The following is a 57,671-nucleotide window of genomic DNA, read 5'->3' on the forward strand; positions in this document are numbered from 1 at the left end:
AGGATGATGGTTTTGCATTATTTCAGTTTTCTATTTATATCAGGCATTGTCCTAGTCGTGAAAATGCGATTTAATAGTCAAAAATAGTTGGTAAAATTCTTTGTAATACCGATTATTAGATGCGATTACAAAAGTTTATTGAACTTTGTTTCAATAAATTTTTTTTATGTCTGAAAATTCAAAAAAAATCGTTGTTGGTGTTGTGGAAGTTTGGATACCATTTCGTGGGGAAAACAGAAAGGCAAGAGGCGGTTCAAGTGTAAGAACTGCGGGATTTACTTTACGCTTGAAAACAAATCCGTAAGTTTAAAAAATAAAGAGATTTGGTTCAGGAAGTGGATCATAGGTCGACAAACTTACGAGCAGATTTCAATTGAATCCGGATATTCGATCAGTACGCTCCAACGATATTTTAACCTTATGCTGGCAAAGGCTCCACAGCTGAGTTACAGTCAGAACAAGGAAGTCTATCTTTTGATTGACGCCACATATTTTTCCAATGAAATCTGTCTTGTCGTTTTTAGGGACGATGTCTTCAAACAAACCCAGCTTTACAGAATAACCGATGGCGAACACTTTGAAGAACTTAGGGAAGATCTTCAAAATATTCTTGATTTGGGTGTAAAAATTGGTGGGATTACGTGCGACGGAGATAAATCCCTGATTAAGGCTATTAGAAAGGTATGCCCGAAAGTTCCGATGCAGAGATGCCTGGTGCATATCCAGAGAATGTGCAAGATATGGCTTTCCGCACATCCTAAAACAAGAGCAGGTTTCGAACTTAGAGAGATCGCGTGTAAACTTCACTTTATCGACTGCGAGTCAAAAAAGCAATATTGGATACGGGAGCTTGTGGATTGGTTCGAGCAGCACAAAGAGTTTATCAATGAAAAATCTTACAATGAGGAAACAGGAAGGTATTGGTATACTCACAAGATGGTGAGGCGAAGTTTTTCAGTGATCAAAAAGGCGCTTCCAAATATGTTCACCTTTCTACAGAATCCTAAGATACCGAAAACCACCAATGGTCTGGAATCCTTCTTCGGACATCTGAAAGGCAATCTGAATATTCATAGAGGACTTACTAAAAGTAGGCGCAAAAAATTCATTCAATGGTATCTTTTCTATAAAAACCAGAAGTGATGAAAGGTTTTTTAGCCATTTGGCTGTTCCGATAATTTATTAAAAAGGATGGTCGAAACCATCCCTCTAAACTATCGTTTACAGCGTCAGTTGTATTGCTGGCGAGTTGCACCTCTGCATGGCTCGCTTCCTCTTCCAACCAACAGCCGAATATTACAAATTATTTTTTAAAAAAACACCAACTATTTTTGACCACATTACCGAAAATGCTCAGGTGCATATGAAAAGGGTAAAAAGTTGGTTGCCCAAATATGGAAAAGTGGCGATTATGAACATCACCGACAAGCAATTTGGAGATATAGAGCTGTTTCATGCCAGGACTAAAGAAGAGCCGCCGCCAACCTATCAACAACTGGAATTATTCTAAATTTTTGAATCCTGAAAAACCTCAAAAAACCTCCTCTGTCAGGAGGTTTTTTAGATTGAGGTTGTGTCGTGTCACGAAGATAATAAATTCTGAAAGCAATTCACAACTGACTATTCTGCTGTTTCCATTGTTGTTTTGTTGTGTCGTGTCACGAAGATAATAAATTCTGAAAGCAATTCACAACTCCTTTTCCACGAGTCTCAATTACGGCTTCGTTGTGTCGTGTCACGAAGATAATAAATTCTGAAAGCAATTCACAACTTAAAGATATAACCAGAGTGAGCAGATGTAGTTGTGTCGTGTCACGAAGATAATAAATTCTGAAAGCAATTCACAACACTTAACCGGAACTGAATCAATTTTTTCTAGTTGTGTCGTGTCACGAAGATAATAAATTCTGAAAGCAATTCACAACAATATTGAGCTGGTGACGGAGACGGTGATAGTTGTGTCGTGTCACGAAGATAATAAATTCTGAAAGCAATTCACAACCCTGTGAAATCGTCGTAATCGGAAAGCGTTGTTGTGTCGTGTCACGAAGATAATGAATTCCCCATCAACACCCTCTATTATAAAAAATTACAATTAACCACACAACAAAAAAGAGAATTCCCCACGCGAATGACAAAATTGGCACAAGGACGGGAAAGACAGCAGATAGCAGTGCCGAAACTAAAAAATGTACAAGAAAATAACGCTTTTTCAACATGGCTTATATCCGTTTTTACTGTGCTGTAATTGAGGTAGTTCAGAACGGAAAATTCACTCCGTCTCTCCATAAGAAACCACATCATACAAGTCGGTTCGGCGGTCGCTGAGTGTGCGTACTGCGCCGTAGTGGTGCAGCTCTTTGAGCAGGTTCAGGTCCACATCTACAATGAGGGTGGTTTCGGTATTGGGTGTCGCCTCACCTTTGATGGCATTGGAGGGAAATGCAAAATCTGACGGGGTGAAAACCGCCGCCTGTGCGTACTGGATGTCCATATTGTTTACGCCGGGAAGGTTGCCGACGCAGCCGGTGATCGCGACATAGCACTCGTTTTCTATTGCGCGTGCGGCTGCACAGTGACGCACCCGGTTATAGGCGTTCTGCGTGTCGGTAAGGAAGGGAACGAACAGAATCTTCATTCCCTGTTGAGCGAGAATTCTAGCAGGTTCCGGGAACTCTACATCATAGCAGATGAGGAGTCCTATTTTTCCGCAGTCGGTATCGATCACTTTGATCAGGTCGCCGCCTTTCATCCCGTAGTATTTCTTTTCGTTGGGTGTGATGTGCACTTTGCGGTGTTCGTCGATCTTTCCGTTGCGGTGCAGCAGGTAGCTTACATTGAAAAGTTCGTCGTTTTCAGCAATCGGCATGCTTCCCGCAATGATATTGATGTTGTAACTGATGGCAAATTCGGATAGCTTGCTGCGGATTTCTGCAGTGAGTTCTGCCAGTTTAAACATGCTTTCCCGTTCCGTAAGATGGTTGAACGGCGCAAGGAGGGGAGTGTTGAAAAATTCGGGGAACATTACGAAATCCGACTTATAGTCCGCCATAGAGTTCACAAAGAATTCCACCTGCTCGAAAAAGGCGTCGAGATTTTTGAAATGCCTCATCTGCCACTGGATCAATCCAAGGCGGATTACCGAATCCTGCATGGTGTTGGGTTTCTTGCTGTAGTAGATATTGTTCCACTGCAGCAATACCGCATTTTCCTCGGAATGGGAATCTTCAGGAAGATAATTTTTAAGGACTTTTACCGGAAGAAAACTGTTTGCCAGCTGGAAACTTAGTACAGGATCGTAAATTTCCTTTTATCTTACCTGTCGGATATAATCTCTTGTTGAAAGCTCGGAGCTGTATTTATGGTAGTTGGGAATTCTCCCACCCACGATGATTGATTTCAGGTTCAGTTTCTCGCAGAGTTCCTTTCTTGCATCATAAAGCCGCCTCGCCAAGCGGAGTTCCCGGTATTCTGGATCTACAAAGATTTCGATTCCATACAGCACATTTCCGGTGTCGGAATGGGTGTCGAACGTGTAGTTCCCCGTAATTTCACGGTAGGTGTGATCATCGCCAAACAACTCGTATTGCACAATGAGGGAAAGACAAACCGCGGCTATTTTTCCGTCAGCAGTGATACAGATTTGCCAGTCAGGAAAAATCTTGAGGAGTTTCTGGATGCTCTTTTTTGACCAGATGTTTTCAGACATCGCAGGATACGCCTTTTTCATGGTTTCCTTCAGTCCTTCGTAGTCTTCAATCGTAAGTGGTCTTGTCTCGATTTGCATAGCTTGTTGTTTGGTGATATTTTTAAATAAGGATTCCGGAGCAATGGTCTTCTGGACTTCCGGTTGCGGAAGCTAAAACATTGTTGTCATTTTGCAGTCTTAAAACGCCTATGAGTGCAAAGATCAACGCTTCCTTATAATTAATGGTGAGCTCATCGGGAATGATAATCTCGGTTTTGGTTTTGGTTCTGATTTTCTCGATGAGGTAGGAATTATAAGTTCCGCCTCCGGTAAAAAGTACTTTGCCGAACCGGTTTTGGTTAAATGTTTCTGCAATCTGAACGGCGGCGTGTTCGGTGAAGGTGGCCAAAATATTTTCGGGCTTTTCGTGACTTAAAAGGGGAGTGATATTTTCGTTTACCCATTCAGCTCCCAGTGATTTTGGAGGTTCCTGGCGATAATAATCCAGCTGGTTCAAATTACTTAAGACTCCCTCATTAATTTTTCCTTTTCTCGCAAAATCGCCGTTGTCGTCGTAATCTTTGCCAAGGATTTTGCTGTAATGGTTGAGCACGATGTTCACAGGACAAATATCGAAAGCAATTCTTCTGTCATTTTTTTTGAAGGAAATATTGGAGAAACCACCGATGTTCAGACAGGCGTCGAAATAAGAAAAAAGAAGTTCGTCGCCAATAGGCACCAGTGGAGCGCCGTTTCCACCCATCAGTACATCCTGACTTCGGAAGTCATAGCAAACAGGAATTTGGTTGATGATTTTGATGGCTCTTCCGTCGCCGATCTGCAAGGTAAATTTGTTTTTTGGCTGGTGAAAAACCGTATGTCCGTGTGAAGCGATCACATCGATTTTGGTTAAGCCGTATTTTCTGATGTATTCATTCGTCTTTTCCCCTAAATAAAATCCGTATTCCGAATGGAGGGCGAGAAGTTCTTCAGCACCGAAATGGATCGAGTCTCGGAGTTTCTGCTCCCAAATCTGAGAGTAGGGTACCGTTTCGGCATTCAGGATTTGAAAACTCCATTTTCCATTGTCACTTTTTTCAAATGAAGTGTAACAAATATCGAGTCCATCGACACTCGTCCCCGACATTAAGCCGATCGCATGAAAAGTCATAGGATTAAATTTCCTATAAATCTACGAAATTTAAAAAAATGAATTTGCGATGCAGTGAATTTCTTGCGAGTGAATTCAAATTCTTAATTAAAAATTCACCATTGACAGCGAAGCGTTATCGCCCTTTCTCAGGAATTTTTTTGGCGTTGATGTTTCCAGAATTGTTGTAGAAAGTGTATTCCGAGAAGTCGTCTTTTGCTTTCATTCCATTGGCGCCGACCAACGTGGAGCCATCCTTGTCGGTCACATAAACGGTGTCGGAAGTATAGATCAGCCGTTTTCCCTGGTCCCAGTTCACCGACTGCATTGCGAACATTTGGTTCTCGTTGGTAATGATTTTCACATTTCCCTTTGCCTCATAAAACTTCTTTTTCTCGTTGAATTTGGCATATTTCGCACTGATCTTTCCGGGAACATTGGGCTTGGTTTTGTCGTAGAAGAGGATGTTGATTCCCCTTCTCGCCACGATATACGGCGAGTCAATATATTCGAATTTCTCGATTAGCGGTGCGGTTGCGCGCAGTTTTACCATTCCCGAATCACGCTGCACAATATTGGCATTGTTAATGATCTGCGACGGGAAGTTAGTGTTCTTGTTTTTATTGATTGCAGTAAGGTCTTCATCACAGGAATTCAAAACAAAAAATATAGCACAACCAAAAATGGCGGCTATACTTTTACTGAATATTTTGGGGATGAAATCCATTTCTTAATCGTAAAGACGTTTCATAAACCACTTGTCGGCAAAATTGATGCCTACTCGGAAGTTGATGAAATTCTGGCGGATCAGATTATTGTCGAGTGTACCTCTTTTACCGATTTCCACACCGAGGTCGATGCCGCTCATTCTGCTTGCGCTACGGTTTTCAAACGGAAGGGTGACACCTCCGGTAATCGCAAACTGGTTGATATTGGTGCCGTTGATTTTCAGGTTTCCTTTTTCGTAGTAAGCGCCGTATCGGTAGGTAACTCTGGATAGATAATTTCTGAAGTTGTTGTAGTTGGGTAAATACCATCCACCGGCTGCGATTCGGTAAGCGTTTTGGTTTTCAAACGGTTTTCCCAAAACCTGGATTGTTTCACCTTTTTTGAAATTAAACTGTGTGCCGTAGAACCATTTTCCGTCTCTTCCGTAACCTGCCCCTACAGATAACTCAGATGGAATGAGGTTTTTGTCTTTGGAGAAATTCTGCTCGATAATGCTTACATTCACTTTCGTGGTTCCCGGATAATAGAAATAGGTGCTGTTGGTGTACGCGGTTTCCATCTGTCCCGAATTTCCGAAAGTATAGGTCGCTCCCAAAGTAATTTTTCGGTCTTTCTCTAGGTTTTTTTGGTACGCTGTTCCCAAAGTGAAGTTGAAAGTTTTCACCTTGTTCTTAGTTTCGTAACCATTGATCAGTTCTGCGTTGCTATAGGTAAGTTCATTAATGTCGTAAAGATTTCCGAAGATGAAGTTAGTCCTTAAACCCACTGCAAATTCCGGGGTGATCTGGTAAGATGCAGCTGCCTGTACGGTGCTCAGCGTTCCTTCTCCCCGGTAAAGATTACCCTTGACATTCCCATCGGCTAAAGTTTCGGTATTGAGGATATTGTATCTCTTTGAGCTGTACGGTTGGTAACCCATTCCGAACTTCACTTTCGGAGAAATCGGGAATGCGATCGTAAGGTTTGAGAGGTAAGTGGAGTGCTTCGTTGCACTCGTGTTGTTATAGTTTGATTTGAAGAAATTGTTTTCGTTGGCTCCTTCAATTTTCACCGATGCGAGCTCCATATTTTTGTTTGCTGCAGGGTTGCTGAAATTGAAATTATTGTTGAAATCCCAAATATATGCTGTTGAAATACCGCCCATCGCATTGATATCCACTGTATTGTCATACTTCACATCACCAATTCCGAAAGCGGCGTAAGGAGAATTACCGATCGACTGTGCCTGTAGAAAAAATCCCGCGGCTACGAGCGGCAAAACAAAAAGTCTTTTCATTCTTTATTTTTTGAAAATAATGCGCAAATATCTTAATTATTACTGAATTGAGAAAATTTCCTTTGGTTAAAGTTTGTTAAGTGGAGTGGCAATTTGCTAATGTACCAATTTAACAATTTACCAATGTAACAATGTAACAATGTAACAATATGACAATGTATCAATGTATCAATGTATCAATATATCAATGTAACAATTTATCTACTGCAACAAGTGCAACCATTGCAACAAGTGCAACAAACTGCCCCAACATTTCCCCAAAAATCTAACTCATTTTTCTTACTTTTACGCAATGAACTGGGAACAGATTGTAGGTCAGCAGAAACTCCAGCAACTGCTCATAGAAAGCATCAAGGATCAACGAGTGAGTCACGCGCAACTTTTCGTGGGGAAGGATGGTTATGGCACTTTGCCATTCGCAATGGCTTTTGCCAAAGAAATTTTTAAGAGAGAAAATGAGCATTCCTCCTCAAAGGTGGAAACGCTGAACCATCTCGACCTTCACTTTAGTTTTCCTGTTTTTAAAGAGAAAAATGGGGGTTTGTCAACTGGATTTTTCGAACAGTTCAGAGAAATGGTGCTGGAAAATCCTTATTCCAACAGCGAAGATTGGAGCAAAATTCTGGAGTCCGAAAACAAGCAGCTCACCATTTATGCTGATGAAATCGACGATCTGAACAAAAAGTTTGGCTTGAAAAGTTTTGAGGGCGGCAGCAAAATCCTCATCATTTGGCAAGCCGACAAAATGAATATTTCCGCGGCAAACAAATTCCTGAAATTTCTGGAAGAACCGCCAAAAGGAACTTACATCATCCTGACTGCTGAAAATACCGACAATATTTTACCGACTATTCTTTCGAGAACCCAACTGGTCGAGATTCCGAGAATTAATGATGAAGATATTAAGCTTTTCCTTGAAAGAAACAGGACGGTTTCTGATTTGAAGATCAACGAAATTGTATTCGAAGCACAGGGAAACTGGAACACCGCACAAAAACTGCTTCGTTCCGAAAATTCAGATTCCGAGTTTGAGGAGCTTTTCGTGACCTGGGTTCGTGAAGCATTTCAAGTGAAGAAAAAACCGGAGTTCCTGAAAAACATTGTGTTTTGGGGCAGAAATATTGCTGGTTGGAATAAGGAGAAACAAAAAAACTTCCTGAATTACTGTGCTGAAATGTTTCGGCTCGCCTTACTCCAAAACTACGGGAACGAAAATTTGGTTTACAAGAAAATTGATTCGAGCGGTTTCAAGTGGGAGAGTTTCTCAAGGTTCATCCACGGAGCAAATATTGGTGCAATCATTGATGAAATCTCTGAAGCCGACTACCATCTCGAGCGAAATGCAAACCCGAAGATTGTTTGGACTGATTTGGGAATAAAACTATCGCGCTACATTCACAAATCGGCATAAAAAAACCACCTTTCGGTGGCTGATTTCTTAAGCTGCTTTTTTTGCGTCTTCTTTTTTCGCTTTTGCATCGCAACTGTTTTTGCAGTCTTTATGACCTTTCATATCGCAAGCTTTAGCGGTTTTCTTGTTGTCCATCTTGCACTCCTTTTTATCTTTTCCTGCGCAACACGCTTTCTTCGGAGCTTCCTGAGCGAAACCGATCGTGAAAACGGTAATCGCTAATACTGAAATAAACTTTTTCATATTGTTTTCGTTGGTATTTATGATGGGGCGAAGATATAAATATTTTTAATTCGGCAATAAAAAAAAGAAAAAAATCTACCACCTTTTTCTTCGGACATAGATGAAGGTAAGCAACGCGATGAGCGCCATTACTCCCAAAGTAACGAAGTAGCCTGACTTTGTGCGAAGTTCGGGCATGTTGTCAAAGTTCATTCCGTAAACACCGGCGATAAATGTCAATGGGAAAAAGTACATCGCATAGATGGAAAGTACCTTCATCACCTGGTTTGCCTTTTGGTCGCTCATCGCAAGATACATTGAAATAAGGTTGGCTACCTGTGTGTTGAGATGCTCAAAATCGGCAATTACATCTTTGTATTTATCTGCCAAATCGGTTACTGCGGAAGTGTCTAAATTAAGCAGCTTGAATTTATCTACCCAAACTGACGAAATGTTCAGGATTCTGGTATTGAGTCCCGCTTTTCGTTTCAGTTTGTAAAGCCGGCGAATCTGTACGGAGTTATTTGGATTTTTCAGGAAGATTTCATTCTCGATATTATCCATGGTTTCCATCAGGTTTGCCGCTTCATCATCGTAGGACTTCATGACTTTTAATGCGAGTTCCAAAGCAATTTGATCAGGGGTGATCTCGCTGTTTTCGGGCAAAAAGACCTCCTTCTTCAGTTCGTAAATACTGCGGTTTTTCATTCGGTGAGTCGTGATTACAATCCCATTGATGATAAAAACCCCGAGCTTTGTGCTGATATCACTGATCGTGTTCAGGTTTTGACGCTCCAGCTCTGTGTTTTCACGCATCAGATAGAATTTCACGTCGGCGTCTTCCTCAAACTTCGGCAAGTGATTGGGATCAACGGTGTCCTCAAGCAGCAAATGGTTTATCGCATATCGATCGTGCAGAAAATCCAGGTCTTCCTCTGTCGGAGCTTCCACGTCGATCCACTCGCAGTGTTGGTTTCGAAAAATTATCTCAATTGCCATTCCACAAAAATAAATATAATTTCTGGCACTAAACCTAAGTTTTTTTATATGTTTTAAATATGATATATCTTTGTGAAAATTTACCGAAACTATGATTAAAAGCATTATCAAGGGAATCGGGCATTATGTGCCTGAAAAGGTGGTGACTAACGACGATCTGTCGAAACTGATGACGACCAATGACGAGTGGATTACCGAACGAACCGGGATCAAGGAAAGACACCACCGGAAAAACAGAAACGATGCTGATGAAACCTCCGCTTATCTTGGTTTCAGAGCTGCTGAAATTGCGATAAAAAATGCGGGACTCACTGCAAAAGATATTGACTATATCATATTTGCGACATTGTCACCGGATTATTATTTTCCGGGATGTGGGGTGTTGGTTCAGGAAATGCTCGGTTGTGACACGATCGGTGCGTTGGATGTGAGAAACCAGTGTTCAGGATTCGTTTATGCAATGAGTGTTGCGAATGCTTTTATTAAATCAAAAACGTATAAAAACATTCTTGTAATCGGTGCTGAGATTCATTCATTCGGATTAGACTTTTCGGATGCGGGAAGAGGAGTTTCCGTAATTTTTGGTGACGGAGCGGGAGCCATAGTTTTATCGGGAACCGAAGACGAAAACGCGGGAGACATTTTAGCCGTAAACATGCATTCCGAAGGAAAATATGCCGACGAACTCTGTACCAAATTCCCAGGTTCCAAATACGGATGGAGCGACAGAATGCGCCTTGAACCCGAAAATGTTACCGACCACGAGGTTTATCCGATTATGAACGGTAATTTTGTTTTCAAACATGCCGTAACCAGATTCCCCGAAACAATGGAGGAAGCACTAAAATCCGCAGGAAAAACCGTTGAGGATTTAGATCTGTTTATTCCACACCAGGCGAATTTGAGGATTACCCAGTTCGTACAGCAATGCTTCGGACTTCCTGATGAGAAAGTTTTCAACAATATCCAAAAATACGGAAACACTACCGCCGCTTCAATTCCGATTGCTTTAAGTGAAGCAATTGAGCAAGGAAAAGCCAAACGTGGCGATTTGGTATTACTTTCTGCTTTCGGCAGCGGGTTTACGTGGGGAAGTGTACTTTTTGAGTATTAGAAACACCAACAGTAATTATTATTTTTTAAGAATATTTTTTGAAGCTCCCGAGAAAGGGAGCTTTTTTATCGCTTCACTTACTTGATTCCGCAATTGGTTGATTGGTGCTTTTTGTTTCTTATCAGAATCCTAATTTTTGTGATGATGATATTGAATAAATCAGCAAAATAATAGACCAACACTTTATGCTAAACAGTTCCACAAAAAATAATAGTTTTGATCTCGGCAGAATTGTACAAATTGGGCTTCACGACTTTTACGTGTTGTTCTTCAAAGTGTTCAACGTAAATACGCTTTTTACCCAGACCAAATAATCCGCAAACCGGAGATTTTATTAATAACATTTATGTGCAAAGCGGAGTAGAGTGGTCATCAGTTCCCGGTAAGATTATAGAAATTATTGGAAAAAAAATTCACTTGTCGACCTTTTCAACAAGCAGGTTTATCAGGTGAGTTACGGTCCTTTGGGAACAACTTTCGGTTATGGAGTTGGTACGCACTCCGGCAAAATGCTCGATTCGCCAATTGTTGAAATCCCGCAAGGAGTTAAGCTCATTCTTTCATTTTTCCATCCGGACTATTCAAAAAAATATGAAGGACACGAAATCGATGAACTTTTCGAACGGTACATAAGTCGCGAAGGAACACTTAGAGGTGCAGTAATTGCCGAGTTTCCCGACGGTTGGCAAGCGCCGCTCCTTTTTTTGGATTACAAGAATCGTAAACCTGCAGTTCCACATTATTTCTGTTGAGAAGAAATTCATCTACGATACCATGAATCATCAGCTGAAAGAATCCTATCTACCACAGTATCCACCGGGAACTAAACTGAAATTCTATAAAACTGTTTCGCCTTATGAAAAAATCTAACATTTTCTTAATAGTTCTTCTATTGCTTCCACTATTTTCGTGGAGCCAAATCATTAATATTAACGAAGAAAAAAAGGAATCCCCAAAAATTGATACTACGGGATTGCCGCCATGTATTATGGAAATCGTTAAGGGAGATATTTCCGGCTATCGCGGAAAAGGCATATTGCCGAACGGAATCGTCACTTTTACATTTTCTGTAACAAGACCCCCAAAATGTATGGATTGTTTCAGTGGCACCACTGTTCTTTATGAAAACTGCGAACGACTCATGCAGTACGGACAGGGATATGCGACGACATTGTACTTCTCACCACGTGTCAAAGAAGAATGGTTTCAAGTACCAGAATTTTACAAAATAGGTAGAGAGAAGAAATAAAATCCGCCTGCAGATCCAGTGTACACCTTCCTAGATTTCGGCAAAGAAAAAATATTTGAAATCGTTTGGCAATATAAGAACATCCCACATTTGAGAAAAAGGATGTCCTGAAAATTTCTCACCGAAACGGATTGAAACAGCCGAGGAAAAAGAAGTTGGTGAATCACTATAAAATCATACCAGAAAGAATTATCTTTAAAAAGGACAAAGTCGAGGAGACCGTTCTGATGTATTATCTTCAAACAGAAAACAAAGCGTTCATGATCCGAAGAAATGCCCATAAAACCGAAATGCTCTTTACCAAAAATTATCTGGATAGAGCGAAACTCCCGAAAATTTTTAAAGAAGAGGAATGGGAAGTTTGTTACCTTTTGTATTACTGATGATATCGGTTTCAACTGACTTTTGTCAATCTTGACAATTGTCATTATTAAATACATGTTTGAATATTTTAAATAGCCGTAATTTTACTTGACTTTTTGAAGGTAATTAATTAAAAACAAGATAGAATGGCTACAAAAGCAGCAAAAACAGAGAAGTATGTCTATTCCTTCGGTGGAGGAAAAGCTGATGGTAATGAATCAATGAAAAATCTTCTCGGTGGAAAAGGAGCGAACCTCGCTGAAATGGCGGGACACAAAGACCTTAAACTTCCGGTTCCTCCTGGATTTACGGTAACTACCGAAGTCTGCACCTATTTCTACAATCACAAGAAAACGTATCCTAAAGACCTTGAAAAACAGGTAAAAAATGCACTCGCAGAAGTTGAAAAACTGATGGGCAAAAAGTTTGGTGATGTTAAAGATCCATTATTGATGTCCGTTCGTTCCGGTGCAAGACGCTCAATGCCGGGAATGATGGATACTGTTCTCAACATCGGTTTGAACGATGATACCGTAAAAGGACTTATCGCAAAATCAGGTGATGAAAGATTTGCCTATGACGCTTACCGACGTTTAGTGATGATGTATGCCGATGTAGTGATCGAAAAAGCAGGCGGAATGGATCCTGCGAAAGGAAAGGGAATCCGTAAGATTATGGACGAACGCCTTGAAGAAGTGAAGAAAACAAAAGGCGTAGAGCTCGACACTGAACTTTCTGCAGACGACCTGAAAAAATTGGTAAAAGAATTTAAGCAATTAACCAAAAAACATTTGAAAGTAGAATTCCCGGAAAATCCTTGGGATCAGCTGATGGGTGGAATCGGTGCCGTGTTCGCTTCCTGGAACGGAAAACGTGCGATCGAATACCGTAGAATTGAAAGAATTCCTGATGAGTGGGGAACTGCGGTAAACGTTCAGGCGATGGTTTTCGGAAACATGGGCGAAGATTCCTGCACCGGTGTTGCGTTTACCAGAAACCCTGGAAACGGAGACGACCATTTCTACGGCGAATATCTTATTAATGCTCAAGGTGAAGACGTTGTAGCGGGAATCAGAACTCCTGCTCCGATCAACGAAACTTCGAAAAACGACCATTCCAAAGATTTGCTTACGCTTGAGAAATTTATGCCGAAACAGTATAAAGAACTGGATGAATACCAACTGCGTCTTGAAAAACATTACAAGGATATGCAGGATATCGAGTTCACCATCGAGAAAGGAAAACTCTTTATGCTTCAGTGCCGTGTTGGTAAGCGAAACGGAGTTGCCGCTGTGAAAATGGCAGCAGATATGTATAAAGAAAAACTCATCGACGCCGACACTGCGGTAATGCGAGTAGGTCCAAACCAGTTGGTGGAACTGCTTTTGCCAATGATCGATCCTGAAGAAGAAAAGAAAAACAAACCAGTTGCAAAAGGTCTTCCTGCGGGTCCAGGTGGAGCAGTTGGTAGAGTAGTGTTCACTTCGGAAGAAGCGGTTGAATGGGGATTGAAAGGTGAAAAAGTAATTCTGGTTAGAGAAGAAACTTCACCTGAAGATGTGGACGGAATGCACAAATCCCAAGCAATTTTGACCACGAAAGGTGGTATGACATCTCACGCCGCACTCGTTGCAAGAGGTTGGGGAAAATGCTGTATCGTAGGTTGTTCCGATATCGAAATTCACGAAAAAGAAAAGTATTTCGTAACGAATACAGGCAAAAAAATTCACGAAGGAGAATGGCTGACTTTGAACGGAACCAAAGGTGTGGTTTACGAAGGAGTTTTAGAACTGACCAATTCAGACCTTAACAAAAACGAGTCTTATAAAACATTGATGAAACTCGTTGACAAAGCTAAAAAACTGGGAGTAAGAACCAATGCAGATACTCCGAAAGACGCTTTGCAGGCAACTTATTTCGGTGCAGAAGGAATTGGACTTTTCAGAACAGAGCACATGTTCTACGGCGAAGGAAGCGAAAAACCACTCTTCCTACTCAGAAAAATGATCATGAGTACCACCGTGAAAGAACGTAAAGCAGCATTGAATGATCTCTTCAAATTTGTGAAAAAAGACATCAAGGCAACCCTTGAAGTAATGCATGGAAACCCTGTAACCATCCGTCTTCTTGACCCACCGTTACACGAATTCGTTCCTCACGATAAAGAAAAACTTCAGGAACTGGCAAAAGAATTGGGCGTAAGAATGAGCGTTCTGAACCGAAGAATTCTTGCCCTCCACGAAAACAACCCGATGTTGGGTCACCGTGGAGTTCGTCTTGGAGTTTCATATCCTGAGATTACGGAAATGCAGGCTCGCGCAATTTTGGAAGCAGCAGGTGAACTTCAGAAAGAAGGCAAAAAAGCATATCCTGAAATCATGATTCCTGTGGTGATGGGACGTCACGAGTTGACTCACCAAAATAATATCGTGGAGAAAGTTTATGCTGAAGTCCTTGAAAAGTTAGGTCTTAAAAAAATCGATTATCTGTACGGAACGATGATCGAAACTCCGAGAGCCGCGCTGAAAGGCGATTCTATGGCACAAGTTGCAGATTTCTTCAGCTTTGGTACGAATGACTTGACGCAAATGTCTTTCGGTTTCTCCAGAGACGATATCGGCGGATTCTTGCCAAAATATCTGGATTTGAAACTCTTGCCAGAAGATCCGTTCGTATCCATCGACCAAACTGGTGTTGGTGAATTGGTAAGAATCGGTGTAGAAAAAGGACGCTCTGTAAAACCAAAACTGAAAGTGGGAATCTGCGGTGAACACGGCGGTGATCCTGAATCAGTGAAGTTCTGCCACCGACTCGGTCTGAATTATGTGAGCTGCTCACCATTCCGAGTTCCGATCGCACGTCTTGCAGCTGCACAGGCAGCAATTGAAGAAAAGTAGTTTTATTTGATTAATGAAGAAAGTCCATCGAAATCGGTGGACTTTTCTTTTTTTATATAATTAAAGTTAATGTTTTAATTATTCGAAAACTTCCATTCGCTCCCCGTCAAAACTGGCGAAAACCATTTTAGGATGTGAATCCTGGTGAAAAACATTTCCATTTCTGTCAACGCCGATTGCACCTGCAAAACCGTCGATTTCCTTTAACTCAGAAAAAGTTTTTTCAAATGAGTTTTCAATCGACATTCCGTCAGTAACTCGGGTGACAATTTTCGTGGCGGTCGCGTTGCTCACAATATCTTCACCGACTCCGGTGCAACTTACTGCGCAAAACGAATTGGCATAATTTCCTGCAACCGTCGCCGAATCCGAAATTCTGCCGACAATCTCGAAACCTTTTCCACCAGTGGATGTCGCTGCTGCGAGTTTTCCGTCTTTGTCGAGGGCAACACAACCAACAGTGCCTTTTCCGCCGTTTTTCAGTTTTTCTTCATATTCTTTTCTTCGTTGCGGAATTTCGGTAGAAAAGTCCTGGAAACCATTTTCTGTAGCATATACTTTTGCACCGTCTCCACCGAGAACGCGGTCGTCTTCCTTCATTAATACTTTTGCAACCTCAATGGGATTCTTCACATTTTCTATATTTATAACTCCCGAAAACTTCTGGTTTTCACCGTTCATCAGCGAAGCACTCATTCTGATTTTACCGTCGCTCTGGATTTGCGAACCGATTCCTGCATTGAATAACGGATCGTCTTCCAACAAAGACACTGCAAAAACTACTGTTTCTTCTGCGGAATGGCTTTTCAGAAATTCAAAGGATTTCTTTGCGATTTCTTTCAGAGAATTCTGTTTGGCAACCTTCACTTCGTGGGTTTGGTCGCTTTCGGAAAAAAATCCGCCGTGGATAAGGAGTCGAAGCATTACAAAATGTTTAAGGTTTGAGGTTTGAAGTTTGAAGTTTTATGTTTGTTTCAAGTTTACTCACAATCTTATTTATTATTTTTATTTGAATTCGTGAATGCTTCGCATTTCAAGTTTCAGGTTCTACCTGCGATTCAGCGAAGAGAAAATTCACTCAAAGAGATTCACCGCGAAGCGAATTCACTTTTAAAATTCATCACGAAGCGAATTCACTGAAAAAAAAATCAGTTCGTCGCTGCAGTATTGTATTGCGAATTTTTTATGGTGAGGTCTTTCGTTTTCAGGTCAAACAGGTCGTTCTGCGACAATACGTGAACGATGAGATTGTCGATGGAAATCGGTTGTCCGAGTTCGATATTGGTGAGGTTGGTGTCTTTAATAAAACGTCCATCCACCAAAATTACGAGTCCGGAACCGATCGCGGTCATGGTTTCGTCTTTGATGAAAAGTCCGGTATCTTCTCCCAAACCGATTCCCAAAGTTCTCGGATTATTAACTACCGCCTGGAAAAGTCTTCCGATTCTTCCACGCTGAACGAAGTGGGTGTCAACAATTACATTTTCGATAAAGCCCAGTCCTTGCGTAATTTTGATTTCACCTTTCAGTAGTGCCTCGCTGCTCGAACCTTGGTAAATCATATTTTCCGAAGCGGCGGCAGCTCCAGCCGAAGTTCCTGCATAGATGAAATCCTGCTCCTGATATTTCAGAAGAATCGCGTCGTGAAATCTGGTTCCGCCCAGAATCGAGGTGAGCCGAAGTTGGTCGCCACCTGTGAACATCACAACATCTGCGGCGTTCGCTCTTGCTACGATCGCGTCGCTGTTTGCCTGCTCACGGTTTTGGATGTCTAAAATACTGACTTTTTTTGCTCCAAGAAACTCGAATGCCTTTTTATATTCGGGTCCCACAATCTGTGGAATTTGCGATGCGGTCGTGATGATCTCAAAAACAGAATCTTCTTTTAAACGCGATTCGTTGATGATTTTCCTTAGAATTCCTCTTTCAAAAAAATTGAGGTTTTTTTCAACATTATTGTCGTAATCGGTTTCCGCGAAACTGCCTTTGTTTACCGCTCCACCGATGATTACTAATTTTCCTGCTGGTCTCATATCCTGCAAATTTAGAAAAATAATTAACTCGCTGTTTAAATTTAGGGGATAAAATTAACTTTAAGAAAAACCATTGTTTGAATGTTTTGTTTGAATGAATGATGCCGGTTTCAAAATATTTTTTCGAATTATTAAGCATTTCCATTATCTTTGAAATAAGAAAAGAAATTTTTAGAATTAGAAAACCCGCAATTAAATATGAAAATCGAAAAAATACAGGTGTTAAGAGGTCCCAATATTTGGAGCATCCGAAGAAAAAAATTAATTCAGATGCGCCTTGACCTCGAAGAAATGGAACATTTGCCAACCAACAAAATACCGGGATTCAGAGAACGGCTGGAAGCGTTGATTCCATCGTTGATCACTCACCGCTGCTCGGAAGGAGTGGAAGGAGGTTTTTTCCACCGGGTCGAGATGGGAACGTGGATGGGACACGTTATCGAGCACATCGCACTCGAAATTCAGACTTTGGCGGGAATGGATACCGGTTTCGGAAGAACTCGCGAAACAAAAACTCCCGGAATCTATAACGTGGTTTTTTCCTATATCGAAGAAAATTGCGGCGTTTATACTGCGGAACAGTCTGTGGAAATTGCCCGATGTATCGCAGACGGAAAGGAATATAATTTGGAAGCGTGCATTCAGAAGCTTAAGGAAATCCGTGAACGGGAGCGACTCGGTCCTTCCACAGGAAGTATTGTGGAGGAAGCCGTTGCGAGAAATATTCCCTGGATTCGTTTGGGAAAAAATTCTTTGGTTCAGTTGGGATACGGCGTGAACCAGCAAAGATTTCAGGCGACCATTACAGGAAAAACCAGTTCGATCGCCGTTGATATTGCCTGCAATAAGGAATTGACAAAAAAAATGCTTGACGACGCTGCGATTCCCGTTCCGACAGGTGATTTGGTCGTGGATGAAGAAGATTTGGAAAGAGTAGTGCGCAGAATCGGTTATCCCATCGTTCTGAAACCGCTCGACGGAAATCATGGTCGTGGACAAACCATCAATGTCAATGACTGGGAAACTGCCAAAATTGGACTTCAACACGCGCAAACCGTTTCCAGAAGAGTGATTGTCGAAAGATATATCACAGGTTTTGATTTCAGGGTTTTAGTCATTAACCACAAAATGGTTGCCGCTGCACGACGCGTTCCAGCACATGTTGTAGGCGACGGTGAAATGAATATCCAGCAGCTCATCGACAAAGAAAATCTGGATCCGAGGAGAGGTTACGGACACGAAAATGTCTTGACAGAAATCCTCATCGATAAAGATACCAACGAACTTTTACATAAACTGAATTACACCCTCGAAACCGTTCCCTTAAAAGGAGAAATGGTTTATTTGAAATCCACAGCAAACCTTTCTACAGGTGGAACTTCCATCGACGTTACCGATATGGTTCACCCCGAAAATGTGACGATGTGTGAAAGAATTTCGAAAATCATCGGACTCGACGTATGCGGAATCGACATTATGGCAGAAAATCTCACGCAACCATTGAAAGAAAGTGGTGGAGCAATTCTGGAAGTCAATGCAGCACCAGGTTTCAGAATGCACCTCGCTCCAAGTGAAGGTTTGCCAAGAAATGTCGCCGCGCCGGTTGTCGATATGCTGTATCCGCACGGAAAACCGACGAGAATTCCGATCATCGCCGTTACAGGAACGAACGGAAAAACGACGACTACGAGATTAATTGCGCACATCGTAAAAAACAACGGTTTCAGAGTTGGTTTCACAACTTCCGACGGGATTTACATTCAGAATACGATGCTGACGAAAGGCGATACAACCGGACCGATTTCCGCGGAATTTATTCTCAAAGATCCCACGGTAGAATTTGCAGTTTTGGAAACTGCGAGAGGCGGAATTCTTCGTTCTGGACTGGGTTTCAGCTATTGCGACATCGGCGTCTTAACCAATATCAAGGAGGATCATTTAGGATTAAGCGATATTCATAATTTGAAGGATTTGACGAGAGTAAAAAGGGTAGTCCTCGATTCTGTGAAAAAAGACGGATGGAGCGTGATGAATGCCGACGACGAGTTTTCGATGCGTTTGCTGCCTGATATCGATTCCAAAGTTGCGATTTTCAGTTTGGATGAAAACAATGCACACATCAGGAAATTTGCAAAAGAGGGAAAAATCACCTGCGTTTACGAGGAAGGTTTCATCACCATTAAGAAAGGCGAATGGAAGATCCGGATTGCAAAAGCAATGAATATCCCAATCACGATGGAAGCGAAAGCCAAGTTTATGATTTCCAACGTTTTGGCGGCAAGTTTGGCAACTTACCTTTATGGTTTTGAAATTGAGGACATTGCGAATTCACTGCGAACATTTATGCCAAGTGCGCAACTCACTCCTGGTCGTCTGAATGTCTTTAAGTTTAAGAATTTCAAAGTGCTGATCGACTTCGCGCACAATCCTGCAGGTTACGAAGCCATCGAAGACTACCTTAAAAATGTGGAATCGAGCAAGAAGATCGGAATCATCGCAGGAGTTGGCGACCGTCGCGACGAAGATATTTTCGAGTGTGGAAAAATCGCAGGCAGAATGTTCGACCACATCATCATCAGAAACGAGAAACATTTGCGCGGAAGGACCGAGGAGGAAATCAATTCCCTGATTATTTCCGGAATTCAGGATTCAGGCAGAAATGTGACCTACGAAATTATCCCGAAAGAAATCGAGGCACTGAAACACGCGATGAGTATGGCGGAAGAAGGCACCTTTATCACAGCGCTTTCCGACGTGGTTTCCAACGCTATCGACTTGGTTCAGGAATACCAAAATAAGGAAATTTTGGAGGAGGGGAAGTTGTAGAGATTTGAATAGTTTTGGGATTTGTTGGAGGTCGGAAAAAAATATCAACCACCCAAATTTCACGTCATTTTCCCTTTTTATTTTCCCAACTTTTTCCCTATTTTTGACGAATGGAAAATTTCGTGGTTTCAGCAAGAAAATACCGCCCGCAAGAGTTTGACACTGTTGTCGGTCAGTCGCATATTACAGATACGCTGGAACATGCCATAGGAGAAAACCAACTTGCACAGGCATTACTTTTCTGCGGACCGAGAGGTGTGGGAAAAACCACTTGCGCAAGAATCCTCGCCCGAAAAATCAATGAAAGAGACGGATCGACCTCCGAAGATGGTTTTGCCTACAATATTTTCGAGCTAGATGCCGCTTCCAATAATTCCGTTGAAGATATTCGGGAATTGACGGATCAGGTTCGATTTGCGCCACAAGTTGGGAAGTATAAAATCTATATTATCGACGAGGTGCATATGCTGTCTTCTGCGGCATTCAACGCGTTTCTGAAAACGCTGGAAGAACCGCCTGCACACGCAATTTTCATCTTGGCGACTACGGAGAAGCACAAAATTATTCCCACGATTCTTTCGCGTTGCCAGATTTATGATTTCAAAAGGATTACGATTGAGGACATTCAGGAGCATCTGAGAAAAATTGCCGATAAAGAAAGCATCAAATACGAAGACGACGCACTTTACCTGATCGCCCAAAAAGCAGACGGCGCGCTTCGTGACGCACTTTCAATCTTCGACCGACTCTCGACTTTTTCGCAGAAAAATATCACGCTCGAAAAAGCAGCGGAAGTTCTCAACATTCTTGATTACGACCAATATCTCAACATAGTCGATTTGGCGCACGAAAACAAAATTCCCGACGCGCTTTTCGCTTTTAATGAAATCGTGAAAAAAGGTTTTGACCCTCATATTTTTATCGCTGGTTTGGGAAGTCATTTCCGTGATTTAATGATGGCTCAGAATACGCAGACCCTTAGTTTGATCGAGGTCGGTGAAAAGACGAAAGCCAAATTTTCGGAGCAGGCAAAAAAATGGAGTGCCCAACAATTAATCGACGCGGTTGAGATTTGCAATCACGCAGACATTAATTATAAAAATTCCAAAAACCCGCGATTGACGGTAGAAATCGCATTGATGCAGCTCGCTTCCCTAACTGCAAACGGAACCGATTCTAAAAAAAAAAGTTCCTGATTTTACCACCGTTTCCTGATTCGGGAAAAACCATCGTAGAAAATCAAAAACCAGATGCTCAATCGAACGTCGTAACTGTTGATGTTCAGAAACAATCTGAAGTTTCCAAACCTATTCAGAAAACTTCCGAACCCATTGCCACAAAGAAAATTCCTTCGAAATTCAGCATTCAGGAGGCACTGAAAAAACCAGTGGAAGAAGAGGAGGAAATCACTTCTGTGAAGGATGAACTTCCTTCCAACCATTTTACGGAAACTGATCTGCAGGAGGAGTGGACGAAATTTCTGGGTGAACTACAGGAAAAAGACACCATTGTTTACAACGCGATCAGTTCCTTCAAATTGACGAAAAAAGACGAAAGCACTGTCGAAATCGTTTATCCGTCAGATTCTGCGAGAAGCGAGTTTGAAAAAATACGTGCGGAATTCTTCAACCATTTTATGCGGAAAGTCAATCATTACAATATCGTAGTGGAGTACCGAAACGATGTTTCCCTGAAAAAAGAAATCATTACCAAGCGAAAGATTTTCGATAAATTTGCCGAGATTAATCCGCTCCTTCGCGAGATGGATGAAATCTTCAAATTTGATCTGAATTAAATTTTACAAGAATCGGCCGTAGTTTTGGCCATATCATCAATGACATTAAATAGTTTAGAAAATAACTGGATTACGGAATTCCCAAAACCTTTAATTATCGCAGGTCCTTGCAGCGCAGAAAGTGAAATGCAGATGCTGGAAACCGCGCAGAGAATAAAAGAAAGCAGCGCCGAAGTTTCACTGTTTCGTGCGGGAATTTGGAAGCCGCGAACCAAGCCGAACGGTTTCGAAGGAGTAGGAGCAATCGGCCTTAAGTGGCTGAAAAAGGTAAAAGACGAATTCGGCTTTAAAACGACGACGGAAGTCGCAAATGCCCATCACGTTGCCGCTGCTCTGGACGCAGATGTAGATGTTTTGTGGATTGGCGCACGTTCCACAGTGAATCCATTTACGGTACAGGAAATTGCTGAAGCATTGAAGGGCACTGAAAAACCTGTTCTTGTTAAAAATCCCGTAAATCCTGATTTGGCATTATGGATCGGCGCACTGGAACGGCTTTTAAGACAGGATGTGAAAAATCTTGGGGCGATTCACCGAGGGTTTTCGACCTATCAGAAAACCAAATACCGTAACAATCCGAACTGGCAAATCGCACTGGATTTCAGAAACCAGTTTCCGCATATTCCGATGATTGTGGATCCGTCGCATATTTGCGGCAACAGAAGGGGATTGGCTGGAATCACTCAGGAAGCTTTAAACCTCGGTTACAACGGAGCGATGATTGAAACGCACTGCAATCCGGACGACGCGTGGAGCGATGCTTCGCAACAGATTACGCCTGAAGTTTTGGCGGAACTGCTCCGAAATCTTCAGATCAGAAAATCCGATATTTCAGGTTTTGATGAAGAAATGGGACGTCACCGAACTTTGATTTCTGATCTCGATTTACAGCTGATTGAGCTTCTCGCGCAAAGAATGAAGATTTCTGAAAAAATTGGGGCATTAAAGAAAGCAAACAGCATCGAAATCTTTCAACCCGAACGCTGGAAAATCATTAACGAATACGCCTCGCAAAAAGCAGAAGAAACAGGGATGTCGCAGGAATTCATCGAGAAAGTTTTCAAGGCGATCCACGAAGAATCGATTGAAATTCAGAATAAGGTTTAGGAAAAGTAAAAAGATAAAAGGCAAAAGACAAAAGGAAAAGGTGCAAAGTAAGTAGGTAAGTTGTTGAAACTTGAAACGCGAAGCATTCACGAACTCCAATAGGATAAATAAATAAAATTGTGAGTAAACTTGAAACTTGAAACCTGGAACTCGGAACTTAAAACCCCAAACCTCAAACTTCAAACATTTAATGAAAGGTCTCATCACAAAATCCACAGGAAGTTGGTACCAGGTTTTGGATTCCGAAACGGGGAAATTCTTCGAGGCCAGAATCCGCGGAAAATTTAAGCTGATAAAAACTCGGCTTACGAATCCGCTTGCTGTGGGAGATCACGTGGAATTTTCCTTGGAACAGGACGATGTCGCATGGATTACTAAAATTGAGCCGCGCAAGAACTACCTGATCCGCAAATCGGTGAACCTTTCGAAGGAAGCGCACATCATTGCTTCCAATATCGATATTGCGTGCTTTATTTTTACGCTGAAACATCCCGAAACTTCGCTTGGTTTTCTCGACCGCTTCCTGGTTTGCTGCGAAGCGTACAACATCAAGCCGCTTATTCTCTTCAACAAAATGGATGTTTTGGATGACGAGGAAAAAGAAATGGTTACCAATATTGAATTACTGTACAACGAACTCGGTTACGATAGTTTGGAGATTTCATCCTATTCAAAATTAAACCTCGAGGTACTGCAGGATATTTTGAAAGACAAAGTTTCGGTGCTGTTCGGACATTCAGGATCTGGGAAATCGACTTTGGTGAATGCTTTACAGCCCGAACTCAATTTGAAAACTTCTGAAATTTCCGAAACCCATTTAAAAGGAAAACATACCACGACTTTTGCGCAGATGCATTTCTGGCATTTCGGGGGAAGTGTGATCGATACTCCTGGAGTCCGCGAATTTGCAATGATTGATGTGGAAAAAGAAGAAATCCAACATTATTTTCCCGAGATTTTCCAAACGGGAAGAAACTGTAAATTCCACAACTGCCTTCATATCAACGAACCGAAATGCGCGGTTCAGGAAAAACTCGAAACGGGCGAGATTCTCGAGTCCCGCTACATTACTTATCTAAAGCTCATGGAAGAGGCAGAAGAGAATACTGCCAAATAAAAAACCCAGCCGAAGCTGGGTAAAAACTAATAACCATGAAAACTCAAATTAAACATGAGAATCGAAAATTAATAAACAATTTCCGTGCCAAAATTAATGGCTCTCTTGAAAAGAATTTCCACTGCAAATATAGGAAAAGTTTTCATATTTTTGCAACACTTTAAAACAAGATATATGTCAGGTAAAATTACATTCACCATGATCAAGCCAGATGCTGTTGCAGATGGTCACATTGGAGCTATTTTGGGGAAGATTGCGGAAGCAGGTTTCAGATTCAAAGCATTGAAACTCACCCAACTCACTGTTGCAGATGCTAAGAAATTCTATGAAGTTCATGCAGAGAGACCATTCTACGGAGAATTGGTTGACTTTATGAGTTCCGGGCCAATCGTTGCTGCAGTTTTGGAAAAGGACAATGCGGTTGAAGATTTCAGAACTTTGATCGGATCTACAAACCCTGCAGATGCTGCGGAAGGAACCATCAGAAAAATGTATGCGAGAAGCGTTGGCGAAAACGCGGTTCATGGTTCAGATTCAGACGAGAACGCACTGATCGAAGCGCAGTTTCATTTCTCAGGAAGAGAGATTTTCTAAGAAGCGTCGCTCAAATATTAATAATGAATCCCGATTTTTGATCGGGATTTATTTTTTTTCATTCTTTAGCGCTTCGCCGAGATCTTCGCTGGCATCCACTTTTGATATAAAGCTTGTAGGTTCATTTTTTTTGTGGATACTTTAAACTTCAAAAATCTAACCAGCAAGCAGGAAAGTGTAAATAAGAAGGGTTTATATAGTCTTTTTTCAAAATATATATACAGACCCTGGTCAGTTACCGGATAAATTAACATCAGGACAAGAACACTCTTGAAGAATGGGTAATATTCTACAATTATGAGTAACCTATTATTTCCTATTTAATTGGTACGATTGCAGACCGACGAAAGTGACACTAATTAAATCGATATAAATACTAATCGCAATTCCTAAAAAAAACCTGAATTCGGGATAAGAAATTGAAATAAAATTTGTACAAAAAAGTAACAATTCGTATAATTAAGTTCTTGATTTTCAAGTATTTAAACGAATTATTACCTATGATTTTGAAAGACCAAATTACAAATATTTTTGTGAGAGTTGATGATTTTTGTAAAGAATTTGAGCAGCATATCAAACAAATGAAGATAGAGGCGCTTCCAGACGGTGTAAAAATAAGAAACAGGCAGGTGGAGCATACCAGACACAGAAGTGTCAATAACTTTATAATGAATATTTTGGGGAGCCTTGCCGCATACTGCTTCTTTCCAAAAAAACCGTCACTCAACCTGCAAAAGGTAAATGACGGTCAATTATTTTTAAACTTTGCTTAACCCGAATTCAGGTTAATTAAGTCAGCAGTTTAAATTGCTTTGTATAATGAGTCCATCATTTGTGGATTAGATTACAGTGGCAAAGAAATTGTATCGCTAAAAATATGTTTCGCAGATTAATAATTCTTATTTTTGTTTATTCTTTTGGGCTAAGTTTCGCTCAGATTTCGAGTGATGCTGTTTTGGGTAAGTGGATGGCGACCGATAAAAGTGTTGCCGTGGAAGTTTTTAAGGTAGACGAAAAGTACAGGGCAAAAGTCATCTGGTTCGACGAGAAATTAGGGAGTGGAAAACCAATGCACGAGAGAATCGACGACGAAAATCCGAATCCGAGTTTGAGAAACAGAAAGATTTTGGGGATGGAAGTGCTGCACGGACTTAGATACGATCCGAAGAATGAAAGTTGGGAAAAAGGCAGGATCTATGACGCCACTTCCGGAAGAACTTGGGATTCATCAGCAAAACTTCATAACGGGATTTTGAAAGTTCGTGGTTTCTGGAAGTTCAAATGGATCGGGAAGTCGCTGGATTTCAAAAAAATAAAAGACGAGAATTACACCAAGAAATAAACTATGAACTTAATTATCCGACTATTGGTAACAGCTGTTGTTGCTTATTTATTGCCCTACGTTCTCAAAGGAATCAGTTTTGATGGATTTTCAACTGCGGTTGTTTTCTCCATTGTTTTGGCGGTTTTGAACCTGATTGTAAAACCGATTCTCTCTATTCTTGGATTGCCTTTGACGATTATCACACTCGGACTTTTCTCATTGGTTATCAATGCGGTGATCATCCTTTTGGCTGCGAAATTTGTCAGCGGAATGCATGTTGACGGATTTTGGTGGGCATTAATTTTCAGCATCGCGCTTTCTATCATCACTTCGCTGCTGAACGGTATTTTTACTTCCGATTAAGTATGAACTTTAAGATAAAAATAACCCCTTTCGATAATTTTCGGAAGGGGTTAGTTAATTATTGAAAGCGACTTACTTCTTGATAAAACGCAGGTAGTGATTCACTTTCTCAGAACTTTTCAGCCGAAGGTAATAGACTCCGCTTTTCAATTTTGAAACATTGATGTTGTTTCCTTCAAGCTGACTTTGTGAGAGTATTCTTCCAGATTCATCCAGGATTTCATAGCCAGAAAATTTGATGTCCGAACTGATCTTCAGGAATTCTTGAACCGGATTTGGGAAAACTTTGATGGCGGCAACTTTACCCTGTATTTCAGACGAGTTCAAAAGACAAGCAGGTGGATTTGTGATCATGCCGTTGCTATAATCGTAGAAAATATTTTCTGAAAAAAGGAAACCGGGAGTGCTTTGATAATTCTGCGACCATGGAATGCAATTGTTGAAACTGATATATCCCACCGCAAATGGAATTGGAACAGTTTTCCATCCTTCGCAAGCATCGTCCATTACCGGTCCTCCCGACATATCTAAATCCAATAATGTTCTGGGCTCTACAATAGCTCGATTACCACACGAGAGATTCCAGCTTGAAGGTGGTTTGAAGAATGCTTTCGGCATGCTGTAACTGCCGATATAGTAAGTCATCGTCTCAACCGGAGTCGGTGTTCCATTTCGAACCGCAAAAGCTTTGAAAGTGGTTTGTGTCGAAATAGGAACTTCAACAGAATTCGTTGCGGATGGTGAGTTCAGAGTTGGTTCAGATCCGTCCGTGGTGTAGTAGATCACACTTGTTGGAGTGTTAGAAATCGTTACGGTCATCGGTCCGCTTGACCATCCTTCGTAAGGTGCAAAGAATGTACCTTGCGAAAATAGCGTCATCGGAAAAAATAATCCCATCAAGAAAAGTAGAAATTTTTTCATAACGTCAGTTTTATTATGCTAAAGATACAAAAAAACCATTCCGCTTTCCTTTTACAATTAAAATCAATAATTTTGGTGCAAATAACTAGATTTAAATGAAACTAAAAACAGTTTTAATTGCCACTGCAACGCCGTTTCTTATGAATGCACAGAACGTAATGACTCCCGAAATCCTGTGGACACTCAACCGGATTGGTGTTTCGGCAGTTTCACCAGATCACTCGTCGGTCATCTATAAAGTGAGTAAAACCGATCTGAAAACAGAAAAATCTAACAGTGAAAATTATTTTCTGAACCTCAAAAACAATATTCCGGCAGGAATTGATCTGGGTAAGAAATCAATCGTTCAGTGGGATAAGAACGGGCTTTATGCGCAGGAAGGAGAAAAGATCTACCTTTCCAAAGATTCAGGGAAAACCTGGACAGAATTCTACACCATCGGTGAAGCCGACAATATTATCATTTCTCCGGACGGGAAGAAAATTGCCTTCAGCAAAGAAGTTCAGATGGAAAAAATCTTGGGAAAAGACAAGTATAAAGACACCCCGAAATCTACTGCTCAAATCTACACTGACCTGAACCATCGTCATTGGGATACGTGGAATACTGGGAAATATAATCACGTGTTTGTTGTGAATGTTTCGGAGAACGTTTCTGCAGCAAAAGATTTATTGGAGGGGAAAATTTGGGATTCCCCACTGAAACCTTTCGGCGGAAGCGAAGATTTCGTGTGGAGCCCGGATTCGTCACAATTGCTTTATGTGGTGAAACCAAAATCAGGAAAAGAATATGTGACATCGACCAACACTGATATTTTCGCTTATGACTTGGCGACAGGAACCACCAAAAATTTAACCGAAGAAAATAAGGGATACGACAATAATCCTGTATTTAGTCCCGATGGGAAATTTCTGTTGTACACCTCGATGAAGAGAGACGGTTTCGAAGCCGACAAAAACGACATTAAAATCATCAACTGGAAAACCGGTGCAAAAATTAACCTTACCGCAAACTGGGACGAAAGCGTTTCGGGAGGAATTAGCTGGAGCGAAGATTCAAAAATGATCTATTTCTCTTCCGCTTTCCGTGGAACAAAACAGCTTTTTTCATTAAACCCGAACAACGGCAAAATCACGCAGATTACCAAAGGTGACTTCGATGTGAACGATATTTATTTCGCAGGCAAAAGTTCTGCGCTGGTTTCAAGAACGGATATGAACCACAATGCCGATCTTTATTCGGTTAACCTGAAAAGTGGAGTAATGGCGAAAGTGACCGACGTGAACCAAGAAAATTACGCGAAAATCACGTCATCAAAAACTGAACTGAAAATGGTGAAAACCACCGACGGCAAAGAAATGGGAGTTTGGTTCGTGTACCCGCCGAATTTTGATCCCGCCAAGAAATATCCTACGCTGCTTTATTGTCAAGGAGGGCCGCAATCCGCACTCACACAGTTTTTCAGTACAAGATGGAATTTGGCATTAATGGCTGCAAACGGCTACATCGTGGTCGCACCAAACCGAAGAGGAATGCCTGGATGGGGAACCGAATGGAATGAAGCCATCTCTAAAGATTGGGGAGGACAGCCGATTCGTGATTATCTTTCTGCAACGGATTTTGCAAAAACTTTACCTTATGTAGATGGAGACAGAATGGGAGCAGTCGGCGCAAGCTACGGCGGATACAGCGTTTTGATGCTTGCAGGAGTTCACGGGAACCGTTTCAAAACCTTTATTTCTCATAACGGACTATTCGATATGAAATCCTGGTACGGAACTACGGAAGAATTGTTCTTTGCCAACTGGGACATTGGCGCACCGTGGGACAAGCCGACTCCGAAAGCGTACACCGAATTCAACCCAAGTAACTTTACCGATAAATGGAATGCACCATTAATGATTATTCAGGGAGGTTTAGATTTTAGAGTTCCTTATGAACAGGGAAATCAGGCATTTCAAACTGCAAGATTAAAAGGATTGAAATCGAAATTCCTTTACTATCCAAACGAAAATCACTGGGTTCTGAAACCGCACAACGGTCTGGTTTGGCAAAGAGAATTTTTCGATTGGCTGAAGGAAACTTTATAGTAATGATACCGTAATTTTGAAAAAATACAAGCAGTCGTATGATCGGCTGCTTTTTTTTCTATTCATAAAATACTGCTTGAAACTCATTTTTTATATTTTTGTACAAATAAAACTTAACTATGGCTGAATTAGAAGTAGCAAAATCTACCAAAAAAATCTTTACCACAGCAAAATCCAAAGAGCATTCGCTTTGGGAGAAAATTAAAAAAATAGGGATGGAAGTTGCGATTATCGTTTTTGCGGTTTCACTTTCCATTGGATTACACAGCTGGAGTGAGGCAAGACATGAACAAAATGAAGTAAAAGTTTTTCTCGAAGGTTTGAGAAATGATCTGCAAAAAGACAGACAGGAAATGTTGGGAGATATAGAAGCATATGAAAACCAGAAAAAGGCATTTAATTATCTTTCACAAATTCCCAAGGGAACACAAGCTGATTCCGACAGCATAAATGCACACTCCAAATATTTTTATAGTTTTACCGGCTACGGCGGAAATACAGGCAGGTACGAAGGGTTCAAGTCATCGGGAAAGATCGGGTATATCGAAAACGATTCGCTGCTCAACAATATTTTGGATCTGTACGAAGAAAAAATTCCTATACTTACGATTTCTACAGATTTTTATAAAAATCAAAAGATTCGCTTTGCAGAATATATTACCGAAAATACAGTGGATTACCCTGAAGGCAATTTAACGCAGGTTTTGGCATCCGATCCGGTGAAAAACCGAAGCAATATTTATTTGAGTTCCGTTAATCAGATTATTGATAATTACAGGAAATGTGTTTCCAAAATTGATATTATTATCGAACAGATTGACAAGGAGCATCCAAAAAAGCATTAAAAAATGGTCGGGAAACTTCCTGACCATTTTTTTAAACTTAAAGTTGAACCCTGATCTTGAATCCGGTGTTGAGTTTCATTTTAATTACGTCGGTTGATGGTCGGCTCGCCATCACTTCGATAATCAGTGAATTTTTGTTGGTTCGGAAGTAGTCAATCAATTCTGCATCGTTTGATGAGAAGGTAATGCTGTTCGGATTGGTGTTGTTCTGTACCGAAGCTATGAGCTTTTCTGGCTGATTGGGCGACTTAATGTATAAATTGGCGTTCTTAATCACATCCAGTTTGTTCCCAAGTTGTGAACTTACATACTCAACGGTTAGTGCATTAAGCTTTACCGATTTCAGATTATTGATCGAAAAATTCTGATTTTGTTCTTTGATTTTGGCATCAAGATCAATATTCATCTCCAGTTCAGGAGCTCGTGTATAAGAAGTTGTGCTTACCGCGGCAAACGGAACCTCTATTGTCGTACTAAAAGGTACATCAAACGGTGGGAGCACGTCCAAAACGGTATTTACAACATCTCGGCAACTGCTCACAATAAACAGGAAAAGCATTCCTGTAAGTAACGTTAATTTTTTCATAGGGTTATTCTTTAATGTTTTTTTATTTGCAGTAATTGTACCAAAAATTATTATTTGGTATTTTTGTTTGAATACAAAATTAACAAAAAAAACGCTTTGAAAAATATTTTTATTCTGATTTCTGTTTTGTTAGGACATTTTACGTTTTCCCAAGTGTATTCTTTTGATTTTTTAACAAAATATGTTTTAAAAAGTGCCGATTTAAAGCATCAGGAAACAAGGGAAATCGTAACTTATTTCAATACCGATGATTTTTCTTATTACCTGAAAATCGGTGGTGAGGGAAAACAGCTTACAGCGCATCTTTATGATATGAATTCACATAAAGTTTATCACTTTACAGTTTTGCAGTCAGGAACTGGGAATGACGTACAATTTCAATTCAAATACGTAGATTCCAGCTACAACCCCTTTTCCGACAGAAAACCAGAGAAGCTTCATTTCGCTTTTGTTCAGGACATTAATTCTCCTCAAAATGGCACCATTAATATATATACTTCCGCTAAGAAGAAAAAACTGATAAGCAGCACCGAAATCACATTCGCCAAAGCCAATAAAAATCTCTTTCCAATTTTTCGCGCCATTGCTATTCATCCTTATCATTTTGATAAAAAGATGGATATACAAGGAAATCATATTGTTAAGTTTGGGAAATTCAACAACGGAAAAATCATTTGCTTTTACCATCTTGAAGAATACAAGAATGTGGAACTCCATCTGGAAATTCCCAAATAATTAAATCACGCTGGCTTCTGAATTTTCAGCCACTTGACAAACCCTTTTTGATGTTGTATATTTGCAGTCCGAAAATTTTGAGGTTTTCGGACATTACACTTCTTAAAATTCTTTCTCGAAAATTTCTTTAACCCCGTCCCTAAAGGGAGGGAAATTTCCTTGAGAATTTAAAAGCAGTAAATCATTTTTAAACCGTAATTTAAAAAATCTTTAATGAAGACATCCGATTTTAATTTCCACTTGCCTGAAGAACTATTGGCAGAACACCCAAGTGAACACCGAGACGAGGCAAAACTGATGGTCCTCCACAGAAAGGATCAAACCATCGAACACAAATTGTTCAAAGACGTCGTAGATTATTTCGATGAGCACGACCTCTTTATCTTTAACAATACCAAAGTTTTCCCTGCGCGTCTTTACGGAAACAAAGAAAAAACGGGTGCGAAAATCGAAGTTTTCCTTTTGAGGGAACTCGACAAGGAAACCAGAGTTTGGGACGTGTTGGTAGATCCTGCAAGAAAAATAAGAATCGGAAACAAACTGTTTTTCACTGAAGACGAATCCTTGGTTGCGGAAGTAATCGACAACACCACTTCCAGAGGAAGAACTTTGAGGTTCCTCTACGACGGTTCTTACGAAGAGTTCCGTGCAAAGCTGAAAGAATTGGGAGAAACTCCGCTACCGAAATACATCAAAAGATCTGTAGAACCAGAAGATGCAGAACGTTACCAAACGATTTATGCAAAACACGAAGGTGCAGTTGCAGCTCCGACTGCAGGTTTACATTTTTCAAGACATTTGATGAAGCGTCTCGAAATCAAGGGAATCGACTTCGCAGAAATTACGCTGCACGTTGGTTTGGGAACTTTCAACCCGATCGAAGTTGAAGACCTCTCCAAACACAAAATGGAATCGGAAGAAGCCATCATCGACCAAAAAAACGCAGATATCATCAATAAAGCAGTAGAAGAAAAACGCCGAGTTTGCGCCGTTGGAACCACCACGATGAGAGCTTTGGAAACCTCCGTTTCATCCAACAAAAAAATCGGACCTTATCACGGTTGGACGAACAAGTTCATTTTCCCGCCACACGATTTTGGAGTTGCCAATGCAATGATCACGAATTTCCACACCCCGAAATCAACCTTATTAATGATGATCGCGGCATTCGCAGGAAAAGATTTCGTGATGCATGCTTACGAAGAAGCCATCAAGAATGAATATAAGTTTTATTCTTATGGGGATGCAATGCTAATTCTTTAGTAAGAGCCAAGGAAAAAGAGCCAAGAGCCATCAACATCGCTTGGCGCAAATTACGAAGAGTCACAAGCAGGATCTTCAAGACCAGATTTTAGGAATAAAGTTAAAATTGCTTTACGTGAAACGCGGGAATCAAATTATTGGTTACGTGTGATAAAAGCGTTAGACGATATTCAATCTGATGAACTTGAAAGACTATTAAAAGAAAGTTTTGAATTAAAAAATATTTCTGCAGCTATAGTAAACAATACCAAACTTTAAAGATTATTAATTGCCGGGTTTAGTTAAAGCAATTTTACAATGACGGATTATTTTCTCGAATGTAACTTGGCTCTTGGCTCTTTTTCCTTGGCTCTTTTCCCTTGGCTCTTGGCTCTTTATAAAATGAAAGACATCCGCACTCTATCTCTGGAACAACTCAAAGACTATTTCGTCACCATTGGCGAAAAGCCATTTCGTGCGAAACAGGTTTATGACTGGATCTGGAGCAAGAACCTGCATTCCATCGACGAGATGACCAATCTCTCCAAGGATTTGCGCGATAAAATTTCTCAGGAATTTGAAATCAATCCCGTTTCTGTTGACCAACTGCAAAAATCAAAAGACGGAACGATTAAGAATGGGGTAAAGCTCCACGACGGACTTTTGGTGGAATCTGTTTTGATTCCAACAGAAACCAGAACGACGGCGTGTGTTTCTTCGCAAGTCGGCTGTTCGCTGAACTGCGAATTCTGCGCAACCGCCAAACTCAAAAGAATGCGAAACCTGGAAGTTGCAGAAATTGTGGACCAGGTTGCACTCATCGATCGGCAAAGCAAAATGTATTTCGACCGACCGCTTTCCAACATCGTTTTTATGGGAATGGGTGAGCCGATGATGAACTACAAAAACGTGGTTGAAGCGATTCGGAAAATCACGAAACCTGAAGGTTTGGGAATGTCGCCGCGAAGGATTACTGTTTCCACTTCCGGTATTCCGAAGATGATCAAAATGTTGGCGGATGAAGATTTGAAGGTGAAACTGGCGCTTTCGCTGCATTCAGCGATTGAGAAGACGCGAAACGAAATTATGCCTTTTTCGGAGAAATTTCCATTGACCGAAATTATGGAATCGCTACAGTATTGGTACGAAAAAACTGGAAACGTCATCACTTTCGAATACTGCGTTTGGGGCGGAATTAATGATGACGACGAACATATTAAGGCATTAATCAAGTTCTGTCGAAAAGTTCCGAGCAAGGTCAATCTCATCCAATATAATCCAATTGGTGAAGGAAAATTTGACCACCGAAGCATTAAAGCCGAAGAAAAATATGTCCGTGAATTGACCAAAGCAGGAGTTACCGTGATGGTGCGCCGAAGCAGAGGAGGAGACATCGACGCCGCTTGCGGACAGTTGGCGAACAAAACTGCGGAATAAACTTCTGAACAAATCTGCAGCAATCGAATTTCAGTTTGTTCTCAGTTGTAAACTCTTATTTACCATCCACGATAAATTTTGTATTTTTGAACGTAAATCTTATCGAAAATGCGAACCATAAAAGTAAGATATCGAACACGAAAACAGCTTTCAACACCAAAAAAAGTATTGGAGGCACTCGACTTTGAAATAGAGGAGGACTTCCAGATTCCAAGTCCAAGCGGCGACAAATGGTTTGAAAATCCTGAAAACCTGAAGCTCATCGACAAAGGAATAAGTGATTTGAAAGAAGGTCGGAAAACTATATTCACGAAAGAACTTCAAAAAGAACTGTTGGGATTATGACCTTCGAATTGGTAATATCTGATGAAGCAAAAGCTCATTTAAAACTCCACAGAAAGTCGGGTCAAAAATTACTTCTGCAAAAAATTGACAGAATCTTTGACGAGCTTCGAGTTACACCTTATTTATCAGGTTTTTGAACAACAAGTTCTCGTTGAAGTAATCGCTGCAAATGGTCATTATGACGACAGATAAATGAAGAAATTACTTTTCTTTTTCCTGCTATTTTTTTCCAGTTCGGTTTTTCGCAACAAGCCGATTTTCTGAAAATACACCGATACAAAGTTTCCACTTTGAGTGATTCGCTTCGGGAAACTTCTGGTCTCAATTTCTTTAAAGACCAACTTTACACTTTCAATGACGGTGGAAATACTTCCGAGATTTTTGAGGTCGATAAAATTTCCGGGAAGATATTGAATGTTATCAAATCAAATCTTGAGAACAAAGACTGGGAAGCAATTACCAGCGATTCTGTAAATGTATATGTCGGCGATTTCGGCAACAATTTGGGAACGAGAAAGGATCTGAAAATCTACAAGATTCCTTTGAATGATGCGCCAAAAAAAGATTCCATTCAGACAATTCCGTTTTTCTATCCCGAACAAAAAGATTTTACTCCCAAAAACATTAACAACGATTTCGATGCGGAAGCGATGATTTTCCTCAATGGAAAAATCCACCTTTTTACCAAAGAGTGGGTTTCAAGAGCGACTTCGCATTACATCATTAATCCGGAAATTAATGAAAACCAACCTGCGCAAAAAGTGGAAACTTTTCCGACTGGTTTTATGGTGACCGACGCTTCGTATTTTCAGGGTAAACTTTATTTGGTGGGCTATACCAAAAAGACAGAAGTTTTTCTTTCCATTTTTAATGAAACAGAATCTGGAATTTTCTTTCAAGAAAAACCGAAGAAATATTTCCTTGGATCAGCTTTATCTATCGGACAAATCGAAGGAATTGCAGTAAATGAAAATGGGATCTTTATTTCAGGTGAAGAATTCCGTTCACCGTTCGGTAAAGTTCCGCAAAGCTTTTATTTTATTCCTAAAAAAGCGCTGGATTAGACAGGAAGTTTATTCGTAACTCTCCCTATTTTTAATTATATTTGTCCACCAAATTACTTATCACTCATCACCATCACTCATAACAAGTGGCGAATATTGTAGAAGAAATCAAGAAACCGATTACATCTGAAATGAAACTTTTTGAACAGAAGTTTTATGAATCGATGCAGAGCAATGTTCCGCTATTGGACAAAGTCACCCGATTTATCGTAACCACAAAAGGAAAACAGATGCGACCGATGTTTGTTTTTCTGTGTTCGAAACTCGTGGGAAACGTCAATGAAAAATCTTTTCGCGGTGCATCGATGATCGAGCTGATCCATACCGCAACTTTGGTGCACGACGATGTGGTGGATGAAAGTTTCAAGAGACGTAATTTCTTCTCTATCAACGCTTTGTGGAAAAACAAGATTGCGGTTTTAGTAGGAGATTATCTTCTTTCGAAAGCAGTTTTGCTTTCTACCGACCACAAGGATTTTGATTTGCTCGCAGTGATTTCTAGAACAATCCGTGAAATGGCGGAAGGTGAATTGCTTCAATTGGAAAAAGCACGTAAACTGGACATTACCGAGGATGTTTATTACGAAATCATCCGACAGAAAACGGCGACGCTCATCGCGGCGTGTTGTGAAATCGGTGTGCTTTCTAACGGTGCCGATGAAAATTTGGCCAAGAAAATGAAGGAGTTCGGAACCTATACCGGAATGGCTTTCCAGATCAAGGACGACCTTTTCGATTACCTGACTTCAAACATTATCGGAAAACCTGTGGGAATCGACATCAAAGAGCAGAAAATGACTTTGCCGCTGATTCACACGCTGAAAACTTCCAAAGAGAAAGACCGCAAATATTACTACGACACGATCAAGCGCTACAACAACAATACGAAACGGGTGAAAGAACTGGTGGAGTTCGTGAAAAAATCTGGCGGATTGGATTACGCAATCGGTGTGATGAAGGATTATCAGCAAAAAGCCAAAAACATCCTCGACGAATTCCCAGATTCCGACGCGAAACAGTCGCTCCATCTAATGCTGGATTACGTGATTGAAAGGAAGTTCTAAAACCAATTTCCTCAAAATTTCAAAAAATGGAACCGTTTTACCAAAAACAGATTACCGTTTCCGAAGAACATCTCGACGAACTGAACCACGTCAATAATGTTCAGTTTGTGCATTGGGTAGAAGAAATGGCGAAAGAACACTGGGAAATCCTTAAAAACTTCACGCCTTACAAAAACGATTTTTGGATGCTGCACGATCACCACATCCAATACCGAAAGCAGGTTTACAAAGGCGATCTTCTTACCATAAAAACTTATCCCCAAAATCCCGAAGGTTTGAAACAGCCACGAAAAGTCGAGTTCTACCGGGACGGAGATTTAGTCGTAGATTCGCGTACACTTTGGATAATGTTTGACCACGACACAGGAAAAATAAAGCGGATTGATAAAGATTGGCTCGATTTCATCAAGTAGTTATTCCATTATTTCTTGAGAATTTTTTCTAAGAACAAGGCATTTTTTATCCCTGCAGTTCCAAAGGTATTGTTGAAAAACACGAAAGAAGTTCCCTTGAAATTCTCAATTTTCTTTGCTAAAGCTTTTAGGAAGTCTTCAGAATATTCTGACTTAAATAAAATGGGATCGCCGTGAAGTCTGTAATAGCAATATTTTTCGTTATTAATGATAAAGTCATCCGCGATATTTTTCGGAAAACTGACGCCGCTGAAAATGATGTTTTTCTTTTTTAACGCTTCAAAAACCTTTTCATTCCACCAAGACTGATGACGAAATTCCACTACATTTAGGAAATCTTGATCGATAGTGTTGAAAACTTGCCCTAAATTTTCTTCATTAAAAACATAAGATGGCTGAAGCTGGAACAGAAATCCCGCGAGTTTATCTTTCAAACCCGTTTTGATGTAGGTGCAAAATTCTGCAGTTTCTGTTTTGGTGTCGGATAGTTTCTTGAAGTGAGTGATTGTTTTTGGAATTTTGATGAAAAATTTGAAATCTGCATTGGTTTGTAAATACCAATTTTCCAGAGTTTTCTGCAATGGTCTGCGATAAAAAGTAGAATTAATTTCAACGGAATTCAGGTACTCGGAATAGAATCTCAGATAATCTTTTGTAGCCAACGATTCAGGATAGAAAAATCCCTTCCACAATTTTTCTGAAAATCCTGAACAGCCGATGTAAGTTTTATTCTTCATTTTTGATTAATCCTTCTGTTAAAGATTTCCATTGGAATTTGCTACCTGCAACCATTCCGCCAACTGCGACCAAAAAGTTCCTCGCTTTTTCCAACAAACTCAAATTTTCGGTATTGGGTTCTTCGTTTCTGCCGTGAACTTCCGCCGAAATTTCGGTCAGTTTTCTTTGAATCAAAAAATTGGAAGTCGCCTTTGAATCAAAAAAGTGTGAAACTTTATCATTGGGCTTTGTCGGATCAGATGTGGGACGAACGCGCACGTAAACACTTTCAAAATGTGGTTGCTCATCCATCTTGATCTCCTCGACAATCACCCAGTCAAATCCATCTCCTGTTGGATTATGAAGTCCAGGGATTTTAATTCTGAAATAATCTCCCACCTCAGGATTTTCAAGAAGAAGATTTCCAAACGAATCTTGCAACGAAAACGACGCTTTTTCTTCACCTGCAAATAGTTCCCACGAATTCACATCAAAGAAGCGCTTCTTCACTACTTCAAAATGCTGAATCGCTTTGTGTTCTGTGTCAAAATTGATAGTTGAAACGGTGTCGTTGTAACCACCTTCCTGCTGTTGTGGTATGTGTTCTTTCATATCAACTTTAGAATAAAAACTTTGCCAAAACAAAGAAACTCGGCAAAATCCAAAAACTAAATTGTGAATCGTCGAGAAACTTTATGGCTAATTGCACTTCATCGCTTGGTTAAAAAGTGTAAATCCTGTTTCAGTTGATATTTAAGTTGGCTCCATTTAATCTCAAAGAATTCAAAATTACTGAAACCGAAGAGAAACTCATTGCCGCAGCTGCAATCATCGGACTCAAAAGAATTCCAAAGAAAGGGTAGAGCAAGCCAGCTGCAACGGGAATTCCCAAAGTATTGTAGATAAAGGCGAAGAACAGATTCTGTTTGATATTTCTTAATAATTTCTCGCTTAATATTTTCGATTTCGCAACGCCTAAAATATCGCCTTTAACCAAAGTAATTGCCGCGCTTTCGATCGCCACATCGCTTCCGGTTCCCATTGCAATTCCCACGTTGGATTGCGCCAAAGCTGGAGCGTCATTGATTCCGTCACCGGTCATCGCGACGATTTTTCCCTGGTTCTGGAGATTTTTTACTTCCTCCATTTTATCCTGCGGAAGACAGTTGGCTTTAAAGTTTCTAATCCCAAGTTCGTGCGCAACAGCTTTCGCGGTGTGTTCGTTGTCGCCCGTCATCATCATTACCTCGATTCCTTCTTTTTGCAGGAATTCTATGGCTTTCTTGGAGGTGGATTTTATTTGGTCTGAAAAGGTGAGGAATCCAAGAACTTCATTTCCTTTTGCAAGGTAAGAAACGGTTTTTGCCTGATTCTGCATTTCCGTAGCTTTCGATTTTAAAGGTTCTGGAATGTGGATGTCAAACTGATTCAAAAGCGCTTCGTTTCCTAATAAGACAGTATCGCTGCCGATTTTTCCCTTAACGCCTTTGCCTGAAATATTCTCGAAGTTTTCAATTTTTGGAATATCACGAACGCACGATTCATCCTTCTTACATTCATCTAAAACAGCTTTAGATAAAGGGTGTTCCGAGTTTTGGTTTAATGATGCTGCAAGTTTTAAGATCTCTTCCTTATTAAAGTTTCCAAAAGCTTCAATATGTTCCAGTGATGGTTTTCCTTCCGTTAAAGTTCCCGTTTTGTCGGTGATCAGCACATTTACTTTATGCATTTCCTCGAGTGCTTCTGCATTTTTGATGAGGATTCCGTTTTTTGCACCTTTCCCGATTCCGACCATCAAACTCATCGGAGTCGCCAAACCAAGCGCACACGGACAAGCCACGATCAGAACCGCGACAGCGTTTACAAAAGCGTAGATCATCTTATTTTCACCGCCGAAAATCATCCATAAAGCAAATGTCAAAATAGAGATTCCGATGACGACGGGAACAAAGATCGCAGAAATCTTATCCACCAATTTTTGTATCGGAGCGCGACTTCTGCTCGCATTGTCTACCATTTTGATGATCTGTGAAAGCAATGTTTCGTCGCCTACTTTTTCAGCTTTCATCGTGAAAACACCGTTTCCGTTGATGGTTCCGGAAGTTACTTTTTCGCCCTGATTTTTTTCTGCAGGAATGGGTTCTCCGGTAATCATACTTTCATCCACCGTGGAGTTTCCTTCGGTAATGGTTCCGTCAACGGGAATTTTCTCGCCTGGTTTTACTCTTAGCAAATCGCCGATCTTTACATGTGAAAGTGGAACTCTTCTTTCATTTCCATTTTCGATGAGATTGGCTTCGTCGGGTGAAAGATTCATCAGTTCCTCGATGGCTTTTCCGGTTCGCTGATGAGCACCCGCTTCCAACATTTGACCCATAATCACCAAAGTCAGAATTACGCAAACCGACTCGAAGTAGAGTGGTGCTTTTCCGTCGTGCGAAAGTTCGTGCGGAAGAATTCCCGGTAAAAACAAGCCCACCAAACTGAAGACAAACGCCGCAGCAACTCCCAATGCGATCAACGAAAACATATTGAGGTTCCAGGTCTTGAATGAGTTATAGCCACGCTTCATCAGAAACCAGCCAGCATAAAAAATGACCGGAATTGAGAGTGCCAATTCTAAAAATCCCTGATCACGGTGAGAGAACGGGAATTCAATCCACATTCCACCCATCGAAAGAATAAAAACCGGAATGGTAAAGATGAGCGCAATCAGGAATTTTCTTTTCAGTTTTTTATAGGTGTCATCTTCACTGGAACTATTCTTGGAAGGAATTGGAACCAAATCCATCCCGCAAATCGGGCAGCTTCCCGGTTCGTCGCGAAAGATTTCCGGATGCATCGGACAGGTGTATTGCGTTGCAGTTTTCTTCTCCGGAATTTTTACCAGATCCATTCCGCAAACGGGACAACCGACATTGGAATCATAAACCTTGTCGCCTTCGCAGAACATCGGGCAGTAGTATTTTCCCGCACGGGATTCGAGATTCGAGATTCGAGATTCGAGATTTTCCGTTTTAGTGTGATGGTGATGACTTCGATCTTCCACCTTCCCGCTTCCTGCCAGTTTTTCCTCAGATATCTCATCCAAATGCATATGGCAAACCGGACAACCAATATCGCTGTCATAAACTTTGTCGCCTTCGCAAAACATTGGACAAAAATATTTCCCAATTTTGGATTCGGGACTCGAAATTTCGTTCTCAAAAGATTTTACATTGCTTTTGAATCCCGCTTTTTCCTCGATAGGAACCAGGTACATATTGCAAACCGGGCATCTTTCTCCCTGCTTGAAATAAACTTTCTCTCCTTCACATTCCATCGGGCAATAATACACGGAACTCGGTGAGACACGGTCTTTCGGTGGAATTTGGTTTTGGTTGGAGTGATTATGGTGATGATGATTTTCCATTATTGAATTATTTTATGAGGAGCAGATTTTAATAAATAATCAGACCATTACACATTGCGCTCCTACGGAGCGCCCTTAAAGCGGTGATTAATTTTCTACAAACTTTTCGCTCCTACGAAGTTCAATTGTGTTTTTGTCTTCTTTAACTCATTCGTTCTATTCTCAAAAAGTCAGCTACTGATTTTCGTTAAGCCGATCCTTTACAAACTCGATCTTCGTTTTTCCGTGACGGGTCGGTTTTCCGGATTCGTCTACTCCGACAAAGATGATTTTATCAATGGTGATAATGGTTTGCCGCGTCATCATATTTCGAACTTCGCAGGTTAAGGTGATGGAAGTGTTTCCAAAATCCGTCGCCTCGATTCCGATCTCGATGATATCGCCCTGCTTTGCAGAACTGACAAAATTGATTTCAGAAATGTATTTGGTGACACATCTCGGTGTTTCCAATTGTACAATCGCATACAGTGCAGCTTCTTCGTCAATCCACTGAAGGAGTCGCCCTCCGAAAAGCGTGTGGTTCGGATTGAGGTCTTCAGGTTTGATCCATTTGCGGGTATGGTAATTCATGGAGTTTGAGGTTTGAGGTTTGAGGTTTCAATTTTCGGGTTCCAAGTTTCAAGTTTCAGGTTAATCTAGATTCGTGGGAATTGATATTTCTTAAAACGTATTACCGCGTAAAAACCAATTTTGTCTTAGTTGACATCGATTCGTCGATTCGGTAACCTTCGAGGTTGAACGCTTTTACATCGTTCAGCGTTTTTGCCTTCGTTTGTGCGCAGAATCTCACGACCAAACCTCTTGCGTGTTTGGTGTAAACCACGATGGTTTTAGGTTTTCCGCTTTTCATTTCATAAAAATCGAAATCGATAACCGGGGCGTTGAGTTTCTTTTTGTCAAGGACTTTAAAATATTCTGTACTTGCGAGATTCAGGATGATGTCTTTGGCTTTCAGCTCGTAATTAAGTTGTTCCGTGATTTTTTCGCGCCAGAATTCGTACAGGTTTTGGTATTGATCGAACTCAAAATTTCTGCCCATTTCCAATCGGTAAGGCATCACTTTATCCGATGGTTTTAGCAATCCGTATAATCCGGAAAGCATTCTGTAATTCTTCTGAAGATAGGCGACTTCGTCCTTATCAAGTGTATTGGCATCCAATCCGCGGTACACTTCACCGGTAAATGCAAACATTGCGGGAGCCGAATCTTTCGCGGTAGGTTTCGGCTTCCATTTTTGGTTTCTTTCCCAGTTTTCGTCGGCCAATTTCGGCGAAATATCCATTAATTCAGAAAGATATTTTGGGGATTTTTCTTTTAAATAAGATTGAATAAATGCCGCTTCCTCGATGAACTTTGGAGTTGTCGCTTTTAAAAATTCCGTGGAATTTTCAATATTCATCAGTTTTGCAGGCGAGGTGATAATCTTCATTTCTACTTTTATCTTGTTTCTTTTTCCTTTTATCTTGTTTCTTTTTCCTTTTATCTTGTTTCTTTTTTCTTTTGCCTTTCGTCTTGGTTCTTTTTCCTTGGTTCTTGGCTCTTCTACAACACCCCTTTTCCCTGTCTCATTACCTCCGGTTCACCCGAAGTTAAATCAACAATAGTAGAGGCAATATTATCACCATAACCGGAATCAATCACGATATCGACAAGGTGGTCGTATTTCTCGGCAATCAGTTCAGGATCGGTGGAATACTCGATTACTTCATCGTCGTCTTTAATGGAAGTTGACGCAATCGGATGTCCAAGCTTTTCCACAATCATTTTGGGGATCGGGTGGTCTGGAACGCGGATTCCGACTGTTTTGTTTCCTTTGTAGGCAAGTGGAAGATTTTTGTTGGCCTCCATAATAAAGGTGAAAGGACCCGGAATTCTGTTCTTCAGAAATCTGAAAGTCGCCGTATCGATCGGTCGCGTAAATTCTGAGAGGTGGCTCAAATCGTTGCAGATAATGGAAAACTGAGCTTTTTCGAGCTTGATTTTTTTCAGTTGCGCCAGTTTCTCCATCGCGCGGATATCGAAAATATTGCAGCCCAAAGCATAAACCGTGTCTGAAGGATAAATAATCAGTCCACCATTTTTCAGGGTTTTCACCACCTCGTCAATAAGGTCTTCTCTTGGGTTATCGGGATAAATTTTCAGAATTTTAGCCATACACAAATTTAGTAAAATTCTATGACAAAAGATTTTCCGAAAAAATTTGCAGATTTGCACAGAATTTGTATCTTTGCACCACAATATCGCGGGGTAGAGCAGTAGGTAGCTCGTCGGGCTCATAACCCGGAGGTCGCACGTTCGAGTCGTGTCCCCGCTACTAAGTAGAGAATCACAAAAGTGGTTCTCTTTTTTTATCATTAAGAATATGACCGACCTTCCCGGAAAAGCCATTTACGATTTCCATTTCAACAAAAGCAAAAAGAAGCTTTTTATCCACGATACTTTCGGGCCGAAAGTGGAGATGCCGGTTTCCTATTATTTCAGAAGCTTTGCAAAAATGCCGGAATTGGAGAAGATTGCTTTGGAAAATTGGAGGGGAAAAATTCTCGATATCGGTGCTGCTGCAGGTTCCCACGCTCTTGAACTTCAGAAAAAAGGTTCTGATGTAGCCGCACTCGAAATTTCTCCTTCCGCTTGTGAAGTCATTAAAGACAGGGGAGTAGAGAATGTTATTAATGAAGATTATTTCAAATTCTCTGGTGAAAAATTCGATACTTTGCTTTTGCTGATGAACGGTGTCGGAATTTCTTCAACACTCGATGGATTCAGAAGATTTCTAAAAAAATCTGAATCACTATTAAGTGATGGCGGACAAATTATTTTTGATTCCTGCGACGTTGATTATATGTATGAAGACGGAGCGCGACAGTTCAACGAATATTATGGCGAAATCAACTTCCGGTACGAGTATGGCGGAGAATTGACCGATTGGTTTACCTGGCTTTATATGGATCAGGAAACAATGATCCGAATCGCGAACGAATCAGGATTTGACTGTGAGATTCTATTCGAGGACGAAAACAGCCAGTATTTGGCAAAACTGTCACGTAAGTCCTAAAATCCTAATGAATCTCCACCGCCACGTAATCGCTTTCGTTCCCTAATCTGTCCACCGCTTTTAAGGCAAGATCCGTTAAATGGACGCCGGATTTCACCAAAGGTAATTTCAATGAATGTTCGTCGCCATTCAGGATTTCGGTTTCCCATCGGTTGCCGTATTTTGAATAAAGAATGAAATGTTTTGGCTGTTGCGGATTTCTGGAAAGCCAGTGGATTTCGGCGTTGTTGCCGCTTTTTCTTGCTGTGAGTTCGGGTTGCAGAACGGGTTCCGTCTTAATCCACGTTGAAGCGGGAACCAGCGCTTTTTCGCGGTACAGATTTTTCACCGCATTCAGCATTGCCGGATTTTTCGTCAATCCATCGATGCTGTAATGGATTTCGCCTGCTGTGTTTTTCGGCAGCGTTCGTCGGATGGTGTTCATTTGTCCCATAATTTCAGAGGGTTTGTCGGAAACTTTTACGCCCACGGTATTTAAACCCGGCCACAAATGAATGTTCTTAATGTTTTCGTCTTTCCACCATTTCAGGAGCGAGGAGAAACTTTGCGGTCCGCCTTCCTTCCAGTAAAGCTGTGGCGAATAATAATCGCACCAACCTTCATTAAGCCAAAGTTTTGCATCGGCATAAAGTTCGTCGTACTGCGAACTTCCGGTAATTCCCGCAGGAAATCCGGGTTTCCAGATTCCGAAAGGAGAGATCCCGAACCGAACATACGATTTCTCTTTTTTGATCTCGTCGTGGATTCGCTTGATGAATTTATTCACATTGGCTCTTCTCCAATCCGCTCTGGAAAGTTGGCCACCCGAATTTTTGTAGCTGTTCCAGGTTTTTGAGTCGGGGAAATCTGCACCGCCGTTGTATTCTTTGTACGGATAAAAGTAATCGTCGATATGGATTGCATCGATGTCGTAGCGTTTCACAATGTCCTTGATCACATTCGAAACATGATCCTGCGTTTTCTGATCGGAAGGATCCATCCAGTACATCCCGTTTCGGAGGCGGTAGGTTTGCTCCCTCATTTTGCTCGCCATACTTTCCGAAGTCACTGCACCTCCCGTCGTGTGATGCGCGCGATACGGATTCAGCCACACGTGAAGTTCCATCCCGCGTTTGTGCGCCTCGGAAATCCAGAATTCCAAAGGATCGTAATAAGGTGATGGAGATTTGCCGATACTTCCAGTCAGGAAATAAGACCAAGGTTCCAAATCACTTTTGTACAGCGCATCCGCAGAAGGTCGCGCCTGAAAAATCACCGCATTGAAATTGGCTTTCTGTAGCATATCCAGAATTCTCACCGCTTCTGCCTTCTGCTGTTCGGTAGAAAGATTATTTTTCGATGGCCAGTTGATATTTGCCACCGTCGCGATCCACGCTGCACGAAATTCGCGGTTGACTTCAGGAAGAACAAGCTTCTTGGTTTGTGCGTTCTCAGAAGTCGGTTTTACAACGGGTTTCGTCGCAACTCTCGGCTCTTGGCTTTTTTTACTTGGTTCTTGGCTCTTTTGGGAAGCACAGGAAGCGATTAAGATTCCTGAAAATATGGTGAGGGTGAGTTTGCGGATGTTCATGGAGGCAAAAATAGGGGAAATAAAATAAAAAAATAATTGTGACCGATCAGCCACAATTACTTAGAGCTTGTTTAAATTTTATTCAAAAAAAAATTATATCGGAAATTTTCTTTACCCCGTCCCTAAAGGGAGGAAAATTTCCTTCCAAATAAACCTGAATTTGCTCCTTTTAGGGTTGGGGAAAACAAATTCAGGTTTATTTGGTAAAATTTAAACAGGCTCTTAATCAATATTTAATCTATGAAAATATGCAGTGAAATTATATCTTTTCTACTAAAGATTCATAAAGTTTAATTCTCCAATAATCCCTAGAAACAACATCTTCATTTTCAAACAATTCTTCTGACCTCATCAGCAAAAGAACCATTGCTGCACTTCAGGAACTCAAAGCCAAAGGTGTGAAATTGAGAACTCCACATAATTTAACTGCCAAAGCCAGAAAAATGGGAAGCGAGGCGATGAGGTTGAAGGCTCTTCAAAATGAGAATAACCAGAAAGCAACTGCCCTCATTGTTTCATTACGAAATGCCGGAAACAGTTACGGGAAGATTGCGGATGAGTTGAACAAAAGCGGATTCAAAACCAGCAGAGCTGTGAATTTACCTCGTCTCAGGTTTTGATTTTGTATGATAGATTTTACAACCCAAATAGAGGCTTAAAATCCCTTTAAACTTTAAAGGCAAAGATATCGTGCCGTTAAACTGAAAAACCTAACTTTTGTTCGAAAAAAATTTGACAGATAGATATAGAAAGTTTCCACTTTTTTCTACCGATTCCGTACCAGATCAAAAATCAAAATTTTGAATTTTCATCGAAACCAATTACTTTAATTCTTTTCTTTCTGTATATTTAAGCATTCATTATAATATGTTTTCCAGGTTCTGTATTTTTTATTTGCTGTTTTTTAATCTATTTACTGTTTTTTCGCAGCAGAATAATTTTATTCTATTTTCACAATTAGAAAAAATGATTTCAAACGGAGATTGCGAAAAGGTATTATCAGTTATGGATTCCTATAAAATTCCGGAAGATAATCTTTTACAGAAAGCAAAATTTTACTATTATAAAGCAACCGCACTCAACCAGTGTGAGGATTATAAAGCAGCAGAAAAAATATTGCAAAATCTTTTAAAAAATCATAAAAATCTGCTTATAAAAAACAGGAAACTGCTGGGTAAAACCTATTTTCAGCTCGCTTATTCCGCCAGCGGAAATTACAATCAGAAACACGAAATTTATTACACGCAGAAAGCGTTGGAAGTAATGGAGAAGTCGCCCAATCTTTTTGAGAAGGCCGAGATCATCTCTACATACAATGATCTTTTTTATTACCAGAATAACTACAATGATCATAATGGCTTAGACAGAACAGAAAGGAAATTCCGGGAAATGGTTAAAAAAATCCCTGCTACAGACAAAAATTTTCCACACGCAAGAAGAGTCTTCAGAAAAATGCAGATCATTATTGCTTTGATGAATAAAAAACCTGACGAAGCCATTGCTATGCTGAACATTTTCCTGAAAGAAACTGCTTCCGCAACTGAAGAAGACCAAAATTACATCAATTCCTGCTATTCAGAGATCGCAGGATTTTATTACAATGAGCAGGATTTTTTAAAATGCATCAACGCTTCGGAAAGATCAGCAAGTTATGCTCTGAAAACCAATTATCCGCATTATAGGATGATTGCCTTTTCCAAAATCGCAGCATCTTATCTGAAGCTGGGAAAATATGAAAAAGCGCTTATGTATATCAACTCATCTCTGGATTTGATAAAACAGAAAAAAGACTTCAACTCCAGCATTTATTCTTTGAATACGATGAAAGCATTGGCTTTTGCAGGTTTGGGAGAATATCAGAAAGCAGCTATTCTTGTCGAAAAGAACATTACGGAAATCATTCTGAAAAAAACAGGAAAGCAAACAAGAATAGAAGATTTGGATTTTAGGGAGTTCAATGATCTCAATTCTAATTATTTCATCAATATTTTTGCTACCTCGGGACATATTTTTCTGAATAAATACAAAAAAGAATACAACAAAAGCGATTTGCAAAAAGCGGAGAATTTATTTCTGATCTCATCAGAAATGTTTCAGGAATTTTATCTCAAAGGCGAGTTTAACCCTTTGTTGCATAGTCTTCATACTAAAATTGCGGAAGGACTTCTGAATATTGCTTTTGAAAAATACCCGAATAACCAAGGCAAAACAACAGAAATTATCGGTCTTATAGAGCGTAATTCTTCTAAACATCTTTATAAAGAATTCATTCGGAAGAGAAATATTCCGGATGATGTTTCTGCAAGTTTTCGGATCTTAACCGAAGACAAATACGGCATTCAAAATATAGTCAACAATTTGGAAAACGACCATCAAATTTTGAAATTTTATGTAGGCACAGAAGATATTTTTCAAGTATTGATCGAAAATGAGAAAATAGAATTGCTGAAACTGGGAAAAACCAATGCTATAAAAAAATTAACGGCTGATTTTATCGGGAAAATTAAAACGCCTCTGGAGTTTCCGAAAAATTCCGAAGCACTCAAAAAAATCCTTCTTCCGAAGATATCCGCCAAAAAGATCATCTTGATTTCCGACGACTTCCTGAATTATCTGCCTTTTGAATCTTTGCAAAAAAATGGAAAATATCTGTCTGAAAATTTCGATCTTTCTTATCATTATTCTCTCGCTCTCTGGCAGATGAAATATTCTGAAAGACGAAAAACATACAGTAAGATTTCTGTATTCACCCCTTTTTATCAGGCAGGATCCTCATTTAATGGTTTCGAAACGCCGTCTTTGAAGTTTTCTAAAAAAGAAGCACAAGAGATCCTTACGCGATATTCTGGGAAATTATTTTCCGGCAAAGATGCTAACAAAACCAATTTTTACAAGCAAGCCAAAACTTCGAATATTCTTCATCTTTCGATGCACTCTATTTTGGATGAGAACAACTTCCGAAGATCCTGTCTACTATTTCAGGATAACGTTCCGCTTTATTTCGAGGAGCTTTATAATGAAAATATTCCTGCTGAAATGGTCGTTTTAGGCGCTTGCAATACAGGGAATGGCTACTTGAAGAACGGCGAAGGAATTATGAGTATCTCTCACGCTTTCATGTTTGCAGGAAGCAAAAGCAACGTTTTCAGCTTATGGGAAATCCCGGACAGGGAAACCTCTGAATTAATGGGATATTTCTACAAATTTCTAAAAAAAGGACAGCAAAAAGATGAAGCACTTGCGAATGCAAAACGTGAATTTATAAAAAACAATCCGTTGAAAGTTCATCCCTATTTCTGGGCTGGATTTATCGTGAACGGAAATACAGATCCGATTTCGGGGAATGGTTATCAATGGGTTCTCTGGACTTTCTCAGGAATCGTTTTTATAGTTTTATTGGGTTTGATGGTTAATCGTAAAATTAGAAAAACTTAATCCAGACCCGATAACAATTCCGCCGCTTTTTCTTTATAAATCCCGTTATTTTTCAGTAATTTAAGATTCTCTTTTATTTTTTTCACATTCCCGGTTTTTAAATAATTTAACGCTTCATACCAGATAAGATGCTCTCTGAGCGGGAAATTTTCTTTATTGATTTTAGCAAAATCGCTGGCTGCGTTTTGATGATTTCCTATGGTCATTTCTGAAATCCCTTTGTAAAAAAGAGCTTCATCGTTCCCGATCTTTGAGAACCATACGACCGCATTTTTATAATCTTTTTTATCATATACCGAAAAAGCTTTATCGATCTCGTTTTCTACAGTTCCACTTCTTACAACAGGATGCGAAAGATTCGGGAATTCCCGGAAATTTTCCGTGTACAGCTTTTCATAATTCGGCTTCTCATTATAAAAGAATAGGCTTCCCAAAGTAACCAAAAGAATGAATGAAGCTGCGACAGCAATCCATTTCATTGGGAATGCTCTTGCAGGAGATTTTTTATCAAAAGATTCAAGCTGTTTTTTAAGAGCGGCTCTTTCTTCTGCTATAATCGCTTTTTTCAGGTTTTTGTGAAATGTAAATTCTTGCAAAAAAACGGCATCGGATCTAAGAAGCTTCTGAAATTCCAAATATTGCTCATCAGTTAGACTACCTTCGAAATAAGCGTTTATCAGGTTTTGTTTTTCCATCACTTTGTTTTTAGTATTTCTTTTAATTTTTTCAAACAGCGGGATTTTTGACTTTTCAGCACATCTTTGCTACTGTAATTAAGGATATGTAAAATTTCATCCAGATTTTTCTCTTCATAATAGAACAATCTCAAAACCTCTTTGCATTGACTTCCCAATTTCAGAAAGGCTTCCTGCAGATTTAGGATCTCTGTATCGTTATTGCCATCATCAAAATCCCAATCTGTAAGATCCATGATCTTATCAAGAGATCCGTCTGCATACAATGTATTTTTCTTTTTCAGCCTCCGGAAAATCATAAACTTTCCTACAGAAAAAAGATAAGTAGAGGGCTTTGCTTCCAGATTATCAAGCTTTCCTTTTTGTGCATTTTCATATACCGCAATCACAGCATCCTGATAGATATCTTTCGCTTCCGTCTCTTCCAAATTAAACTGCTGGGAAAACCGCAGAAAAGAAGACCGGTTTTCTTTATAAAAAAATTCCAGAGCAACATTATCTTTTGCTTTTAGTTTTCGGATGAGATCTTGCTCATTGCTCATTAGTGTAAAAATATTTTAGAAGTAAACAAAACTAAAAAAAATCCGCCAATGTTTACTTTCCGGAATGTTCTGCACTAATTGTAAATAATGAATCAAAATAAATATTTTTCTTATGAAAAAATTATCTCTGCTTTTTATCCTGTTTTCTTTGTCTGGAACATCACAGGTTACACAGATCGCTGATTTTCCTTTTCGTCCGGATGTTATTATAAACGGGAAAGATCTGGAAACATTACAGATTAGAATAATTGCCGACATTAATCCGGGGACTGGCTCATCATCTTCCGCCGAATTTTTGAACTGAACGGCGATGTTTACTTTATTGGATCTGTTGATGGAACTATGAATGGAGATAAGACCTTCCGTATAGATTCATCTGCTCTTTCGGTAGCGACTGATAAAAAACCTGATATTACAATTTATCCCAATCCCGTTTCCGACATCCTGAATCTTTCCGAAAAGGCAGACAAAATAGAAGTTACCGACCAAAGCGGAAGATTATTGAAAATGCAAAAGAATTGCAATTCAATAAATGTGGAGAACCTTGAATGGGGAATGTATTATCTCAAAATTACCAACAGACAAAAAACGAAACTCAAAAAATTCATTAAAAAATAAAAATATTGTTATGAAAAAAACATTACTTGGATCACTGCTATTGTTTGGTATATTTATTGGCAATGCGCAGATTTTTGACCGGATAAAAAATGCAGCAAAAAATGCGGCAGAAAGAAAAATAGAAAATAAAAGCGGGGATGTTGTCGACAAAGGCCTGGAAAAGGTGGAAGAAGGTATAGGCGATATCTTTAAGAAAAAGGATAAACAGACCGATGCTAAAAACAACAATCCCCAAACCAACCAGCAGACCAGTCCGCAAAGCGGGAACACAGATTACAGCCAATATAAAGGCTCGACGTTTATTCCGGGGAAAAATTTATTGTTCTATGAAGATTTCTCTACTGCCAGAATAGGTTCGGGCAATGCCAATTGGCATTTATACGAATACGACCCTTCTGATGATGTAGAGAAACCAAGTGTAAGAACTATATCTTCAGCAAGCGGAAACTGGCTGAAAATGCCACGAAAAGGATTTGTATTCCCGAACAGCTTTAAAAATCTACCCGAGCAGTTTACTCTTGAGTTTGACCTCTACGCCGACCCGCAAAAGATGTCTGAAATGGAGGGCGGTTTCCGCACAAATTTTGTTGTACTGGACGACCGCAGCGAGTACAGTATGTATTGGGCTGCCGAGCCCTCAATAGAACTGGATGTGCATCCGCACGGAAGTACAAAAGTGGTGTATGTTTCAGCACAGTCCGAGTACAATTCCAATCTGTCCGGCAAAAAACTGCTGTTTGAGAATACCTTTAAATCCAACTGGAACCCAGGTGCAGTAAACCGTGTATCTATCTACCGCAACGGCAATCAAGTTGCTCTTTATCTTAACGGAAAAGAAATGCTTAATCTTGCGAATGGACTTTCCAAAAAAGCACAATACAATCTTATCTTTTCCACCAATATGTGGGGAGATGGAATGTATTTGAGTAATATCCGTATTGCCGGAAACGTGCCTAATGCCACGAATGAAATGAAATTCGAAGGCAAATTCGTCACTAATTCCATTTACTTTGATGTAAATTCTTCCCGCATCAAGCCCGAAAGCTGGGCAACGCTTAACAATACCGCACAGGCTATTAGAGCCACATCAGGAAATATTCTGATTGTAGGATATACGGACAGTGACGGTGCTGATGAAGCCAACCTAAAACTATCCCAAAGCCGTGCCGCTTCGGTAAAAAATGCTTTGGTAAAAGAGTTTGGGATAGATGCTTCAAGGTTGATTACAGATGGTAAAGGAGAAACACAGCCAATAACCTCAAATAACACCGCTTCGGGCAAAGCACAGAACCGTCGGGTTGAATTTATCAAACTATAAAAATTGTGGTAATGAATAACGCAATAAAAATACTCATTGCATCCTTTCTTTTTGCTTCCTGCGGTGGCAATACCGAAAGCGTGAGCATCCCCAATGACTTTAATCCGGAAGTAATTATTTCTAATCAAAACAGCCTGCAAAAAATCCTTACCAAAGAAATGGTTGCCGAAATAGCAAACATACCTGCGGATAATATTAAAGTACACGTTGAAAGCAATGTTAACCAGCAAGGGCAATACAGGGTACTTTATAGCTGGACTACCGGAAAAAAGAAAAAAATAGGTGGCGGCAAACACGAGATTGATGATTACAACAGTTTTAGCATAGGCTTTATAAAAAAGATGACCGTAGCAGAATTTGAGAAATACTACGGTACGAATGATGGGTTGCAAGTGCAAGTAGATGAAATGGCAAAGCAGGAGCATTTCAACAAAGAAACAGGAATTATAGAAGCAAAATACATTGCGGATTATGCAGACAGGCGCAAAACGGAAAAGCTCGAAAACGTAGCTACAATGGCGTTTTGGGAAACTCCTATGAATGCACTTCACGTATTGGCAAAAGATGCAGCCTTTACCCTTACTGCCAACTTTGGCGAAAATGAGGCATTGGCAAAGGATAAATCAGTTGAATTGACAAACGCTATTTTGAACCCTTAAATCTACTCGTTATGAAAACATATTTTTTAATCATTGCAATGTTTATTTCAGTATCGGCATTTGCCGAAAAAGTAATCATCGCAAACTGCTCGGAAGGCGGCGGCTGTACATTTGAACTTTCAGATTTTGAAGCCGATTTGTTTGAAAAGGACTTTGGCAGGGATATACAATCCGATGACATCATCGTATTGGGCAAGAAGAAAGACGGCGAAGTCATTACTTATTTAGAAAAGAAATCAAGAGAAGATATTGACAGAGAATGGGGAGGCGACGGCTATACACAAATTGGTCTATTCAATCCTTATCTGCAACCCATAGATGGTGTTTGGAATGCATCATACGGAGCTTCATCAGGAAACGATTGTTATGGTATCGGTAATATTGGTTCATTCATCCGAAGCAAAATCACGCCGGGAACAGCCGGAAACGGAACTGTCAACTTTCAATATCCATTTAATCCGACACAGCTCTTTCCATCTAACGAAATGCGATGGGTAAAAACTGGATATAATACTTACAAAGGCTTGCTCGATTTTAATAACAGTAAATCTGCCGGAATGAAGATGTATTATAATATTACCATCGTGAACCGGAAAAAAATAGAAACATTTTATACCATAGAAATAAAAGTGCCTACCAAAGAACTTTGTATAGGAAAAGTTCCGGTAATATTTACACTCGTTAAAGCGAAACAATCAGAAGACCCTTTTGGAAATGACGAGCTTGCCGATGACGATTTATTGCCGGTAAAGCCGAAAGGAAATGAAGATGATTTGCTCCCGATTAACCCCAATGATGACCTGCTTCCCGTAGAACCTGGCAACAATCCAAAACCCAAAGTACCAAGATTGGAAGATAACAAAAAGCCCAACGTACCACGGTTGGAAGATAAGCCCAAACCTAACGTACCCCGCTTAAACGACTAAAACTATAATTAATATGGAACCAAATACATCGCATAGCAATATTGCAGATGGTAAAAGCACCGCCATTATTGCTTACATCACATTAATCGGGCTGATTGTTGCGTTTGTGCAAAACTCCGAAAAGAAAAACGCCTATGCCAATTTTCATATCCGCCAGAGTTTAGGGCTGATGTGTACCGGATTAGCATTGAGCTTAATCAACATCATTCCGCTCTTAGGTTGGATAATCTGTATCGTTGGAATGTTTGTCCTCCTTGTCCTTTGGATTAAAGGATTGCTCAATGCCATTAACGGCAAAGAATTGCCTGTGCCTGTAATGGGCAATCTATATGACAAATGGTTTTCAGGTATTCAATAATTTTCAAAACATTTAAAACAAGTAGAAGATGAAATCAATAAAACTATCAGCCGCAGCAGCAGTACTTAGTCTTATCCTGTTTTCTTGCGGAAACAGTGACAATAAAAAACAAAACGGCAATGATATTAATTTAGATGCTGTCATCAACAGTAAATCCAATGACCCCAACGCCAAAGGCGATAACAAATGCCTGTTGGACTATCAGAGCAAATACGATGCTTTACTTTCGGAAGAAGACGTTTTAGCCGCTACGGGATTTTCAAAAGACGTGATGGAAACGAAGTACAATAAGGTTCTGAAGAACCCCGAAAACCACGAGTTTGTGTACATATTCGAAAATGGAAGAATGGGGAAAATTCCCGGTATTAAAAGTGAAATGGCAGTACCTGACTTGGTAGCTATACGCTCTATAAAGCCTATGTCGCTCACTACTTTTAACCAAAGTTACCAAGCCGCGACTGATGAACAAGTGCAGGCAGCAAACGATGCACTGAATGATATTGCAGATGGTAACTCCGGGGATGCGGATGCTGATGAAGCAATGAAAAAAGCGAAAGAGCAAAATATCAGCAAAGACGAAATCAAGAAAACAGGCGGTGCATTAACCGATGTTTTCAAAGAAGTATCAAAAGGTTACAGGGCGGTGGAAGGTCTTGGCGATGCAGCTTGCTGGAATATCGTTACAAACGAGCTTTATGTACTGCAAAACGGTGTAAAGTTTGAAATCAGAACCGATATCAGTAACGACACGGAAAAGAACAAATCGGTAGCTGTAAAATTAGCCGAAATCGTATTGAACAAATGTAAATAGCAACGGTATGAGGAATCTAATATTGTTTGTCATTGTCTTTGGTGTTGCCGGATGCAATAGTAATGAGGAAAAGAAAGCGTCCGCATGGGAAACTGTACTGAAAAAAACAACAGGCATAGATACCGATATGGATAATCTCAAAAACAGCGAAAAGAACAAAGTTGAAATTGACATTGCTGATGACGGATTGAACCTGAAAGAACGGTTTAAAAACGGTTTCGCCACCATTACCGCTGCCAAAGAAGTCATATCCCTGACGATTACCAATGAAGAAAACGGACAGGATCATATCCTCATTGGCTTTACAGGTACAGACCTCACGCAAATGCGTCCGATAAAAGGCAGAATGAATACCAACGGAGAAAATTCGATGAGCTTTTCAATGGCAAACTACAAAAATAATGAAGCCGATATGATGATGGCTTTTGATGTAGAAGGAGAAATCATATCATTAAAACCCGAAAAAGCCGTCATCAGACTCAAAGGAAATATAGGATATATGGCCGATGACCAACACCCCGAAAAATGGAAAGCATTTGAAGGTACGCTCACCTTGAATTACCCGGTTTTTCAAGTCTTGGGAAAGGATAGAAAAGACTTTGTTTATTAATCCTGTAAAAAGTAAAATTTATGTTTAAATCAATAATGATGAAAAATATTCTCTTTCTGTTCCTTCTTATTCAGTTTGCATCCTGTACTAATGCTCAGGATAAAAAGGAAAAACAAACGCTTGCCATTTGTACGGATGGAAAAGGTTGTGAATTTTCAGAAATAACGCTTTCAGCCGTCGAAGTAGATAAACTTTTAGGAAAAAGCAATTTTTGGACTTCTGCCACAGTCAATGCCACATTAATATTGGATAAATGCGATAGCAAAAAAGACGAAAAGCAAACTTTGGAAGAAATTGACCGCAGCTATGGCGGGAGTGGTAAAGCAGTAGTACTTAAAAAGCTTGATTTAGAAAAATACCTCAAGGAAAAAGGTTGTTTTGCCTGCCCGAATGAAACTAAAAAAATATCATTTTATGCAAGTGGCAACGGACAGTCGGGCAATGGCTATTTCTTTCTAAACCTCAAAGCCGGAGAAGCCTATATGCCCAATGCTGCTTTTCAACAATTTATGTCAGGACAGGAAGGGAGCAATGCGGTAACAGTTGACCAGTTTATCCGCAATAACGAAATGGAAACCTATACAATTGCTGAAGGACAAAAGTATCGTACAAAAATGGCTTTGGGAACTACGGTGTCGGTTATCCAAAATGATGCTATAAATGAGAAACGCTTTAAAAATGATTTCAAAAAAACAGGTAAAACCCGCAAGCATCTCAACACCGCTAACACGGAAACCGAATACACCGGAAAGGACGACGAAAACAGAACCATTAGTTTTTGGATTGTACCATCTCCGGACGTATGTCTGCCGCCGGGCAAGTTTGATGCTTATGGGTTTTATAATCTGGGCTATATTTCAGTAGATGGAATTACGTATTTGGTTACTGAAATTTCCGGTTCAGGCTTTCAGATAAAACTTACAGGTATTTCTGACGGCTCGTACAGCTTCAAGCCTGCGGGTTATCAATCTTATTAATATACAAATACTATGAACAGGTTTGTCAAAAAAATGGTAACGTGCTTTCTGCTGTTTCCACTTTTTGTTGCGGCACAGCAAAAGAAAACGGTAAAGAGTACCACGAAATACAATTTTTCCGAAATGTGGATTTGGGAATACACGGATGCCAACGGTAAAAAGGCACAAATGGGCATTTATCGTGAGCCGAAATTGAATTATTGGTTGCTTACTCCAGATGATGCTGGTTTCCGTGATGTCGACGAAATGACCTTGTGGTTTATATTGAAACCTAACGGAGAAGTATTACAGGCTTATCAAGACGGAGAAAAGAACAACAGAAAAAAACTGATAAAACACCGATTACATCCCAATAAAAAAATCAAATTGCCCGATTATTGGAAAGCTACAGGTAAGAGCAAATATTTTGGAGATACTTATTCCGGCTTCTCTAAGATAAAAGGACTGGAATACATAGTCAGCTATGAAAATACTGATGATAAATCCACGTTTTATCTGGCGACTACAAAGGCGAATTTATCTGCGTTATCTCTTTTCAACGATTTGAATATTGATGCGAAACTTCCAATTCGTTTTCCAAAGGACATACCGGGCAATTTCATCACGTTAAGCGAAAATACAGTATTTCCCGGCGGTGCGGTACAGTATGCTTTTAGGTATATTTCACAAACAGAATATTATATAGACCTGTCAGATTTTAAAATAAAATATTTAAACATCAGTCAATAAAGCTCAATGCAGGAGCTGATTAATTCCATTTTAAAAATAGTTTTTATATCACACAGAGATTGACAGTTAAATTTTCAGTGTAAGAGAAAAGTATCGAATCTTCACCTAATCAAGAAAGACTTGTTTTAAGCCGAGAATACATCGAGTTTGAGTTGGAAAACTTTAATACGATGAGTGACAGTATTATTGCTTGATAAGTTCATAACATTCGATTTTCTTGCGTTGCTGAAAAATGTCGAA

55 protein-coding genes, 1 tRNA gene, 5 pseudogenes and 1 CRISPR repeat array (1 of these 62 running past the window's edge) are annotated in these 57,671 nt (G+C 40.2%); of the genes and pseudogenes, 42 read left to right on the forward strand and 19 right to left on the reverse strand.

What is annotated here, in order from left to right; genetic code table 11:
* The 3 genes and pseudogenes from cas2 to MTP09_RS07115 all read left to right on the forward strand — a co-directional run.
* Positions 1-68 (forward strand): annotated as a pseudogene (cas2, locus tag MTP09_RS07100) (CRISPR-associated endonuclease Cas2) (its annotated part extends 115 nt beyond the left edge of the window); the annotation flags it as partial.
* 142 nt (positions 69-210) lie between these two features.
* A complete protein-coding gene (locus MTP09_RS07110) occupies positions 211-1,143 on the forward strand; it encodes an IS256 family transposase, variant Zn-binding type (RefSeq protein ID WP_456237125.1) in 933 nt (310 codons plus the stop codon).
* Positions 1,144-1,345: 202 nt separating this feature from the next.
* A pseudogene (locus MTP09_RS07115) lies at positions 1,346-1,510 on the forward strand (CRISPR-associated endonuclease Cas2); the annotation flags it as partial.
* A gap of 60 nt (positions 1,511-1,570) precedes the next feature.
* Positions 1,571-2,003: a CRISPR direct-repeat array (repeat unit 48 nt; unit sequence GTTGTGTCGTGTCACGAAGATAATAAATTCTGAAAGCAATTCACAACT).
* A gap of 269 nt (positions 2,004-2,272) precedes the next feature.
* Here MTP09_RS07115 and MTP09_RS07120 read toward each other — a convergent pair.
* From MTP09_RS07120 to MTP09_RS07135, 4 genes and pseudogenes are all read right to left on the reverse strand, one after another.
* Positions 2,273-3,787: pseudogene (locus MTP09_RS07120) on the reverse strand (nitrilase-related carbon-nitrogen hydrolase).
* 22 nt (positions 3,788-3,809) lie between these two features.
* A complete protein-coding gene (locus MTP09_RS07125) occupies positions 3,810-4,859 on the reverse strand; it encodes an anhydro-N-acetylmuramic acid kinase (RefSeq protein WP_243551517.1) in 1,050 nt (349 codons plus the stop codon).
* Between the two features lie 115 nt (positions 4,860-4,974).
* A complete protein-coding gene (gene lptC / locus MTP09_RS07130) occupies positions 4,975-5,565 on the reverse strand; it encodes an LPS export ABC transporter periplasmic protein LptC (protein ID WP_243551519.1) in 591 nt (196 codons plus the stop codon).
* Between the two features lie 3 nt (positions 5,566-5,568).
* Complete coding sequence (locus tag MTP09_RS07135) at positions 5,569-6,843, reverse strand: hypothetical protein (RefSeq protein ID WP_243551521.1); 1,275 nt, start codon at positions 6,841-6,843, stop codon at positions 5,569-5,571.
* Between the two features lie 292 nt (positions 6,844-7,135).
* Between MTP09_RS07135 and MTP09_RS07140 the strand changes: the two genes are divergently transcribed.
* A complete protein-coding gene (locus MTP09_RS07140; protein ID WP_243551523.1) occupies positions 7,136-8,254 on the forward strand; it encodes a DNA polymerase III subunit in 1,119 nt (372 codons plus the stop codon).
* A gap of 27 nt (positions 8,255-8,281) precedes the next feature.
* Here the strand turns inward: MTP09_RS07140 and MTP09_RS07145 are convergent, their stop codons facing one another.
* Positions 8,282-8,497, reverse strand: a complete 216-nt coding sequence (locus MTP09_RS07145; RefSeq protein ID WP_243551525.1) for a hypothetical protein — start codon at positions 8,495-8,497, stop codon at positions 8,282-8,284.
* A gap of 75 nt (positions 8,498-8,572) precedes the next feature.
* The gene (locus MTP09_RS07150) at positions 8,573-9,475 is read right to left on the reverse strand and encodes a magnesium transporter CorA family protein (protein WP_243551527.1); all 903 of its coding nucleotides are present in this window, start codon (positions 9,473-9,475) and stop codon (positions 8,573-8,575) included.
* A gap of 91 nt (positions 9,476-9,566) precedes the next feature.
* On the opposite strand from MTP09_RS07150, the gene MTP09_RS07155 reads away from it, so the two are divergent.
* The 5 genes from MTP09_RS07155 (at position 9,567) to ppdK (ending at position 15,098) form a co-directional block, all read left to right on the forward strand.
* Positions 9,567-10,589 carry a 3-oxoacyl-ACP synthase III family protein gene (locus MTP09_RS07155; RefSeq protein WP_243551529.1) on the forward strand — a complete coding sequence of 341 codons (1,023 nt, stop codon included), beginning with the start codon at positions 9,567-9,569 and terminating at the stop codon, positions 10,587-10,589.
* 449 nt (positions 10,590-11,038) lie between these two features.
* Positions 11,039-11,341, forward strand: a complete 303-nt coding sequence (locus MTP09_RS07160; protein WP_243551531.1) for a hypothetical protein — start codon at positions 11,039-11,041, stop codon at positions 11,339-11,341.
* Positions 11,342-11,445: 104 nt separating this feature from the next.
* On the forward strand, positions 11,446-11,838 hold the full coding sequence (locus tag MTP09_RS07165) for a hypothetical protein (protein ID WP_243551533.1): 393 nt from the start codon (positions 11,446-11,448) through the stop codon (positions 11,836-11,838).
* Positions 11,839-11,996: 158 nt separating this feature from the next.
* The gene (locus MTP09_RS07170) at positions 11,997-12,221 is read left to right on the forward strand and encodes a hypothetical protein (RefSeq protein ID WP_243551535.1); all 225 of its coding nucleotides are present in this window, start codon (positions 11,997-11,999) and stop codon (positions 12,219-12,221) included.
* Positions 12,222-12,347: 126 nt separating this feature from the next.
* A complete protein-coding gene (gene ppdK, locus MTP09_RS07175; protein ID WP_243551536.1) occupies positions 12,348-15,098 on the forward strand; it encodes a pyruvate, phosphate dikinase in 2,751 nt (916 codons plus the stop codon).
* A 78-nt stretch (positions 15,099-15,176) separates the two neighbouring features.
* Here the strand turns inward: ppdK and MTP09_RS07180 are convergent, their stop codons facing one another.
* Complete coding sequence (locus MTP09_RS07180) at positions 15,177-16,022, reverse strand: isoaspartyl peptidase/L-asparaginase (RefSeq protein WP_243551538.1); 846 nt, start codon at positions 16,020-16,022, stop codon at positions 15,177-15,179.
* 224 nt (positions 16,023-16,246) lie between these two features.
* Positions 16,247-17,131, reverse strand: coding sequence for a cyanophycinase (locus tag MTP09_RS07185; RefSeq protein ID WP_243551540.1), 885 nt, complete (start codon positions 17,129-17,131; stop codon positions 16,247-16,249).
* A 198-nt stretch (positions 17,132-17,329) separates the two neighbouring features.
* Here MTP09_RS07185 and cphA point away from each other — a divergent pair, with 198 nt between their 5' ends.
* The 9 genes and pseudogenes from cphA (at position 17,330) to MTP09_RS07230 (ending at position 26,257) form a co-directional block, all read left to right on the forward strand.
* Positions 17,330-19,957, forward strand: a complete 2,628-nt coding sequence (gene cphA, locus MTP09_RS07190; RefSeq protein WP_243551542.1) for a cyanophycin synthetase — start codon at positions 17,330-17,332, stop codon at positions 19,955-19,957.
* A 110-nt stretch (positions 19,958-20,067) separates the two neighbouring features.
* Complete coding sequence (gene dnaX / locus MTP09_RS07195) at positions 20,068-21,153, forward strand: DNA polymerase III subunit gamma/tau (protein ID WP_243551544.1); 1,086 nt, start codon at positions 20,068-20,070, stop codon at positions 21,151-21,153.
* Positions 21,154-21,344: 191 nt separating this feature from the next.
* The gene (locus MTP09_RS07200) at positions 21,345-21,752 is read left to right on the forward strand and encodes a hypothetical protein (protein ID WP_243551546.1); all 408 of its coding nucleotides are present in this window, start codon (positions 21,345-21,347) and stop codon (positions 21,750-21,752) included.
* A 39-nt stretch (positions 21,753-21,791) separates the two neighbouring features.
* Positions 21,792-22,859 (forward strand): chorismate mutase, encoded by a 1,068-nt coding sequence (locus MTP09_RS07205; RefSeq protein ID WP_243551548.1) that lies wholly within the window; start codon positions 21,792-21,794, stop codon positions 22,857-22,859.
* A 190-nt stretch (positions 22,860-23,049) separates the two neighbouring features.
* On the forward strand, positions 23,050-23,976 hold the full coding sequence (rsgA, locus tag MTP09_RS07210) for a ribosome small subunit-dependent GTPase A (RefSeq protein WP_243551550.1): 927 nt from the start codon (positions 23,050-23,052) through the stop codon (positions 23,974-23,976).
* Between the two features lie 174 nt (positions 23,977-24,150).
* Positions 24,151-24,570 (forward strand): nucleoside-diphosphate kinase, encoded by a 420-nt coding sequence (locus tag MTP09_RS07215; protein WP_243551552.1) that lies wholly within the window; start codon positions 24,151-24,153, stop codon positions 24,568-24,570.
* Between the two features lie 626 nt (positions 24,571-25,196).
* Positions 25,197-25,343 (forward strand): annotated as a pseudogene (locus MTP09_RS07220) (IS982 family transposase); the annotation flags it as partial.
* A gap of 104 nt (positions 25,344-25,447) precedes the next feature.
* Positions 25,448-25,912 (forward strand): DUF2147 domain-containing protein, encoded by a 465-nt coding sequence (locus MTP09_RS07225; protein ID WP_243551554.1) that lies wholly within the window; start codon positions 25,448-25,450, stop codon positions 25,910-25,912.
* A gap of 3 nt (positions 25,913-25,915) precedes the next feature.
* Positions 25,916-26,257, forward strand: coding sequence for a phage holin family protein (locus tag MTP09_RS07230; RefSeq protein WP_243551556.1), 342 nt, complete (start codon positions 25,916-25,918; stop codon positions 26,255-26,257).
* 72 nt (positions 26,258-26,329) lie between these two features.
* Here MTP09_RS07230 and MTP09_RS07235 read toward each other — a convergent pair whose 3' ends face one another.
* The gene (locus MTP09_RS07235; protein WP_243547467.1) at positions 26,330-27,178 is read right to left on the reverse strand and encodes a chitobiase/beta-hexosaminidase C-terminal domain-containing protein; all 849 of its coding nucleotides are present in this window, start codon (positions 27,176-27,178) and stop codon (positions 26,330-26,332) included.
* 95 nt (positions 27,179-27,273) lie between these two features.
* Between MTP09_RS07235 and MTP09_RS07240 the strand changes: the two genes are divergently transcribed.
* Positions 27,274-29,268 (forward strand): S9 family peptidase, encoded by a 1,995-nt coding sequence (locus MTP09_RS07240; RefSeq protein WP_243547469.1) that lies wholly within the window; start codon positions 27,274-27,276, stop codon positions 29,266-29,268.
* Positions 29,269-29,387: 119 nt separating this feature from the next.
* Positions 29,388-30,113, forward strand: a complete 726-nt coding sequence (locus MTP09_RS07245) for a DUF6090 family protein (RefSeq protein ID WP_243547471.1) — start codon at positions 29,388-29,390, stop codon at positions 30,111-30,113.
* A 37-nt stretch (positions 30,114-30,150) separates the two neighbouring features.
* Here MTP09_RS07245 and MTP09_RS07250 read toward each other — a convergent pair whose 3' ends face one another.
* Positions 30,151-30,699 (reverse strand): hypothetical protein, encoded by a 549-nt coding sequence (locus MTP09_RS07250; protein ID WP_243547473.1) that lies wholly within the window; start codon positions 30,697-30,699, stop codon positions 30,151-30,153.
* 96 nt (positions 30,700-30,795) lie between these two features.
* Between MTP09_RS07250 and MTP09_RS07255 the strand changes: the two genes are divergently transcribed.
* From MTP09_RS07255 to MTP09_RS07290, 8 genes and pseudogenes are all read left to right on the forward strand, one after another.
* Positions 30,796-31,434 carry a hypothetical protein gene (locus MTP09_RS07255; RefSeq protein WP_243547475.1) on the forward strand — a complete coding sequence of 213 codons (639 nt, stop codon included), beginning with the start codon at positions 30,796-30,798 and terminating at the stop codon, positions 31,432-31,434.
* Positions 31,435-31,647: 213 nt separating this feature from the next.
* Complete coding sequence (queA, locus tag MTP09_RS07260; protein ID WP_243547477.1) at positions 31,648-32,697, forward strand: tRNA preQ1(34) S-adenosylmethionine ribosyltransferase-isomerase QueA; 1,050 nt, start codon at positions 31,648-31,650, stop codon at positions 32,695-32,697.
* 90 nt (positions 32,698-32,787) lie between these two features.
* Positions 32,788-32,955: pseudogene (locus tag MTP09_RS07265) on the forward strand (four helix bundle protein); the annotation flags it as partial.
* Between the two features lie 123 nt (positions 32,956-33,078).
* Positions 33,079-34,113 (forward strand): 23S rRNA (adenine(2503)-C(2))-methyltransferase RlmN, encoded by a 1,035-nt coding sequence (gene rlmN, locus MTP09_RS07270; RefSeq protein ID WP_243547479.1) that lies wholly within the window; start codon positions 33,079-33,081, stop codon positions 34,111-34,113.
* Between the two features lie 108 nt (positions 34,114-34,221).
* Positions 34,222-34,458, forward strand: coding sequence for a hypothetical protein (locus tag MTP09_RS07275; RefSeq protein ID WP_243547482.1), 237 nt, complete (start codon positions 34,222-34,224; stop codon positions 34,456-34,458).
* A 290-nt stretch (positions 34,459-34,748) separates the two neighbouring features.
* Positions 34,749-35,522, forward strand: coding sequence for a hypothetical protein (locus tag MTP09_RS07280; RefSeq protein WP_243547484.1), 774 nt, complete (start codon positions 34,749-34,751; stop codon positions 35,520-35,522).
* Positions 35,523-35,608: 86 nt separating this feature from the next.
* Positions 35,609-36,586: a polyprenyl synthetase family protein gene (locus MTP09_RS07285; RefSeq protein WP_243547486.1), complete on the forward strand. Its 978-nt coding sequence runs from the start codon at positions 35,609-35,611 to the stop codon at positions 36,584-36,586.
* 26 nt (positions 36,587-36,612) lie between these two features.
* Positions 36,613-36,999 (forward strand): acyl-CoA thioesterase, encoded by a 387-nt coding sequence (locus MTP09_RS07290; RefSeq protein WP_243547488.1) that lies wholly within the window; start codon positions 36,613-36,615, stop codon positions 36,997-36,999.
* Positions 37,000-37,007: 8 nt separating this feature from the next.
* Here MTP09_RS07290 and MTP09_RS07295 read toward each other — a convergent pair whose 3' ends face one another.
* From MTP09_RS07295 to MTP09_RS07320, 6 genes are all read right to left on the reverse strand, one after another.
* Entirely contained in the window at positions 37,008-37,736 is a 729-nt protein-coding gene (locus MTP09_RS07295; protein WP_243547490.1) for a DUF72 domain-containing protein, read from the reverse strand.
* Positions 37,726-38,328, reverse strand: coding sequence for a hypothetical protein (locus MTP09_RS07300; protein WP_243547492.1), 603 nt, complete (start codon positions 38,326-38,328; stop codon positions 37,726-37,728). The genes MTP09_RS07295 and MTP09_RS07300 overlap by 11 nt, the downstream gene beginning before the upstream one ends.
* Before the next feature lie 130 nt (positions 38,329-38,458).
* Positions 38,459-41,128: a copper-transporting P-type ATPase gene (locus MTP09_RS07305; RefSeq protein WP_243547494.1), complete on the reverse strand. Its 2,670-nt coding sequence runs from the start codon at positions 41,126-41,128 to the stop codon at positions 38,459-38,461.
* A gap of 174 nt (positions 41,129-41,302) precedes the next feature.
* Positions 41,303-41,698 (reverse strand): acyl-CoA thioesterase, encoded by a 396-nt coding sequence (locus tag MTP09_RS07310; RefSeq protein ID WP_243547495.1) that lies wholly within the window; start codon positions 41,696-41,698, stop codon positions 41,303-41,305.
* Between the two features lie 100 nt (positions 41,699-41,798).
* Entirely contained in the window at positions 41,799-42,557 is a 759-nt protein-coding gene (gene yaaA / locus MTP09_RS07315) for a peroxide stress protein YaaA (protein ID WP_243547497.1), read from the reverse strand.
* A gap of 113 nt (positions 42,558-42,670) precedes the next feature.
* Positions 42,671-43,282, reverse strand: a complete 612-nt coding sequence (locus MTP09_RS07320) for an L-threonylcarbamoyladenylate synthase (RefSeq protein ID WP_243547499.1) — start codon at positions 43,280-43,282, stop codon at positions 42,671-42,673.
* An 87-nt stretch (positions 43,283-43,369) separates the two neighbouring features.
* Between MTP09_RS07320 and MTP09_RS07325 the strand changes: the two genes are divergently transcribed.
* Both MTP09_RS07325 and MTP09_RS07330 read left to right on the forward strand, forming a co-directional pair.
* Positions 43,370-43,442: transfer RNA gene (locus MTP09_RS07325), tRNA-Met, on the forward strand.
* 48 nt (positions 43,443-43,490) lie between these two features.
* Positions 43,491-44,183 (forward strand): class I SAM-dependent methyltransferase, encoded by a 693-nt coding sequence (locus tag MTP09_RS07330; RefSeq protein WP_243547501.1) that lies wholly within the window; start codon positions 43,491-43,493, stop codon positions 44,181-44,183.
* A gap of 4 nt (positions 44,184-44,187) precedes the next feature.
* On the opposite strand, the gene MTP09_RS07335 is transcribed toward MTP09_RS07330, so the two are convergent.
* A complete protein-coding gene (locus MTP09_RS07335) occupies positions 44,188-45,753 on the reverse strand; it encodes a glycoside hydrolase family 10 protein (protein WP_243547503.1) in 1,566 nt (521 codons plus the stop codon).
* Between the two features lie 398 nt (positions 45,754-46,151).
* On the opposite strand from MTP09_RS07335, the gene MTP09_RS07340 reads away from it, so the two are divergent.
* Together MTP09_RS07340 and MTP09_RS07345 are read left to right on the forward strand one after the other, a co-directional pair.
* Positions 46,152-46,373 (forward strand): hypothetical protein, encoded by a 222-nt coding sequence (locus MTP09_RS07340; protein ID WP_243547505.1) that lies wholly within the window; start codon positions 46,152-46,154, stop codon positions 46,371-46,373.
* Positions 46,374-46,758: 385 nt separating this feature from the next.
* On the forward strand, positions 46,759-49,188 hold the full coding sequence (locus MTP09_RS07345; RefSeq protein ID WP_243547506.1) for a CHAT domain-containing protein: 2,430 nt from the start codon (positions 46,759-46,761) through the stop codon (positions 49,186-49,188).
* Here MTP09_RS07345 and MTP09_RS07350 read toward each other — a convergent pair.
* Together MTP09_RS07350 and MTP09_RS07355 are read right to left on the reverse strand one after the other, a co-directional pair.
* A complete protein-coding gene (locus MTP09_RS07350) occupies positions 49,185-49,883 on the reverse strand; it encodes a hypothetical protein (RefSeq protein WP_243547508.1) in 699 nt (232 codons plus the stop codon). The two genes, MTP09_RS07345 and MTP09_RS07350, sit on opposite strands and share 4 nt — an antisense overlap.
* A complete protein-coding gene (locus MTP09_RS07355) occupies positions 49,883-50,425 on the reverse strand; it encodes an RNA polymerase sigma factor (protein ID WP_243547510.1) in 543 nt (180 codons plus the stop codon). The genes MTP09_RS07350 and MTP09_RS07355 overlap by 1 nt, the downstream gene beginning before the upstream one ends.
* 112 nt (positions 50,426-50,537) lie before the next feature.
* On the opposite strand from MTP09_RS07355, the gene MTP09_RS07360 reads away from it, so the two are divergent.
* The 10 genes from MTP09_RS07360 (at position 50,538) to MTP09_RS07405 (ending at position 57,431) form a co-directional block, all read left to right on the forward strand.
* Positions 50,538-50,729: a hypothetical protein gene (locus MTP09_RS07360; protein WP_243547512.1), complete on the forward strand. Its 192-nt coding sequence runs from the start codon at positions 50,538-50,540 to the stop codon at positions 50,727-50,729.
* Positions 50,730-50,767: 38 nt separating this feature from the next.
* Positions 50,768-51,043 (forward strand): T9SS type A sorting domain-containing protein, encoded by a 276-nt coding sequence (locus tag MTP09_RS07365; RefSeq protein ID WP_243547514.1) that lies wholly within the window; start codon positions 50,768-50,770, stop codon positions 51,041-51,043.
* Positions 51,044-51,053: 10 nt separating this feature from the next.
* A complete protein-coding gene (locus MTP09_RS07370) occupies positions 51,054-52,361 on the forward strand; it encodes an OmpA family protein (RefSeq protein ID WP_243547516.1) in 1,308 nt (435 codons plus the stop codon).
* A gap of 11 nt (positions 52,362-52,372) precedes the next feature.
* Complete coding sequence (locus tag MTP09_RS07375; RefSeq protein ID WP_243547518.1) at positions 52,373-53,020, forward strand: hypothetical protein; 648 nt, start codon at positions 52,373-52,375, stop codon at positions 53,018-53,020.
* Between the two features lie 11 nt (positions 53,021-53,031).
* On the forward strand, positions 53,032-53,946 hold the full coding sequence (locus tag MTP09_RS07380) for a hypothetical protein (RefSeq protein ID WP_243547520.1): 915 nt from the start codon (positions 53,032-53,034) through the stop codon (positions 53,944-53,946).
* A 13-nt stretch (positions 53,947-53,959) separates the two neighbouring features.
* A complete protein-coding gene (locus MTP09_RS07385; protein ID WP_243547522.1) occupies positions 53,960-54,304 on the forward strand; it encodes a DUF4870 domain-containing protein in 345 nt (114 codons plus the stop codon).
* A 28-nt stretch (positions 54,305-54,332) separates the two neighbouring features.
* Positions 54,333-55,115 carry a hypothetical protein gene (locus tag MTP09_RS07390; protein WP_243547524.1) on the forward strand — a complete coding sequence of 261 codons (783 nt, stop codon included), beginning with the start codon at positions 54,333-54,335 and terminating at the stop codon, positions 55,113-55,115.
* Between the two features lie 7 nt (positions 55,116-55,122).
* Positions 55,123-55,725: a hypothetical protein gene (locus MTP09_RS07395; RefSeq protein ID WP_243547525.1), complete on the forward strand. Its 603-nt coding sequence runs from the start codon at positions 55,123-55,125 to the stop codon at positions 55,723-55,725.
* Between the two features lie 20 nt (positions 55,726-55,745).
* Positions 55,746-56,702 carry a hypothetical protein gene (locus MTP09_RS07400; protein WP_243547527.1) on the forward strand — a complete coding sequence of 319 codons (957 nt, stop codon included), beginning with the start codon at positions 55,746-55,748 and terminating at the stop codon, positions 56,700-56,702.
* Positions 56,703-56,825: 123 nt separating this feature from the next.
* Positions 56,826-57,431 (forward strand): hypothetical protein, encoded by a 606-nt coding sequence (locus tag MTP09_RS07405; RefSeq protein WP_243547528.1) that lies wholly within the window; start codon positions 56,826-56,828, stop codon positions 57,429-57,431.
* The last annotated feature ends 240 nt before the right edge of the window (positions 57,432-57,671 follow it).

It is taken from the genome of Chryseobacterium suipulveris, assembly GCF_022811685.1.
In the GTDB taxonomy this organism is placed as follows: Bacteria; Bacteroidota; Bacteroidia; order Flavobacteriales; family Weeksellaceae; genus Kaistella; species Kaistella suipulveris.

Bases quoted from the DNA above. Each gene is read 5' to 3' on its own strand.
- MTP09_RS07155 (WP_243551529.1), top strand. From the start codon at position 9,567: ATGATTAAAAGCATTATCAAGGGAATCGGGCATTATGTGCCTGAAAAG.
- MTP09_RS07165 (WP_243551533.1), top strand. From the start codon at position 11,446: ATGAAAAAATCTAACATTTTCTTAATAGTTCTTCTATTGCTTCCACTA.
- MTP09_RS07235 (WP_243547467.1), bottom strand. From the start codon at position 27,178: ATGAAAAAATTTCTACTTTTCTTGATGGGATTATTTTTTCCGATGACG.
- MTP09_RS07320 (WP_243547499.1), bottom strand. From the start codon at position 43,282: ATGGCTAAAATTCTGAAAATTTATCCCGATAACCCAAGAGAAGACCTT.
- MTP09_RS07360 (WP_243547512.1), top strand. From the start codon at position 50,538: ATGAAAAAATTATCTCTGCTTTTTATCCTGTTTTCTTTGTCTGGAACA.
- MTP09_RS07215 (WP_243551552.1), top strand. From the start codon at position 24,151: ATGTCAGGTAAAATTACATTCACCATGATCAAGCCAGATGCTGTTGCA.
- MTP09_RS07135 (WP_243551521.1), bottom strand. From the start codon at position 6,843: ATGAAAAGACTTTTTGTTTTGCCGCTCGTAGCCGCGGGATTTTTTCTA.
- MTP09_RS07140 (WP_243551523.1), top strand. From the start codon at position 7,136: ATGAACTGGGAACAGATTGTAGGTCAGCAGAAACTCCAGCAACTGCTC.
- MTP09_RS07390 (WP_243547524.1), top strand. From the start codon at position 54,333: ATGAAATCAATAAAACTATCAGCCGCAGCAGCAGTACTTAGTCTTATC.
- MTP09_RS07305 (WP_243547494.1), bottom strand. From the start codon at position 41,128: ATGGAAAATCATCATCACCATAATCACTCCAACCAAAACCAAATTCCA.
- MTP09_RS07295 (WP_243547490.1), bottom strand. From the start codon at position 37,736: ATGAAGAATAAAACTTACATCGGCTGTTCAGGATTTTCAGAAAAATTG.
- rlmN (WP_243547479.1), top strand. From the start codon at position 33,079: ATGAAAGACATCCGCACTCTATCTCTGGAACAACTCAAAGACTATTTC.
- queA (WP_243547477.1), top strand. From the start codon at position 31,648: ATGAAGACATCCGATTTTAATTTCCACTTGCCTGAAGAACTATTGGCA.
- MTP09_RS07395 (WP_243547525.1), top strand. From the start codon at position 55,123: ATGAGGAATCTAATATTGTTTGTCATTGTCTTTGGTGTTGCCGGATGC.
- MTP09_RS07400 (WP_243547527.1), top strand. From the start codon at position 55,746: ATGTTTAAATCAATAATGATGAAAAATATTCTCTTTCTGTTCCTTCTT.
- MTP09_RS07250 (WP_243547473.1), bottom strand. From the start codon at position 30,699: ATGAAAAAATTAACGTTACTTACAGGAATGCTTTTCCTGTTTATTGTG.
- MTP09_RS07405 (WP_243547528.1), top strand. From the start codon at position 56,826: ATGTGGATTTGGGAATACACGGATGCCAACGGTAAAAAGGCACAAATG.
- MTP09_RS07290 (WP_243547488.1), top strand. From the start codon at position 36,613: ATGGAACCGTTTTACCAAAAACAGATTACCGTTTCCGAAGAACATCTC.
- MTP09_RS07230 (WP_243551556.1), top strand. From the start codon at position 25,916: ATGAACTTAATTATCCGACTATTGGTAACAGCTGTTGTTGCTTATTTA.
- MTP09_RS07245 (WP_243547471.1), top strand. From the start codon at position 29,388: ATGGCTGAATTAGAAGTAGCAAAATCTACCAAAAAAATCTTTACCACA.
- MTP09_RS07335 (WP_243547503.1), bottom strand. From the start codon at position 45,753: ATGAACATCCGCAAACTCACCCTCACCATATTTTCAGGAATCTTAATC.
- MTP09_RS07355 (WP_243547510.1), bottom strand. From the start codon at position 50,425: ATGAGCAATGAGCAAGATCTCATCCGAAAACTAAAAGCAAAAGATAAT.
- MTP09_RS07300 (WP_243547492.1), bottom strand. From the start codon at position 38,328: ATGAAAGAACACATACCACAACAGCAGGAAGGTGGTTACAACGACACC.
- MTP09_RS07380 (WP_243547520.1), top strand. From the start codon at position 53,032: ATGAAAACATATTTTTTAATCATTGCAATGTTTATTTCAGTATCGGCA.
- MTP09_RS07145 (WP_243551525.1), bottom strand. From the start codon at position 8,497: ATGAAAAAGTTTATTTCAGTATTAGCGATTACCGTTTTCACGATCGGT.
- MTP09_RS07240 (WP_243547469.1), top strand. From the start codon at position 27,274: ATGAAACTAAAAACAGTTTTAATTGCCACTGCAACGCCGTTTCTTATG.
- MTP09_RS07150 (WP_243551527.1), bottom strand. From the start codon at position 9,475: ATGGCAATTGAGATAATTTTTCGAAACCAACACTGCGAGTGGATCGAC.
- MTP09_RS07345 (WP_243547506.1), top strand. From the start codon at position 46,759: ATGGATTCCTATAAAATTCCGGAAGATAATCTTTTACAGAAAGCAAAA.
- yaaA (WP_243547497.1), bottom strand. From the start codon at position 42,557: ATGAAGATTATCACCTCGCCTGCAAAACTGATGAATATTGAAAATTCC.
- MTP09_RS07180 (WP_243551538.1), bottom strand. From the start codon at position 16,022: ATGCTTCGACTCCTTATCCACGGCGGATTTTTTTCCGAAAGCGACCAA.
- MTP09_RS07225 (WP_243551554.1), top strand. From the start codon at position 25,448: ATGTTTCGCAGATTAATAATTCTTATTTTTGTTTATTCTTTTGGGCTA.
- lptC (WP_243551519.1), bottom strand. From the start codon at position 5,565: ATGGATTTCATCCCCAAAATATTCAGTAAAAGTATAGCCGCCATTTTT.
- MTP09_RS07375 (WP_243547518.1), top strand. From the start codon at position 52,373: ATGAATAACGCAATAAAAATACTCATTGCATCCTTTCTTTTTGCTTCC.
- MTP09_RS07370 (WP_243547516.1), top strand. From the start codon at position 51,054: ATGAAAAAAACATTACTTGGATCACTGCTATTGTTTGGTATATTTATT.
- MTP09_RS07385 (WP_243547522.1), top strand. From the start codon at position 53,960: ATGGAACCAAATACATCGCATAGCAATATTGCAGATGGTAAAAGCACC.
- MTP09_RS07125 (WP_243551517.1), bottom strand. From the start codon at position 4,859: ATGACTTTTCATGCGATCGGCTTAATGTCGGGGACGAGTGTCGATGGA.
- rsgA (WP_243551550.1), top strand. From the start codon at position 23,050: ATGAAAGGTCTCATCACAAAATCCACAGGAAGTTGGTACCAGGTTTTG.
- ppdK (WP_243551536.1), top strand. From the start codon at position 12,348: ATGGCTACAAAAGCAGCAAAAACAGAGAAGTATGTCTATTCCTTCGGT.
- MTP09_RS07185 (WP_243551540.1), bottom strand. From the start codon at position 17,131: ATGAGACCAGCAGGAAAATTAGTAATCATCGGTGGAGCGGTAAACAAA.
- MTP09_RS07365 (WP_243547514.1), top strand. From the start codon at position 50,768: ATGAATGGAGATAAGACCTTCCGTATAGATTCATCTGCTCTTTCGGTA.
- MTP09_RS07350 (WP_243547508.1), bottom strand. From the start codon at position 49,883: ATGGAAAAACAAAACCTGATAAACGCTTATTTCGAAGGTAGTCTAACT.
- MTP09_RS07330 (WP_243547501.1), top strand. From the start codon at position 43,491: ATGACCGACCTTCCCGGAAAAGCCATTTACGATTTCCATTTCAACAAA.
- MTP09_RS07310 (WP_243547495.1), bottom strand. From the start codon at position 41,698: ATGAATTACCATACCCGCAAATGGATCAAACCTGAAGACCTCAATCCG.
- dnaX (WP_243551544.1), top strand. From the start codon at position 20,068: ATGGAAAATTTCGTGGTTTCAGCAAGAAAATACCGCCCGCAAGAGTTT.
- cphA (WP_243551542.1), top strand. From the start codon at position 17,330: ATGAAAATCGAAAAAATACAGGTGTTAAGAGGTCCCAATATTTGGAGC.
- MTP09_RS07275 (WP_243547482.1), top strand. From the start codon at position 34,222: ATGCGAACCATAAAAGTAAGATATCGAACACGAAAACAGCTTTCAACA.
- MTP09_RS07205 (WP_243551548.1), top strand. From the start codon at position 21,792: ATGACATTAAATAGTTTAGAAAATAACTGGATTACGGAATTCCCAAAA.